Origin of the sequence: Geovibrio thiophilus, from assembly GCF_004087915.1 — a bacterium.
In the GTDB taxonomy this organism is placed as follows: domain Bacteria; phylum Chrysiogenota; class Deferribacteres; order Deferribacterales; family Geovibrionaceae; genus Geovibrio; species Geovibrio thiophilus.
On record NZ_CP035108.1, the window covers coordinates 403,071 to 459,305 of the forward strand.

56 protein-coding genes (1 of these 56 cut by a window edge) are annotated in these 56,235 nt (G+C 49.7%); 26 read left to right on the forward strand and 30 right to left on the reverse strand.

What is annotated here, in order from left to right; genetic code table 11:
• Positions 1-17: 17 nt before the first annotated feature.
• From htpX to fmt, 3 genes are all read right to left on the reverse strand, one after another.
• Positions 18-854, reverse strand: a complete 837-nt coding sequence (gene htpX / locus EP073_RS01915; RefSeq protein WP_241654031.1) for a zinc metalloprotease HtpX — start codon at positions 852-854, stop codon at positions 18-20.
• A gap of 113 nt (positions 855-967) precedes the next feature.
• Positions 968-1,513, reverse strand: a complete 546-nt coding sequence (locus EP073_RS01920; protein ID WP_128465482.1) for a DUF116 domain-containing protein — start codon at positions 1,511-1,513, stop codon at positions 968-970.
• Positions 1,506-2,426 (reverse strand): methionyl-tRNA formyltransferase, encoded by a 921-nt coding sequence (gene fmt / locus EP073_RS01925; RefSeq protein ID WP_128465483.1) that lies wholly within the window; start codon positions 2,424-2,426, stop codon positions 1,506-1,508. The genes EP073_RS01920 and fmt overlap by 8 nt, the downstream gene beginning before the upstream one ends.
• Before the next feature lie 185 nt (positions 2,427-2,611).
• Between fmt and EP073_RS01930 the strand changes: the two genes are divergently transcribed.
• The 11 genes from EP073_RS01930 (at position 2,612) to EP073_RS01980 (ending at position 13,514) form a co-directional block, all read left to right on the forward strand.
• A complete protein-coding gene (locus tag EP073_RS01930; RefSeq protein ID WP_164885242.1) occupies positions 2,612-3,196 on the forward strand; it encodes a TetR/AcrR family transcriptional regulator in 585 nt (194 codons plus the stop codon).
• Between the two features lie 2 nt (positions 3,197-3,198).
• A complete protein-coding gene (locus tag EP073_RS01935) occupies positions 3,199-4,698 on the forward strand; it encodes a TolC family protein (RefSeq protein WP_128465485.1) in 1,500 nt (499 codons plus the stop codon).
• A gap of 15 nt (positions 4,699-4,713) precedes the next feature.
• The gene (locus tag EP073_RS01940; RefSeq protein ID WP_128465486.1) at positions 4,714-5,790 is read left to right on the forward strand and encodes an HlyD family secretion protein; all 1,077 of its coding nucleotides are present in this window, start codon (positions 4,714-4,716) and stop codon (positions 5,788-5,790) included.
• Between the two features lies 1 nt (position 5,791).
• On the forward strand, positions 5,792-7,321 hold the full coding sequence (locus EP073_RS01945; protein WP_128465487.1) for a DHA2 family efflux MFS transporter permease subunit: 1,530 nt from the start codon (positions 5,792-5,794) through the stop codon (positions 7,319-7,321).
• Between the two features lie 80 nt (positions 7,322-7,401).
• Positions 7,402-7,623 carry a 4Fe-4S dicluster domain-containing protein gene (locus tag EP073_RS01950; protein WP_128465488.1) on the forward strand — a complete coding sequence of 74 codons (222 nt, stop codon included), beginning with the start codon at positions 7,402-7,404 and terminating at the stop codon, positions 7,621-7,623.
• Positions 7,623-8,672, forward strand: a complete 1,050-nt coding sequence (gene vorB / locus EP073_RS01955; RefSeq protein ID WP_128465489.1) for a 3-methyl-2-oxobutanoate dehydrogenase subunit VorB — start codon at positions 7,623-7,625, stop codon at positions 8,670-8,672. The genes EP073_RS01950 and vorB overlap by 1 nt, the downstream gene beginning before the upstream one ends.
• 4 nt (positions 8,673-8,676) lie before the next feature.
• Positions 8,677-9,426 carry a thiamine pyrophosphate-dependent enzyme gene (locus EP073_RS01960; RefSeq protein WP_128465490.1) on the forward strand — a complete coding sequence of 250 codons (750 nt, stop codon included), beginning with the start codon at positions 8,677-8,679 and terminating at the stop codon, positions 9,424-9,426.
• On the forward strand, positions 9,423-9,971 hold the full coding sequence (locus tag EP073_RS01965) for a 2-oxoacid:ferredoxin oxidoreductase subunit gamma family protein (protein ID WP_128465491.1): 549 nt from the start codon (positions 9,423-9,425) through the stop codon (positions 9,969-9,971). The genes EP073_RS01960 and EP073_RS01965 overlap by 4 nt, the downstream gene beginning before the upstream one ends.
• A gap of 191 nt (positions 9,972-10,162) precedes the next feature.
• Positions 10,163-11,152: a phosphate acetyltransferase gene (pta, locus tag EP073_RS01970; RefSeq protein ID WP_128465492.1), complete on the forward strand. Its 990-nt coding sequence runs from the start codon at positions 10,163-10,165 to the stop codon at positions 11,150-11,152.
• A gap of 13 nt (positions 11,153-11,165) precedes the next feature.
• Positions 11,166-12,416 (forward strand): acetate kinase, encoded by a 1,251-nt coding sequence (locus tag EP073_RS01975; RefSeq protein ID WP_128465493.1) that lies wholly within the window; start codon positions 11,166-11,168, stop codon positions 12,414-12,416.
• Between the two features lie 720 nt (positions 12,417-13,136).
• Entirely contained in the window at positions 13,137-13,514 is a 378-nt protein-coding gene (locus tag EP073_RS01980) for a hypothetical protein (RefSeq protein WP_128465494.1), read from the forward strand.
• A gap of 39 nt (positions 13,515-13,553) precedes the next feature.
• Here EP073_RS01980 and EP073_RS01985 read toward each other — a convergent pair whose 3' ends face one another.
• From EP073_RS01985 to EP073_RS13870, 3 genes are read right to left on the reverse strand one after another with little or no spacing between them, the layout of a single operon-like run.
• Positions 13,554-14,447 carry a GGDEF domain-containing response regulator gene (locus EP073_RS01985; protein ID WP_128465495.1) on the reverse strand — a complete coding sequence of 298 codons (894 nt, stop codon included), beginning with the start codon at positions 14,445-14,447 and terminating at the stop codon, positions 13,554-13,556.
• 3 nt (positions 14,448-14,450) lie between these two features.
• Complete coding sequence (locus EP073_RS01990; protein WP_128465496.1) at positions 14,451-14,894, reverse strand: response regulator; 444 nt, start codon at positions 14,892-14,894, stop codon at positions 14,451-14,453.
• Positions 14,894-16,675, reverse strand: a complete 1,782-nt coding sequence (locus tag EP073_RS13870; RefSeq protein WP_206617487.1) for an ATP-binding protein — start codon at positions 16,673-16,675, stop codon at positions 14,894-14,896. Before EP073_RS13870 ends, EP073_RS01990 begins: the two co-directional genes overlap by 1 nt.
• Positions 16,676-16,793: 118 nt before the next feature.
• On the opposite strand from EP073_RS13870, the gene EP073_RS02000 reads away from it, so the two are divergent.
• Positions 16,794-17,267: a hypothetical protein gene (locus EP073_RS02000; RefSeq protein WP_128465497.1), complete on the forward strand. Its 474-nt coding sequence runs from the start codon at positions 16,794-16,796 to the stop codon at positions 17,265-17,267.
• Complete coding sequence (locus EP073_RS02005; RefSeq protein WP_128465498.1) at positions 17,267-17,674, forward strand: SoxR reducing system RseC family protein; 408 nt, start codon at positions 17,267-17,269, stop codon at positions 17,672-17,674. Before EP073_RS02000 ends, EP073_RS02005 begins: the two co-directional genes overlap by 1 nt.
• Before the next feature lie 103 nt (positions 17,675-17,777).
• Here EP073_RS02005 and hisD read toward each other — a convergent pair whose 3' ends face one another.
• From hisD to EP073_RS02020, 3 genes are read right to left on the reverse strand one after another with little or no spacing between them, the layout of a single operon-like run.
• The gene (gene hisD, locus EP073_RS02010; protein ID WP_128465499.1) at positions 17,778-19,049 is read right to left on the reverse strand and encodes a histidinol dehydrogenase; all 1,272 of its coding nucleotides are present in this window, start codon (positions 19,047-19,049) and stop codon (positions 17,778-17,780) included.
• Complete coding sequence (locus EP073_RS02015; RefSeq protein WP_128465500.1) at positions 19,046-20,104, reverse strand: sensor domain-containing diguanylate cyclase; 1,059 nt, start codon at positions 20,102-20,104, stop codon at positions 19,046-19,048. Before EP073_RS02015 ends, hisD begins: the two co-directional genes overlap by 4 nt.
• A gap of 1 nt (position 20,105) precedes the next feature.
• Positions 20,106-22,508 carry a DNA polymerase gene (locus EP073_RS02020; protein WP_128465501.1) on the reverse strand — a complete coding sequence of 801 codons (2,403 nt, stop codon included), beginning with the start codon at positions 22,506-22,508 and terminating at the stop codon, positions 20,106-20,108.
• Between the two features lie 253 nt (positions 22,509-22,761).
• Here EP073_RS02020 and EP073_RS02025 point away from each other — a divergent pair, with 253 nt between their 5' ends.
• Positions 22,762-23,847, forward strand: a complete 1,086-nt coding sequence (locus EP073_RS02025; protein WP_128465502.1) for a branched-chain amino acid aminotransferase — start codon at positions 22,762-22,764, stop codon at positions 23,845-23,847.
• 136 nt (positions 23,848-23,983) lie between these two features.
• Here EP073_RS02025 and EP073_RS02030 read toward each other — a convergent pair whose 3' ends face one another.
• The 3 genes from EP073_RS02030 to EP073_RS02040 form a co-directional block, all read right to left on the reverse strand.
• On the reverse strand, positions 23,984-25,666 hold the full coding sequence (locus tag EP073_RS02030; protein ID WP_128465503.1) for a methyl-accepting chemotaxis protein: 1,683 nt from the start codon (positions 25,664-25,666) through the stop codon (positions 23,984-23,986).
• Positions 25,667-25,852: 186 nt separating this feature from the next.
• The gene (locus EP073_RS02035) at positions 25,853-27,526 is read right to left on the reverse strand and encodes a methyl-accepting chemotaxis protein (protein ID WP_241654067.1); all 1,674 of its coding nucleotides are present in this window, start codon (positions 27,524-27,526) and stop codon (positions 25,853-25,855) included.
• A 279-nt stretch (positions 27,527-27,805) separates the two neighbouring features.
• A complete protein-coding gene (locus tag EP073_RS02040) occupies positions 27,806-28,792 on the reverse strand; it encodes an NAD(P)H-dependent glycerol-3-phosphate dehydrogenase (RefSeq protein ID WP_128465505.1) in 987 nt (328 codons plus the stop codon).
• 97 nt (positions 28,793-28,889) lie between these two features.
• Between EP073_RS02040 and EP073_RS02045 the strand changes: the two genes are divergently transcribed.
• Together EP073_RS02045 and EP073_RS02050 are read left to right on the forward strand one after the other, a co-directional pair.
• Positions 28,890-29,171 carry a late competence development ComFB family protein gene (locus EP073_RS02045; protein ID WP_128465506.1) on the forward strand — a complete coding sequence of 94 codons (282 nt, stop codon included), beginning with the start codon at positions 28,890-28,892 and terminating at the stop codon, positions 29,169-29,171.
• A gap of 5 nt (positions 29,172-29,176) precedes the next feature.
• A complete protein-coding gene (locus EP073_RS02050) occupies positions 29,177-29,629 on the forward strand; it encodes a hypothetical protein (RefSeq protein WP_128465507.1) in 453 nt (150 codons plus the stop codon).
• On the opposite strand, the gene EP073_RS02055 is transcribed toward EP073_RS02050, so the two are convergent.
• From EP073_RS02055 to EP073_RS02065, 3 genes are all read right to left on the reverse strand, one after another.
• Positions 29,626-29,973 carry an ArsR/SmtB family transcription factor gene (locus EP073_RS02055; RefSeq protein ID WP_241654032.1) on the reverse strand — a complete coding sequence of 116 codons (348 nt, stop codon included), beginning with the start codon at positions 29,971-29,973 and terminating at the stop codon, positions 29,626-29,628. The two genes, EP073_RS02050 and EP073_RS02055, sit on opposite strands and share 4 nt — an antisense overlap.
• A 186-nt stretch (positions 29,974-30,159) precedes the next feature.
• Positions 30,160-31,614 (reverse strand): glycogen synthase, encoded by a 1,455-nt coding sequence (locus EP073_RS02060; protein WP_128465508.1) that lies wholly within the window; start codon positions 31,612-31,614, stop codon positions 30,160-30,162.
• Between the two features lie 4 nt (positions 31,615-31,618).
• Entirely contained in the window at positions 31,619-32,503 is an 885-nt protein-coding gene (locus EP073_RS02065; RefSeq protein WP_128465509.1) for an Mrp/NBP35 family ATP-binding protein, read from the reverse strand.
• Positions 32,504-32,929: 426 nt separating this feature from the next.
• On the opposite strand from EP073_RS02065, the gene EP073_RS02070 reads away from it, so the two are divergent.
• Positions 32,930-33,307, forward strand: a complete 378-nt coding sequence (locus tag EP073_RS02070) for a response regulator transcription factor (RefSeq protein ID WP_241654068.1) — start codon at positions 32,930-32,932, stop codon at positions 33,305-33,307.
• Here the strand turns inward: EP073_RS02070 and thiS are convergent.
• Genes thiS through EP073_RS02085 form a run of 3 tightly spaced genes read right to left on the reverse strand, consistent with a single transcriptional unit; the run spans position 33,304 to position 36,022 of the window.
• Positions 33,304-33,507: a sulfur carrier protein ThiS gene (gene thiS, locus EP073_RS02075; RefSeq protein ID WP_128465511.1), complete on the reverse strand. Its 204-nt coding sequence runs from the start codon at positions 33,505-33,507 to the stop codon at positions 33,304-33,306. The two genes, EP073_RS02070 and thiS, sit on opposite strands and share 4 nt — an antisense overlap.
• Positions 33,504-34,316, reverse strand: coding sequence for a sulfur carrier protein ThiS adenylyltransferase ThiF (thiF, locus tag EP073_RS02080; RefSeq protein WP_128465512.1), 813 nt, complete (start codon positions 34,314-34,316; stop codon positions 33,504-33,506). The genes thiS and thiF overlap by 4 nt, the downstream gene beginning before the upstream one ends.
• Complete coding sequence (locus EP073_RS02085) at positions 34,313-36,022, reverse strand: ComEC/Rec2 family competence protein (protein ID WP_128465513.1); 1,710 nt, start codon at positions 36,020-36,022, stop codon at positions 34,313-34,315. The genes thiF and EP073_RS02085 overlap by 4 nt, the downstream gene beginning before the upstream one ends.
• Positions 36,023-36,092: 70 nt before the next feature.
• Between EP073_RS02085 and EP073_RS02090 the strand changes: the two genes are divergently transcribed.
• On the forward strand, positions 36,093-39,647 hold the full coding sequence (locus tag EP073_RS02090; RefSeq protein ID WP_128465514.1) for a DNA polymerase III subunit alpha: 3,555 nt from the start codon (positions 36,093-36,095) through the stop codon (positions 39,645-39,647).
• Positions 39,644-40,417, forward strand: coding sequence for a bifunctional hydroxymethylpyrimidine kinase/phosphomethylpyrimidine kinase (gene thiD / locus EP073_RS02095; protein ID WP_128465515.1), 774 nt, complete (start codon positions 39,644-39,646; stop codon positions 40,415-40,417). The genes EP073_RS02090 and thiD overlap by 4 nt, the downstream gene beginning before the upstream one ends.
• A gap of 403 nt (positions 40,418-40,820) precedes the next feature.
• On the opposite strand, the gene EP073_RS02100 is transcribed toward thiD, so the two are convergent.
• From EP073_RS02100 to rpmH, 8 genes are all read right to left on the reverse strand, one after another.
• On the reverse strand, positions 40,821-41,048 hold the full coding sequence (locus EP073_RS02100) for a hypothetical protein (protein ID WP_128465516.1): 228 nt from the start codon (positions 41,046-41,048) through the stop codon (positions 40,821-40,823).
• Positions 41,049-41,163: 115 nt separating this feature from the next.
• Complete coding sequence (gene fsa / locus EP073_RS02105) at positions 41,164-41,811, reverse strand: fructose-6-phosphate aldolase (RefSeq protein WP_128465517.1); 648 nt, start codon at positions 41,809-41,811, stop codon at positions 41,164-41,166.
• Positions 41,808-42,056 carry a YHS domain-containing protein gene (locus EP073_RS02110; RefSeq protein ID WP_128465518.1) on the reverse strand — a complete coding sequence of 83 codons (249 nt, stop codon included), beginning with the start codon at positions 42,054-42,056 and terminating at the stop codon, positions 41,808-41,810. The genes fsa and EP073_RS02110 overlap by 4 nt, the downstream gene beginning before the upstream one ends.
• On the reverse strand, positions 42,046-42,708 hold the full coding sequence (gene jag / locus EP073_RS02115; protein WP_128465519.1) for an RNA-binding cell elongation regulator Jag/EloR: 663 nt from the start codon (positions 42,706-42,708) through the stop codon (positions 42,046-42,048). The genes EP073_RS02110 and jag overlap by 11 nt, the downstream gene beginning before the upstream one ends.
• A gap of 7 nt (positions 42,709-42,715) precedes the next feature.
• Positions 42,716-44,239 carry a membrane protein insertase YidC gene (gene yidC, locus EP073_RS02120; protein ID WP_128465520.1) on the reverse strand — a complete coding sequence of 508 codons (1,524 nt, stop codon included), beginning with the start codon at positions 44,237-44,239 and terminating at the stop codon, positions 42,716-42,718.
• Positions 44,240-44,264: 25 nt separating this feature from the next.
• The gene (gene yidD / locus EP073_RS14055; protein ID WP_128465521.1) at positions 44,265-44,507 is read right to left on the reverse strand and encodes a membrane protein insertion efficiency factor YidD; all 243 of its coding nucleotides are present in this window, start codon (positions 44,505-44,507) and stop codon (positions 44,265-44,267) included.
• Positions 44,446-44,811 carry a ribonuclease P protein component gene (gene rnpA / locus EP073_RS02130; RefSeq protein WP_128465522.1) on the reverse strand — a complete coding sequence of 122 codons (366 nt, stop codon included), beginning with the start codon at positions 44,809-44,811 and terminating at the stop codon, positions 44,446-44,448. The genes yidD and rnpA overlap by 62 nt, the downstream gene beginning before the upstream one ends.
• A gap of 17 nt (positions 44,812-44,828) precedes the next feature.
• Positions 44,829-44,963, reverse strand: coding sequence for a 50S ribosomal protein L34 (gene rpmH, locus EP073_RS02135; protein WP_128467756.1), 135 nt, complete (start codon positions 44,961-44,963; stop codon positions 44,829-44,831).
• A gap of 347 nt (positions 44,964-45,310) precedes the next feature.
• On the opposite strand from rpmH, the gene rplU reads away from it, so the two are divergent.
• From rplU to EP073_RS02170, 7 genes are all read left to right on the forward strand, one after another.
• A complete protein-coding gene (gene rplU, locus EP073_RS02140; protein WP_128465523.1) occupies positions 45,311-45,622 on the forward strand; it encodes a 50S ribosomal protein L21 in 312 nt (103 codons plus the stop codon).
• An 11-nt stretch (positions 45,623-45,633) separates the two neighbouring features.
• Positions 45,634-45,903 (forward strand): 50S ribosomal protein L27, encoded by a 270-nt coding sequence (gene rpmA, locus EP073_RS02145; RefSeq protein WP_128465524.1) that lies wholly within the window; start codon positions 45,634-45,636, stop codon positions 45,901-45,903.
• Between the two features lie 143 nt (positions 45,904-46,046).
• Entirely contained in the window at positions 46,047-47,438 is a 1,392-nt protein-coding gene (locus EP073_RS02150) for a DUF4139 domain-containing protein (protein ID WP_128465525.1), read from the forward strand.
• Positions 47,439-48,473: a GTPase ObgE gene (gene obgE / locus EP073_RS02155; RefSeq protein WP_128465526.1), complete on the forward strand. Its 1,035-nt coding sequence runs from the start codon at positions 47,439-47,441 to the stop codon at positions 48,471-48,473. It abuts the gene before it with no gap.
• Entirely contained in the window at positions 48,442-48,882 is a 441-nt protein-coding gene (locus EP073_RS02160; RefSeq protein WP_128465527.1) for a DciA family protein, read from the forward strand. Before obgE ends, EP073_RS02160 begins: the two co-directional genes overlap by 32 nt.
• A 50-nt stretch (positions 48,883-48,932) precedes the next feature.
• The gene (def, locus tag EP073_RS02165) at positions 48,933-49,460 is read left to right on the forward strand and encodes a peptide deformylase (RefSeq protein ID WP_128465528.1); all 528 of its coding nucleotides are present in this window, start codon (positions 48,933-48,935) and stop codon (positions 49,458-49,460) included.
• A gap of 32 nt (positions 49,461-49,492) precedes the next feature.
• Positions 49,493-49,630 carry a CcmD family protein gene (locus EP073_RS02170; protein WP_128465529.1) on the forward strand — a complete coding sequence of 46 codons (138 nt, stop codon included), beginning with the start codon at positions 49,493-49,495 and terminating at the stop codon, positions 49,628-49,630.
• A 189-nt stretch (positions 49,631-49,819) separates the two neighbouring features.
• On the opposite strand, the gene csrA is transcribed toward EP073_RS02170, so the two are convergent.
• The 4 genes in view from csrA to flgK are tightly spaced (at most 56 nt apart) and all read right to left on the reverse strand, a layout consistent with a single transcriptional unit that may run on beyond the window.
• Positions 49,820-50,050, reverse strand: a complete 231-nt coding sequence (gene csrA / locus EP073_RS02175) for a carbon storage regulator CsrA (RefSeq protein ID WP_128465530.1) — start codon at positions 50,048-50,050, stop codon at positions 49,820-49,822.
• Positions 50,050-50,493, reverse strand: a complete 444-nt coding sequence (fliW, locus tag EP073_RS02180) for a flagellar assembly protein FliW (protein ID WP_128465531.1) — start codon at positions 50,491-50,493, stop codon at positions 50,050-50,052. The genes csrA and fliW overlap by 1 nt, the downstream gene beginning before the upstream one ends.
• A gap of 56 nt (positions 50,494-50,549) precedes the next feature.
• Positions 50,550-54,752 (reverse strand): flagellin, encoded by a 4,203-nt coding sequence (locus tag EP073_RS02185; protein ID WP_128465532.1) that lies wholly within the window; start codon positions 54,750-54,752, stop codon positions 50,550-50,552.
• Between the two features lie 15 nt (positions 54,753-54,767).
• Positions 54,768-56,235, reverse strand: the 3' portion of a protein-coding gene (flgK, locus tag EP073_RS02190) for a flagellar hook-associated protein FlgK (protein ID WP_128465533.1). It continues 290 nt past the right edge of the window; only the last 1,468 of its 1,758 coding nucleotides appear in the window; the start codon falls outside the window, past its right edge; the stop codon is at positions 54,768-54,770.

Consider the following 56,235-nt stretch of genomic DNA (forward strand, 5'->3'; position numbering starts at 1 on the left):
CTCCATCCGTGGAGCTGTTACCCCTGCATTGCCTCTAATCTGGCTATGCGCTCCTCCACAGGGGGGTGTGTGGAGAAAAGATTCATTGCCTGACGCCCGGAGAACGGGTTCATAATGAACATGTGCGCCGTGGCGGGCTGAGCGTCGTCCATGGGGGCGGCTGCCACTCCGCCGGATATTTTGCGCAGTGCGTTTGCCAGCGCTTTCGGTTTTCCGCAGAGCTTCGCGCCGCGGGCATCGGCTATGTACTCCCTTGATCTGGAGATAGCCATCTGTATCATCATCGCGGCTATAGGTGCTATTATCATCGCCGCGATCGCCGCAACAGGGTTGCTGTTTTCACCGTCACTGTTTCTTGAACCGCCGAAGATCATAGCCCACTTAGCAGTATTGGCTATCATCATTATAGCGCCCGCAAAAGTTGCCGCTATCGTGCCGATAAGTATGTCACGTCCGTAGATATGCGCCAGCTCGTGGGCAAGAACGCCTTCAAGCTCATCATCACTGAGCAGGTCAACAATACCTGTTGTCACAGCCACTGCGGCGTTTTCGGGGTTTCTTCCCGTGGCGAAAGCGTTGGGAGCCGGATTGTGGATAACGTAAACCTTGGGCATGGGTATGCCTCCTTTAGCGGTGAGACCGCGCACTATGCGGTGGATGCCGGGGGCTTCCGTTTCGTCCACTTCAACAGCCTTGTACATCTTCAGCACTATCTTGTCGCTGAACCAGTAGGAGAAGAAGTTCATTCCTACCGCAAAGATAAAGGCGAACATCATTCCGCCTCTTCCGCCTATGAGACCTCCCACAAACATGAAAAGCACAGTGAGAAGCGTCATGAAGAATGCCGTTTTCATTGAATTGCTCATTTTTTTATTACCTCGATTTTTATTATATACATTTTAATTTCCTCTCCCGTAAGGGAATAGAGGAGGCTTTGCGTTTGTGCGAATTGCCGCTTTATGCGGTCTCACATCCCGCCGAGCTGCCTTAACACATCCTCAACATCGCCGGCGTCCACACGGGTATTGCGGCAGGGACCGTCAGGGCGGCGGTTGCATATTCCTATTACCGGTATGGGGTATATATCTCTGATGCCGCTTATCAAATCCCGCTCACAGGCAACGGCTGCAATAATCTGAGGTTTAGCTTCCTCAATAAGCCTTAAAGCGGACGAGCCGCCTGTGGCTATGTTTATTGATAAATTATATCTTTCTCCGGCGGATGCAAGCTTTTCTATGTCGCACCTGCCACACCGCTCACATTTATAGATACCGGAGGTTATTTTCAGTTCACAGTTTTCGTTCTGGAGACAGTGAGGCAGGAGAATTATAGCCCGTTCCGGCTTCCTTGCCTTCACAATACGCATTACAATGCGGTTGTTCAGTTCGATCAGTCTCGCAGAAATCGTATCTCTGTCCGTTTTGAGCAGCCTTCCCGCAGCGAGAACCAGAGGGAAGACGGCTTTTATCAAAAAAAGTCTTGTCAGCTTCAGAACTCGGGAGGAATCAGCCAAACGCTTTTCCTTCTTCCAGCTTAAACCCGCTGAGGAAGCTGGCTGCGGGCATACGCTTTTTCCCTTCCGCCTGAAGCTCTTTCACGATAAGGGCGTCCCTGCCGCAGGCAACGGAGAAGCTCTTCTTGGTTATGTCAAATATTGTGCCCGCCGGCTTATCGCAGTTTTCGGCAATATCCGCGGCGAAGAGCTTAAACATCTGTCCGTCCAGCATGGAGTAAGCCACAGGCCAAGGCTGAAAGCCCCGAATCATTCTCTCTATCTCTTCCGCGCTTTTGCTCCAGTCTATGAGCCCGTCCTCTTTTTTAATCATCGGCGCGTAGGTGTGTTCGGCATCGTTCTGCTTTTCAGGCGTGATCGTGTCAAACGTATCTATGGTTTCGATAAGCAGTTCAGCGCCTGTTACGGCGAGTTCCGCCAGAAGATCCTCAGTGGTTTTGCGCTTAATCGGGGTAACCGCCTTCATCAGCATATCACCCGTGTCGAGCCCAACATCCATGAGCATTGTGGTTACGCCTGTATCCGCTTCCCCGTTTACTATAGCCCAGTTAACGGGTGCAGCGCCCCTGTATTTGGGCAGGAGAGAGAAGTGGACGTTGATCGGCGCCTTTTTCGGTGATTTCAGGACACGCTCGGAGAGTATTCTGCCGTATGCCACGACCACGAGGAAATCAGCCTCAAGGCTTTCCAGCAGGCTCATGAACTCTTCGTTATTTTTGAGCTTTTCCGGCTGGGTTACTCTTAAGCCTGCGCTCAGTGCGTATTCCTTGACAGGTGTGGGCATAGGGGCGGAGCTTCTGCCCTTGGGCTTATCGGGCTGAGTTACCACGAGGAGCACTTCATGCCCTTTCTCAACTATAGCTTTAAGGGTAGGCACGGCTGTTTCCGGCGTTCCCATGAATATTATTTTCATCTTCCTCATCCTTTAATAATGTCTCAAAGGCTTAATTTATCCGTTTTATGCTTCTGTTGTAAAGACCAATCCTCAGAAAAAAGTTCGTTTCGGTTTGTAAAGAAAAATTAAAGCAGTTGCGTTTATAGAAAAGAGGAGTAATATTTTTTTCTCATATTTGACTGAGTACTCAGTCAGGAGGACTGGTGACAAAAAAAGCGAAGATACTCAAATCAGCGGCAAAGCTTTTTGCCGAAAAAGGGTTTAACGATACCAGCACGTGCGAGGTGGCGGAAGCTGCGGGAGTGGCGCACGGCACTGTGTTTTATCATTTCAAGAGTAAGGAAGGTCTGCTTTCCGCCATGTATGAGAGCCTGATAGACGAATACATGACAGGGCTGAAAAGTGTTTCCGCATTCGCTGAAAACGGGCTGAAGGGTGTGGAATCAATGCTCTTCTTCCATTCGGTCTTTGCGGATAAATACAGGTCGGAGTTCACTGTAATGCACAGGGACATGCCCTCCTTCCTCTGCGAAAAGACCTGCGGCTGGTACAAAAAAATGACTGACAACAGCAAAAAATCCATAAGCATCATAGCGGACGCAATCAGGCGCGGACAGGCTGACGGCAGCATATCAAATGAGCTTGAGCCGGAAACGTCCGCCCTCACGCTCAAGGCGCTTCTCACGGGGATGACAAGGATGAAGTACCTGAGCATGGTTGACACTGCGTATGATTTCAAGGGAGCGGCGGAGTTCTGTCTCTCCGCTTTGAGGAACAGGGAGGAATAAAGTTGCGAAGAATAATACTGACGGCAGCGTGTGTGCTGGCATTCGGCATCGGAGCTAACGCGGAGACCTTCAGCCTGACGGATGCCATAAAGGCGGGGCTTGAAAACGGTCTTGGAATAAAGGCGGCGGGCTTAAGCGCCGATGCCGCAAAGGAAACCGTGCAGACATACAGGGCTGAGTTTGACCCCTATGTTTCAGCTTCAGCGGGCGTGGAGGATTATAAAGATCCGAACTCATACTCGGTATACGATACGGATTTCCGCACAAAGAGAGATTTCACAGGCGGAATCAGTATAACCAAGAAGCATGAAGCCGGTTTCACCGCTGAAGTAAGCGCTGATTCGGCACGCCTCAGAAACAATGATGAGAGAGAAGAGCTGAATCCCGCCTACAGAACAGGTGTGGAGTTTCGCCTCTCCTTTCCTCTTCTGAAAAACTACGGACGTGATACGGGCACGGCAGGCATAAGGACGGCGGAGAACACATCCGCTGCTTACGGGCTGGATTACTTCGCCTCCGCCCTCGACACTGCCTATTCCGCTGAAACCGCTTACTACGCTTATCAGCGCGCCCTCGGCGTTCTGGCATACAGAGAGGAATCCGGCAGGCTGGCGGCGAAGCTTCTTGAGGCGAACAGGAAGAAGCTGGAATCCGGCGTTATCCCCGTGACAGAGGTTCAGGAGGCTGAAACGGCGCTTGCTTCAAGGGATGAGCAGATAATCGCAGCAAGGCAGGAAGTGAGGCGCACCAAGAACATTCTTGAAAACATCATAAACGCAGACCTTGCGAACGGGGCGGAGATCCCTGCTCTTAGAGGCATGGATGACGGACTGCCTGTTTCCGCGGTGTTTCTTGAACACGCAAGGGAGAAAAGACCGGACATGCTTAAACAGAAGCTGGCGCTGGCGAGCAGCGACATAAAAATACAATACCTGAGAAATCAGGAGCTGCCGGAGCTGGATTTCAAGGGCTCATTAGGCATCAACGGGCTTTCGGGGCATGAGGCGTCGGAAAACCGCTTTGACGGAAGCTACCTAGGTTCGCTCCCCTATGCCTCCGATTCCGGCGGTTATTCATGGTATGCGGGCGTGAACTTCCGCTATCCGCTGGGCAACCGGGCCGCAAGGGCGGAAAGCGCGGCGGCGGGCTCTGAAAAACTCAGAGAGCTCATAATAATGAAGAAGCTTGATGCTGACACAGTGACCGAGATACGCAACGCCTTTGTGCTCATAGAAGGCAGCCGTGAACGCCACGGGGTGGCGGGAAGGTTCAGGGCGCTGGCTGAGAAGTCCCTCGCGCAGGAGACAAGACGCATGGAGGAGGGACTCAGCGACACTTTCAGAATACTGGACTTTCAGGATGATGTGATAGAGGCGAAGATCAGGGAGCTTGACGCGCTTTATGATTACAACACAGGGCTTGCGAAGCTTTACAGGGCTTCCGGTGAAAACCTGAGCAGGTACGGAATAGCCTTCCGCTATTCAGACGGAAAAGTAATGTAACAGGGGAGAGCATCAATGAATGACGCGGATAAAATTACCGAACAGCGTGAAAAGAATCTGAACAGCAGGATAAAGTTGAGAAAGGCGGGCTTCTACGGAGCCGTTATCATAATAACCGCGGCGGCGGTTTTCTACGGCATGCCGAAATTTCTGTACGCCATGCACCATGAGAGCACTGACAACGCATACATCAAGGGAACCATAATTCCTGTATCTGCTGAGGTGAAGGGGCGCATAAAGGCTGTGCATGTCAGCGACAACATGCGGGTGAAAAAAGGGGATGTTCTCTTTGAGATAGATCAGGATGACTATCTTCTCGTTCTCAGCCGTGTGAAGCAGGACTATGAGGCAGCGCTGGCTGAAGAGATTAAGGCTGATTCCGCCGTGACTCAGGCGGAGAAAAATATCAGACAGGCGCAGGCAGCTCTCGGCAAGGCTCAGACCGAGGCTTCGTTTACAGGCAGAGAAGCGGAGCGCTACGGAAAACTTGAGAAGGAAAGCCTTATTTCCAAAAACGCATACGACAGTATGGTTTCGGGAGCTCAGGAGGCGTTTTCGACAGTTAAAGTCGCTGAGGCCTCCCTTGAGATGGCACACGCCGCATACAGCACAGCCGAGGCTGACAGAACCGTGAAAAAATACAAAACCGCCTCTGTTGCCGAGATGGTGAAGGAAGCGGAGCTTAATCTTGAAAAAACAAGGGTGAAAGCCCCCGCAGACGGCTACATAGGTCAGAACAACGCCAAAACCGGCAGATATGTTCAGCCCGGTCAGGCTGTCCTTGCCGTGGTGGACGGGGATGATGTGTGGATTGAGGCGAACTACAAAGAAACCCAGATGAAGCGCATAATAAAGGGTCAGGAGGTTGAGATCAAGGTCGATGCCTTCCCCGGCACGGTGTTCAAAGGGCATGTGGACAGCTTCCAGCCCGGAACGGGAGCGGCGTTCAGCCTTCTTCCTCCCGAGAACGCCTCAGGCAACTTCGTCAAGGTTGTGCAGAGGGTTCCGATTAAGATCACCCTCGATGAACAGCCCGGTCTGGACAGGCTTGTGGTGGGTCTTTCCGTGGTTCCCAGCGTAAACATAAAATAATATGACAGACACATTCAGACCCAATAAGGCAATGATCACCATCACGGTAATGACCGGAGCGGTGCTCAGCGCCCTTGACACGAGCATAGTCAACGTTGCTCTGCCGTATATGAGAGGGAATCTCGGAGCCTCAGTTGAGGAGATAGCGTGGGTTTCAACCTCATATATACTCTGCAACGTTATAATAATGCCGATAATCGGCTTCCTCAGCAGCAGGTTCGGGCGTAGGAACTTCTATCTCGCCAGCGTGGTAATGTTCACTGTTACCTCCATGCTCTGCGGGCTGGCGTGGGATCTCAACTCGATGATTTTCTTCCGCTGCCTTCAGGGAATAGGGGGCGGCGCACTGATCCCCATATCGCAGGCGATACTGCGTGAGAACTATCCGCCGGAGCAGCAGGGCTTCGCCATGGGGATATTCGGTCTCGGTGTCGTTATGGGTCCGGCTCTGGGACCGACATTGGGCGGCTGGCTCACTGATAACTACTCATGGCCGTGGATATTCTATATCAACGTTCCGGTCGGTATTGTGAACATACTGCTCACCATGAAGTTTATAAAGGATCCGGAGTTTCTTTCCCGTTCAAAGGGCAAGGTGGACGCCCTCGGTCTCGGGCTGATGGTGGTCGGGCTCGGAGCGCTGCAGATAATGCTTGAGGAAGGTCAGCAGAAGGACTGGTTCCAGTCTGATTTTATAACAACACTTGCAGTCACCGCAGCGGTTGGGCTCACATTGTTTGTTATAAGGGAGCTCAGTGCGGACAAGCCTGCGGTGAACCTGCGGCTTCTGAAAGACAGGACATTCACCTCCGGCACTCTGATAGGGGGTGTTCTGGGTATAAGTCTGTTCGCCAGCCTTTTTCTTTTACCTATGTTTTTGCAGCAGCTTCTCGGGTATCCGGCGTTTGACTCGGGGCTTGCCCTCATGCCCCGAAGCGTGGCGATGGCAATATTCATGCCCATTGTCGGGAGGCTGTACACTGTTGTGGGCGCACGGGCGCTTATAGGCGCGGGACTTTTGGTAAACGGGGTGAGCTTCTGGCAGCTTTCAAGGCTTTCTCTGGATGTTGGCTACTGGGACATCTTTTTCCCTCAGGTGTGGCAGGGGCTCGGCTTCGGACTGATATTCGTGGCTCTCAGCACAGTGACGCTTTCCACTGTGGAAAAGAAGGATATTACCGATGCCTCCGGTCTGTACAACGTTGTGCGTCAGGTCTTCGGCAGTGTGGGGATCGCCCTTTCCGCAACATTTGTGACAAGGTACGAAACCATATACCACAGCACGCTCACGGAGCACATAACCGAATACTCGTTTACCGCGTTATCATGGCTTGACAGCCTCGGCGGAATGTTCTTCTCCGCGGGGAGCGACGGCGCGGCGGCAGAGACCAAGGGGCTGAGGATGATAGAACTCCTTGTGATGAGGCAGGGAGCGATGATGGCTTATAATCAGGTGTTCTTTATGGTTGCTGTTCTGTTTTTTATGAGCTTCCCGCTTATATTTCTTCTTAAGGACGAGAAAAAAGCTTAGCGAGCCCTGAAAAGGGCTCTTTTAAGTTGCATTATGTTTTTTTTCCATTAAAATTTTCCATTCACCTCGGAGGAAAAACTATGATTAAGGTTCTAATTAACGGGGAAAAGTGCAAAGGGTGCGGTCTGTGCATTCAGGTCTGTCCGAAGAGGATTCTCCGTTTTTCCGAAAATATAAACTCCATGGGCTACAATATTATTATGTGTACGGATCAGGATGCGTGTATTCTCTGCAAAAGCTGCGCGCTTGTCTGTCCCGATGTGGTTTTCACCCTTCAGAAACAGGATTCAGGCGGTAAATAATGAATAAAAAAGTGCTGATGAAGGGGAACGAAGCCATAGCCGAAGCGTCCGTAAGAGCGGGGCTGGCTGGCTATTTCGGTTATCCCATCACCCCCCAGAACGAATTTACGGCATATATGTCATACCACATGCCCGCAAAGGGCAGAGCCTTCGTGCAGGCGGAAAGCGAAGTGGCGGCGATCAACATGGTCTACGGAGCGGCGGCTACCGGATGCAGGGTAATGACCTCCTCCTCAAGTCCGGGAATCGCTCTTATGCAGGAAGCGATCTCATACATGTGCGGAGCGGAAGTGCCCGCAGTCATAGTGAACATAATGCGCGGCGGTCCCGGTCTCGGCAATATAGGTCCCAGTCAGGGTGACTATAATCAGGCGACAAGAGGCGGCGGCAACGGCGATTACAAAATGATCGTATACGCTCCCTCCACTGTTCAGGAAGCGGTTGACCTCACGTATAACGCCTTTGACGTGGCTGACAAATATAAAATACCCGTGTTCATCCTAGGCGACGGTGCACTGGGACAAATGGCGGAACCTGTTCTCCTCCCCGAGGAAAAGCCTGTGATGAAAGGCGATCAGGGCTGGGGATTAAGCGGCGCAAAGGGCAGAGAACCCAGAGCGGTTATGTCGCTGAGGCTTGCGGAAGGCGAGCTGAGGAAGCATAACTGGAATCTGGCGGCGAAATTTGAGAGAATAGCCGAAGCCGAAACAAAATATGAGCTTACAGATACAGACTACGATGTGCTTGTCACAGCTTTCGGAACGGCGGCAAGGGTTGCGAAAACCGCTGTCCGCCAGCTCAGGGAGCAGGGGATAAAGGCTGCCCTGTTCCGTCCAGTTACCATATGCCCCTTCCCCTATGCCGCGCTCGCGGATGCGGCGAAACAGGCTAAGAAGGTTCTCGTGGCGGAGATGAACACAGGGCAGATGCTCTTTGACGTGAAGGTTGCCGTTGAGGGCGCTGCTCCCGTTGAGTTCATGGGCTGCCCGGGCGGGGAGTCCTTCTCACCGGAAGAGATTGCCGCCAAAATTAAAGAGATGCAGGGGTAGGCGGATGAGCATAGTTTTTCAGAAACCGGAAAGCTTAACCGATAAAACAACGATCTTCTGCCCCGGATGCAGTCACGGTATAATCCACAGGCTGGTGGGCGAGGCTCTGGACGAGCTTGAGCTTCGTGAAACCACAGTGGGCGTCGCCCCTGTGGGGTGCGGAGTTCTTCTGTATGAATATTTCAGAACAGATATAGTCGAGGCTCCCCACGGCAGGGCTCCAGCTCTTGCCACAGGGATAAAAAGGGTAAGACCCGACCTCACAGTGTTCAGCTATCAGGGCGACGGCGACCTTGCCTCCATAGGCATGGCGGAGATTATGCACGCCGCCAACAGGGGTGAGATGATCACCGTTATCTTCGTGAACAACGCCAATTACGGTATGACAGGCGGACAGATGGCTCCCACCACCCTGCCCGGACAGAAAACAACCACGACTCCCACAGGCAGAGACTGCGCGACCCACGGCTCCCCTTTCAGAATGGCGGAGATTATGGGCGCTCTTGACCCTGTGGTTTACAGCGCGAGAGTGAGCGCCGCGACTCCGGCTAAGATAATGAAGGCTAAAAGAGCTGTGAAAAAAGCCTTTCAGAACCAGAAGGAGAACAGGGGCTTCTCATTCGTTGAGGTTCTTTCCACCTGCCCCACAAACTGGGGAATGACTCCGGTTGACGCCGTTCAGTTTGTGGAGAAGGATATGGAGGCTTACTACCCTTTGGGCGTGTTCAGGGATGCCTGCGGGGGTGAGAAATGATTTTTGAAAGCGTAATGGCGGGCTTCGGCGGGCAGGGCATCCTCAGCGCCGGAATGATGCTCGCCCATATCGCCTCCCACAAGGGGCTTAATGTCACATGGTTCCCATCCTACGGAGCGGAGCAGAGAGGCGGAACGGCGAACTGCACCGTTGTCATATCCGACCTTGAGATAGGCTCTCCCATTGTCACTGCTCCTGCTTACGGGCTGATAATGAACATGCCTTCTTTCAACAAGTTCCAGCCCCGTTTCCGCAAAGGCGCTAAAGCGGTGCTTGACACGTCGCTTATTGACCCCTCCGCAGTAACAAGGACTGATGTGGGTTTTTTCGGGCTGAATGCCGGAGACATAGCGAGGGATCTCGGAAATGTAAAGGTTGCCAATATGGTTATGATAGGCGGTCTTCTGGCGGTTTCCGGTCTGTTCAGTCTTCAGGAGGCTGTGGCTGAACTTCCCAATGCTCTTTCAAAGAAGCATCATGATCTGATACCTCTGAATGAACGGGCGCTGTCCAAAGGGTTCAGTGAGATTAAAAAATTAAATTAATGGTTAAACAGGGCGTCCTTCGGGACGCCCTGTTTGTTTCCGGAGCTTAAAAACAGGCATACTGCAAAACCCTATACAGCAAAGGTTTACGGGCTTGTTCAATGGTTGTATAAGATTCATAAACTTTTCTATTGAGTTTTTTAATGTAATCCACTAAAACAAAATACTTTTCTATTTTCGGAGGTTCTGATATGTCGCTTATGAATAAGTTCTGGGACATCGCCAAGTCCAGAAACAAGACAATTGTTTTGCCGGAAGGAACTGATGAAAGGACAATAGACGCCGCCAACGCCATAGTTGAAAACGGACTCGCCAAGGTCATAGTTCTGGGGGACGAGAAGGAAGTAAGGGGGCTCTTCGCACAGAAGGGCTACGCAGTGAAATGCGAAATTATCGACCCGAAGACCAGCAAATACCTTGAGACGTTCACAGACGAATATTATGAAAAAAGAAAATCCAAAGGCATGACAAAAGAGGAAGCCGCAGAAAGCATGAAGGATGTGCTTTACTTCGGTTCCATGCTTGTGGAGAAAGGCATAGCCGACGGCGCCGTGACAGGAGCCTGTCACACCACCGGTGACGTTCTGAGGGCGGCCATCCGTGTTATCGGCACCAAAAAAGGGATGAGGACTGTTTCAAGCTGCTTCATCATGGTCACTCCCAAGCCCGAGTTCGGTAAGGACGGAGCAGTGCTTTTCGCCGACTGTGCGGTCATACCCAACCCCGATTCAAGGACACTGGCGGAGATCGCCCTCGCCACAGCGGACAGTTGCAGGGCATTTCTTGAGGTTGAGCCGAAGGTGGCTCTGCTCTCTTTCTCCACAAAGGGGAGCGCTCAGCATGAGGATGTGGACAAGGTGACTGAGGCTCTCAGAATAGCCAAGGAGCTTGCTCCGGAACTTGCCATAGACGGCGAGCTTCAGGCGGACGCTGCGCTGCTTGCCGCCGTGGGCGCGAAAAAAGCTCCGGGAAGCAATGTGGCAGGGCAGGCAAACGTGCTTGTTTTTCCCAATCTTGATTCAGGAAACATAGGCTACAAGCTTGTGGAAAGGATCGCAGGCGCCGAAGCCATCGGACCCGTTATTCAGGGGCTGGCAAAGCCTGTGAATGATCTTTCCCGCGGCTGCAAATATATGGATATAGTGAACGTCGCCGCAATCACGGCTGTTCAGGCTGATTAAGGAGGAAATGCCGATGTTTATACTCGCTCTTAACTGCGGCAGTTCGTCCGCCAAGTACCAGCTTTATGACTGGGATAACAAACGGGTTATCGCCAAAGGTGTTGTGGAGCGTGTCGGTATAGGCGACTCGTTCATCGTTCACGAAGTTGAAGGCAGACCCACTTACAGGGACGAATACGAATGTCACGACCACGGAACTGCTGTGGAGCTGATCGTCAAGACGCTCACAGCGTCCGAGACGGGCGTTATCTCAAACATGAAGGAAATCTCCGCAGTGGGGCACAGGGTTGTCCACGGAGGAGATAAATTTAAAAGAAGCGTAAGGCTCGATGCCGATGTCATAAAAACAATTGAGGATGTCCAGCACCTCGCCCCTCTTCATAACCCCCCCAACCTCGCGGGGATAAGAGCAGCATATGAAGTCCTGCCGGATGTTCCGCAGGTGGCTATATTTGATACCGCCTTCCACCAGACAATGCCCGACTACGCATATATGTACGCTGTACCCTATGAGTGGCATGAGCATTACGGCGTAAGACGCTACGGTTTCCACGGCACAAGCCATCTTTACGTGTCCAAGCGGGCAGCGTCTCTCCTCGGCAAAAGCTCCAAGGAATGCAATATCATAACCATGCACATCGGCAACGGTGTTTCACATACGGCGATCAAAAACGGTGTGTCCGTTGACACTTCAATGGGGCTCACGCCTCTTGAAGGCGCCATAATGGGAACCAGATGCGGGGATATTGACCCAGCGATCCCGCTTTTTATGCAGGGGCAGCTTGATATAGACTACCGCAAGATGGACACGATTCTTAATAAAAAGTCCGGTATGCTGGGCATAAGCGGCAAATACACCGACAGAAGGGATATTCTCCAGTGCAACTTCCCCGACAGCAAGGACAGATGCCGCCTCGCCATAGATATGGAAGCCTACAGACTTAAGAAATACATAGGGACTTACTATGCTGTTCTCGGAAGGCTGGATGCCATAGTCTTTACCGCCGGCGTGGGCGAAAACGCAGGTATAATCCGTCAGAAGGCTCTGGAAGGGCTTGAGGATATGGGTATCATCGTTGATGAGCAGAAAAACCTCTCCACCTTTTCCAAGCACGGTGAGACAGAGATTTCAACGCCTGAGTCAAAGGTTAAAGTCTTCGTCATCCCCACCAACGAGGAACTCGTTTTCGTGGAGGATGTTGTGGCTATACTCAACGGAACCTACAAAGACCATACGGAGTATGAGTATTCGTTTCTTAAATAAATAATCGCCGCACCCGCGTCCTGCGGTGCGGCTGAAACCGCTCGCGGCTTGCAAAGCAAGCCTTCGCTCCGCACGGCGCAGCATCTTGTCTTTATATCCAAAATTTACCATCCTTGGAAATTTTGGACACACGCTCGCGGACGGCTTAGCCGTCCTTCGCTCCGCACGGCGCAGCATCTTGTCTTTATATCCAAAATTTACCATCCTTGGAAATTTTGGACACACGCTCGCAGACGGCTTAGCCGTCCTTCGCTCCGCACGGCGCAGCCCCATCCATGGGGCTGTCAAGACAATGCGGAGTATAATAATGGTGATAATAATCGCCGCACCTGCATCCTGCGGTGCGGTTTAATTTCATAAAACGTTCTGACGTCATTGCGGACCCGAAGGGTGAAGCAATTTCTCCGCTATCGCAGGAATCAGAGGCACCGGTAGAAACATCCTTCTTTTCCTTTAGTTTGCTAATAATAAAACTTTTCTAATTTCACTTGAATTTTATTTTTTCATGGCACATCTTTTAAGCAGCACATATCAGAACCTGAAAACACAAAGATTGGGATTTTGAATTTTTGATAAGGGGAGCGCAATATCAAAAATCTCATAAAACCTGATTTCATCGGATCTTAGGAAAACCGCTTACGGAAATAGTTTAAATATTTCTCGTTAACCCTGCCGAATGAGCCGATAGGTATGGTATAATAAAATAAACTGGAGGGTGCGATGATGAAACGCTTGGAAATTGCCCTGCAGGAGCAGGAAAAGTTAAGGGTCGAGGCTGTGATCGGCAAGCTTGCCGTGCATATAGAAGAACGCAGTGAAGCTATGCGCATAGTAGGCACCACCGAAGATCCTTATGTCGTGGAAAACGGCGGGCTGAAGCTTATAGCGGAGAAGCTGGATTTTCTTTTTGACGATACCCTCTCCTTTGACTGGTTCATGGAAAATGTTCACGAAGGCTACGGTATTGGCTTAAGCCGTGAGAAAGACGAATATCTCAATCTTGATGATCTTTTCGATATTGAGTACATAGAAGATACAGAGGAAAACGGAGTGGACATACCCGAATATGTGGTGATGGCTGCCGCTGTGTCAAGATAGAACCGGAACCCTGCTTATAAAAAAAGCGGGGTTTTCTTTTTATGAAACCGGATTTTTCCTTTTCTTCTTTTCAGCGTACATGACTTCGTCCGCCATGTTCAGCAGTTCTTCCAGCCCCGAGACTTTATCATTGCAGAATGCCCAGCCTATACTCGCAGAAAGCTTATACGAGCGTATTTCGGAGTCGTTAAGCCTGCTTATTTTTTCGCCGAGTCTGCTTCTCACCGTGCCTGCGTCTGTCTGTTCCTCAAGGATTACCGCCGCCGCGAACTCATCTCCGCCGAGGCGCGCAGTTATGTCGGATTCTCTGAAGGACTTGCGCATTATGTCCGCCATGTCTATGAGAGCCTTGTCCCCTTCGGAGTGACCGAGATTGTCGTTAATGTGCTTCATCCCGTCCAGATCGATGAAATATATGGTGAAAACACCCGTACCCCGCCTGCTGATTTTCAGCAGTTCATCGGCTTTGATCATGAAGCCCCGCCTGTTGTTGAGCCCTGTCAGCTCATCCTTGAAGGACATTTTATGCAGGTGCAGGACGGTCTTCTGGCGTTCGATGGCGTAGTTTATCGCCCGCACGAGCTGTTTTTCATCAAACTGACCCTTGACTATATAATCCTGAGCGCCTTCACGCACGGCGGAGAGGGCTATGGTTTCATCATCATTTCCCGTCAGCACCACAATGGGCGTTTTCGGTGTGGACTCACGGGCTTTTATGAAGGTTTCAAGTCCGAAACTGTCCGGCAGGGCAAGGTCAAGGAGTATCACATCAAAATGCGCGGCGGCGAGTATCTCAAGGGCATAGGAAAGCCTGTCCGTCTTCTTACAGCGGAAATCAAACTGCGGGGAGTCGTGGAGCATTATTTCGATAAGACGGGCATCCCCCGGGTTATCCTCCACTATCAGAACGTTCAAATGCGTCTCTTTGTCCATAAATCACCCTTCCGGCAGGAAAGCAAGCCTGAGCCAGAATTGCTCTATCGTTTTGACGACATGCTCAAATTCGTCCAGATCAACCGGTTTTTTGATGTATGAGTTAGCGTGCAGCCCGTAAGCGGTCTGTATATCCTTATCGGATGAAGAAGTCGTAAGTACAATTACCGGAATACTTTTCACACTTTCGTTCTTTTTTATCTCTGCCAATACTTCCCTGCCATCCTTGCGGGGCAGGTTGAGATCGAGAAGAATAAGATCCGGTCTGGGTGAACTGAAAAACTCATCCTGTCTGTAAAGGAAGCGCAGGGCATCCACCCCGTCCTTCACCACGCTTATGCCGCACGGGGTCTCAATATCCCTGAAGGCTTCCTTCAGAAGGCGGGCATCCCCTGCGTTGTCCTCCACAAGGAGTATCTCAAAAGGCACATTTCTTTGCAGCCCCATTATTCACGCCCTTTTCCCTGCAAAGTGAAGATAAAGTCGGAGCCCTTGCCCTCGGCTGATTCCACGGAGATTTCACCGCCGTGGCGTTCGACTATCTTTTTGCATATGGCAAGCCCAATGCCTGTTCCGGGGAATTCCTCTTTAGTGTGAAGTCTCTGGAATATTACAAAAATTCTGTCCAGATATTTTTTATCTATGCCTATACCGTTATCTTTTACCATAAACCTGAACATATTGCCTTCTTTTTTGGCACTTATTTCAATTTCAGGTTTTACTCCTTCCCTGCGGAACTTGATTGCGTTTCCGGTCAGGTTCTGGAAAAGCTGGAGCATCTGCGAATTGTCCGCCAGAACAGTGGGAAGCTTACTGTATTTTATCACGGCTCCTGATTCTTCGATAACCCCTTTGAGGTTTGCCTTCACAATGTCGAGCACGCCGTTTAAATCAACATGGCTGAATTCTTCCCCTTTGGTTCCCACCCGGGAGTAGCTGAGCAGGTCATTAATCAGAACCTGCATGCGGTTTGCGCCGTCCACGGCGTAGTTAATGAACTCTGTGGCGTCCTCGTCCAGCTTGTCCTTGTAGCGTTTGGCGAGAAGCTGGGTATAGCTTGAGATCATGCGCAGAGGCTCCTGAAGATCATGGCTCGCGATATACGCGAACTGCTCAAGCTCTTCGTTGGAGCGCTCCAGCTCCGCCGTTCTCGCCGCAAGTTCCCTGTCCCGCTCCTGCAAGGCTTCCGCCATGGAGTCGAAGGCTTTTGCGAGCTGTCCGAGTTCGCCTCTTCCGTATCTTATCCCGGTGCGGACGCTGAGGTCACCTGTACTGAGCTCCTTTGTCACATTGGCGAGACGGTTTATCTTGCTCAGGGCAAACAGACTGCCCGCGACCCAAGCAGTGATCAGCACTATGGTGCTGAAAACAATCCACACGCCTATATAAAAGAATACCTTTTTTACGGGCTCCATGGCGAGCTTTTCCGGTATACCCACCATGAGACGGAGGTTTGTTCCCTGCCCTGTCATTGTTGTGAAGCCGAACAGGCGCTTTTCGCCGTCAAGCCCGACTGCGCGGAACATGCCGTCATTGTTGCTCTGCATCAGCTCCACGGCTTTTGATCTTCCTATGCTCCGTCCTATCCAGTCACCCGCATCGGGGTACATGGCGAGGATTTTTCCGGAGTTATCAAGAACAGTCAGTGTCGTGCCTTCGGGAAGCTGGGAACCGGCGGCTATGGAACGGAACCATGAGAGGTTGAATGTCGCGGAGAGAACCCCCGTGATTGCTCCGTCTGTTTCGACGGGGTAGGATAGGCTGAATTCCGTGGCTCCGGTCACGAGCCCGAGCCTGTATGAACCGAAGTAGAATGAACCGTCCGAGACGGATTTAGTGAACCACTCGGTGTTTGTGGGAATGCGGGTTATGGTGAGCGGTCTGCCGGAACAGATGATTGAACCGCTTCTGTCCACAAGCAGAAGGTTTTCGTATGAGGGGTACACGTCTATAAGATCGGTGAAGATCCTCTCGCAGGAGGGCGCGTCCATATCCCTTATCTGGGGAATGCGGGAGAGCCCGAGAAGAAGATGCTTCGTCCCGTTCATGGCGCTGTTATTGTGCTCCGCAGCGTATTTAGCGAAGCGGTGGGCATCCTTAAGCGCTCTGTCCATTTCGTAGCGGATCTCTGAAAATGCCGTAAACAGCAGAACACCGAGAGCCGGAATTACCGCGAAGAGCACCAGAAGAAGCAGTCTGCCCCGCAGTCCTGAAATACCTATTGCCATATGCGGTAATTCCCTCCTTTCACTGGCTGAATCTAGCACAGAAGGGCGCAACAATTCAACTCCCTTGACAGCTTATGCCTCGGGGATTAAACTCGTAAGCTATACATACGGAGTGTAAATGAGCAGAATTGACGAGAGCGGATATTTCCACAAGGCTATGATGATAACCAAGGCGATGTTTCCGGGCGTGTTTATTTATCTTGTTTTCGCCGGACTCTCCAAAGTTTTTGACTGGAATATTTTTCTTTATCTTTCTCCCGATACGGTCAGACAGACCGGTTTTGTTTTTGTCGCCCTGTCGGTTGTTTCGTTTCCCCTTGCGAGAGAGGTTGAAAAACACGCTGTAAAGAACGCGAAAACCGGAGACGGTCTTCTGAAAAGACTGTACTTCTCAACACTGATCAATCTCGGAATAGGGGAGATTTCGGCTTTTTTCGGCGTGATAATCTATGTAATGTCAGGCGATATAAGATATTTCTTTTTGTTTTTCAACATCTGCCTCCTGCATATTATCCTGAACAGACCGACATATGCTAAGTGGAAAAAGCACATGAGAGAACGCTTTACATCTCTGCCGGATGAGGATGACTGATGCCGGCGCAGGGCATAACTCACAAGGGACTTGTCATTGAAGAGGATACGGGAAGCGGAGCTCTCATTGAGATAGCCAGAAGCGGAGCCTGCGGCGGCTGCAAGGAGAAGGGCGCCTGTGGCATGACCGAAAGCGGTTCCCTGCTGGTGCGCCTGAAAAGCCCCCGCAGACTGAAAAAAGGGGATGAGGTGACGGTGGAGATCTCCAGAAGCGAGTTTTACCGTTCCGTGGGGCTGGTGTATATCGCTCCCGTGGCGCTTATGCTTACTGCCGCTGTTGCTGCCGGTTCGATGGGTTTTTCGGAACTGCTTACAGCTGTTCTCACTCTTGCTGTGCCCGCTGTTTATTTCCCCGTGCTGCGTCTGTTTCTCAAAAACGGCAGCCGCACAAGGTACAAAATAAGGTAATTCTGCGGAGGCTGCTGAGTCATTGCGGACGAAGTGAAGCAATCTTCCTGTATATTCAGAGACTGCTTCACCGTTTTAACTCCCCGCAGTGGCGTAAACAGCCTTATCTTTTCTTCTGTCTCACGGAAGCTGAGTTCCGGTGCGCAATGAGCTCTTCGTGTTCGGCGAGAGTGATTATGTCTTCCATGTCTTCCTCAAGCTGTTTTTTGGAGTAATAGAGTATGCTTGAGCGTTTTATGAAGTCGTAAACGCCCAGCGGCGAGAAGAAGCGGGCTGTTCCTCCCGTGGGGAGCACGTGATTGGGTCCGGCTATATAATCGCCCACTGCTTCGGGGGTGTTTTCCCCGAGGAAGATAGCCCCTGCGTTTCTGATTTTAAGCATCATCTCCATCGGGCTTTCCACATAGAGTTCAAGGTGTTCAGGTGCTATTACGTTTGCGACTTCGCATGCCTCATCCATATCTTTCACAAGAATGACCGCCCCGTAGTTATCCAGAGACTTCTTGGCAATATCTTTTTTTGGGAGCGCTTCAAGCTGTTTTTCAAGCTCTTCTTTTATCTTTTCAGCAAGCTTTTTATTGTCGGTGACGGCGACTGCGCTGGCAAGCTCATCGTGTTCCGCCTGTGAGAGCATATCTGCGGCTATGTATTTCGCCTTTGCGGATTTATCAGCGATTATAAGAACTTCGCTGGGTCCCGCTATCATGTCTATGTCTACCTGCCCGAAGACAAGCTTTTTGGCAAGCGCCACATAAATATTGCCGGGACCGACGATCTTGTCGACCTTCGGCACTGTCGCTGTTCCGTAAGCGAGAGCCGCGATCGCCTGAGCGCCGCCTACTTTGAACCCTCTGTCAACACCGGCGATATATGCGGCGGCGAGAACAACAGGGTTAACCTCGCCTCCTGTGGCGGGTGTGGTCATTATTATCTCTTTCACTCCGGCAACCTTTGCGGGCAGCGTGTTCATCATAACACTGGTGGGGTAAACCGCCTTCCCGCCCGGAACATATACACCGACCCTTTCCAGCGGTGTAATTTTCTGACCTAGGAAGGTGCCTTCGCTTTTTTCGTAGATCCATGTTTTTTCAAGCTGCTTTTCGTGGAAGGAGACAATATTGTCTTTCGCTTTTTCCAGAGCCTTTTTCAGCTTCGGGTCAAGATTTTTGTACGCTTTTTCCATCTCTTTGCGGGTGATCTCCACCTTTTCGCAGTCAAAGCGGTCAAACTTTTTCGTGAGCTCAAAAAGAGCAGTGTCCCCTTCCTTTCTGATCCGGTTGATGATGGAAAGCACAGTGTCCATGTATTGTTCGTTGAAGGATTCGCCTCTTCCTAAAATTATTTTAAGTTTTTCGTCATTTCTTTTTATTATCATGATTCTATTCCAGTAAATCTGTTTTTTCCGTTCTTTTTACTCTCATAAAGCCTTGAATCGGCAAGCTTTACTATGCCCACACTCTCCGCGCCTTCGGGGAAATCCTTCGGAACCGCCACGACCCCGCCGCTTATCCCGGCGATTCCCGCATAGCCTGTCTTCTCAAAGACCTGAGAAGCCACACCGGTCAGCTTGGCGCAGACCGCTTTTATGTCGACTTTGTCATCTTCGGGGATTATTATGAAGAACTCGTCCCCGCCGAAGCGCCCTAGAATGTCGCTGGCACGGAGCTTTTCCCTGAATCCTCTGCATAGATCCACAAGAAGGTTATCGCCCACAAGATGCCCTTCCTTATCATTCACTGCCTTGAAATTGTCTATATCCGCCATGATGAAGTAAAAGCCTTTGCCGTATCTCTGATGTCGGTTAATCTGGGCGCCTATGAGCTCCGCCATCGCCATTTTATTGTAAACTCCGGTGAGGAAGTCCGTTCGTGCCTGCCTGTAGATTATTTCTGTGTTATGAAGCTTTTTCAGGGCAACCATCACAACGAAGGAAAGCTCCTTCACAAAGTCCATTGAGCCTGAATCCTCAAATCTTTCCGGATCTCTGCTGAAAAGCGCCAGAGCAGCGATTATTTTCCCGTTTTCAGTGATGGGGGCTATGAGGTAAGAGCCTATCTCTTCCTCAACTCTGAACTCGCTTATTATATTCATCGTGTCCTTGCCTGAGTAGGGGCGTTTTTCCAGAAAGAAGTATTTGAATATCTTCTCCGGATGAAAGAATATTTTATCCGCAAGGTTGTCCGTTTTGCGCTCAAAATCCAGAACATCCGAGTTGAGAAACAGCACGGCACGGTCAATATCAAAAATTTCAGAAAGATATGAAAGCGGCTTTTCTGTGATCTCCGCCAGAGAGCTTGACAGAAGAAAGGCGTATTCCACTATCCTGAATCCGCCGTGCTTCGCCTCGTTTTCCCTCACAATTGTAATGAGTTTTTCAAGTTCGTCCTTCAGGTCTCTGTTTTCCCTGATTACAGTGTCGAGTCTTCCCATCCTACTTAAGCTCCCCGAGATTTTTACCGACAGAACCGTTCACTGAAAGCGGAACACGCAGAGAGGCGGCGCTTTCCATGATTCTTTTTACTTCCGGCGCGAAGCTTTCCGCTATTTCTTCCTTAACCTCAAATACAAGCTCATCGTGAAGCTGAAGGATCAGATGCGCGTCCAGTCCGTTTTCCTTAATATATTTATCGCAGTTAAGCATCGCCACCTTGATTATGTCCGCGGCGGAGCCCTGCATCTGGGTATTCACAGCCACACGCTCGCCCTTCATGGCTACGGTTCTGTTCCTGCTTTTTATGTCGGCTATAAATCTTTTTCGTCCGAAAATAGTTTTTGCGAAGCCGTTTTTCTTCGCTTCCTCAATGGTCTCGGCTATAAATTTTTTCACGCCGCTGTACGTGGCGAAGTATTTATCTATGAAGATCTGCGCATCTTTGGGATTTACGCCCGTGTCACGTGAGAGCCCGTATGCGGATAGCCCGTAGATTATGCCGAAGTTTACAGCCTTCGCCATGCGGCGCATGCCTGAGTCCACTTCGCTCTCCGGCACGTCGAACACCTTCGAGGCGGTCTGGGTGTGGATGTCCAGCCCTTTGGAATAAGCGTCCACAAGGGCGGCATCCCCCGTGAGGTGGGCTAGGATGCGCAGCTCTATCTGAGAGTAGTCGAAGGAGACGAAAACATACCCGTCCTCCGTAATGAAGGCGGAGCGGATCGCCTTTGCGAATTCGCCCTTCTGGGGAATATTCTGCATGTTCGGCGCAGTGGAGGAGAGCCTTCCCGTTGCGGTTCCCGTCTGCTTGAACTCGGTGTGTATGCGCTTGGTGCGCGGGTCTATGAAATTTATCAGGGTGTATGTGTATGTGGAGAGCAGCTTGCTCAGCTCTCTGTGGCGCAGAATGTTCAGTATCACTTCGGAGTGGTCGGGATTGAAAATCAGGAGATCCCGAAGCGCTTCTTCGGATGTGGAAAATCCGGTTTTGGTCTTCTTCACCGCTTTTATTCCAAGCTCATCATAAAGAAAGGAGGAAAGCTGCTTGGGGGAGTTGAGATTAATGTCGTGCCCAACGGCGTTTATCAGCGAGTTCTGGAGCTGGATAAGCTCAGTCTCAAGGATTTTCGCCACCTGACGGATTCGCTCGGGGTCAAGCTTAATGCCCTTTTTCTCCATCTCTGCGAGAGCGTAGGAGGTTTCGATCTCCATCTCTTCATAGAGCTTTTTCAGGTTGTTCTTTTCAAGGTTTTCAATCTCGTCCGCCGCCGACTGTCTCACACGGGTGATAAAATCCTCAGCCTGCTCATCCTTCATCCGGCGCAGACCGCCCTGATCAGGTTCATTCATCCAGCTTATCAGCATTATGTCTCTGGGGTTTTCGGGTTTGAGCCCCGTTTCCTTGTATATGTGCTTGAGGTCATACAGAACAGCGTCCTGCGGTATTGCTTCGGGCTTTTTTACTTCCGGTTCCTGCCCGTTTTCCTGCATCCATATTTCGCCGTTTATGCTTGCGATTACTGTGAAGTCGCTGCCGAATGGCTGCTTTTCCGTGGCTGGGGCGGGGATGTTGGGCTTTGCCGAGCCTTCACCGAAGAGTCTGCGGAGAACGGAGTTCATCTCAAGGTCACGGAGCTTTTTCTCAAGGGCGTCGTCGTCCCTTTCCGGTGCGGACATGTCCAGATTATCTATGAACTGCAATGTGGCGAGCTCACGGCTGAAAAACGCTTTTTCCTTGTCGGTTCCAAGTTTTTCCTTCAGCTTGCCCTTGACTTTGTCTATGTTTTCGTAAACGCCTTCGAGGGTTCCGAACTCCGCCAGAAGTTTCTGGGCGGTTTTCTCCCCCACTCCGGCGACTCCGGGTATGTTGTCCGACGCGTCGCCGCTGAGGGCGAGCATATCGAGTATTTTTTCAGGGGGCAGTCCGAATTTTTCGGTGACCTCCGCTGAGCCCATAGGAGTGTTCGTTGAGAGGTCGAGTATCTTCACCTTGCCGTTGACAAGCTGGTGGAGGTCTTTGTCCTTGGTGGCTATGTAAACTTCGCCTTCAAGGGTGAGAGCTAGGGTGTTTATGGTGTCGTCCGCCTCATAGCCGTTAATACAGAGGACAGGTATACCCATCAGCGGAATCATCCCTTTGAGAGCTTCAAGCTGGGGTATCATGTCCTCCGGCATGGATTCACGGGTTGCCTTATAATCCGCGTGCATTTCGTGCCGCTTGGTTTTTTCCTTGGAGTCAAACACAACGTATATTTCTTCGGGACCGAGTTTATCTTTCATTGACATGAGGAACTGGAAAAACCCGTGGATCACGGCAGTGGGGAATCCCTTGCTGTTGGTCAGGGGGCGTGTGGCGTAAAACGCCCTGTATGCTATGTAGTTGCCGTCGATTACTAATTTCATTCAATACCTGCGATTTTATATACGTATTCAGTTATTTTATGATAAATTAGGTTTCTTGTATACGGTTTTATCCCCTTGACAGAGCTCACTTGTTCCGTTATTCTTAAATTAATCTAGGGTGGCTAAACTGTATAGCGGTTTTTATATGTAAACTGTACCGGTTTGCGGGGCGTTTGTTTACGAAAAATTCGGAAACAGATGCTGAGCATGCCGATTCTGCCGTTTTTTCAGCGGCAATATAGAAGGTGTTAGGATGAAAATCGAATTGAAACTGAAACCCCAATCGGAAAGACGTCAGGATGTTTTTAAGCCCGAAAAGCCGCTGCCTTTCGGACAGCTCCGCACAGACCATATGTTTGTGGTCGACTATGCGGACGGAGTCTGGAAAGAAGCAAGAATTGTTCCTTACGCCAACTTCAGCATAGCCCCCGGCGCCACTGCGCTTCATTATTCACAGGAAATTTTTGAAGGCGCAAAAGCCTTCATGCACCCGGACGGGGAGATTTACTCCTTCCGCATAGACAAAAACGCTAAGAGAATGAACATCTCCGCTGAAACGGTCTGCATGCCGAAAATAGACGAGGATCTTCAGATAGAAGGAATCCAGAGGCTTATCGATGTGGACAGGAAATGGTTTCCCATTCAGGAGGGGGCTTCTCTGTACATCCGCCCGTTTATGTTCGGTACGGAAGACATGCTCGGCGTTAAGCCCAGCAAAACCTTCACATACGCTGTTATCCTCTCCCCCAGCGGTCCGTATTATCCCAAAGGGATTACGGAGCCTGTGAAGCTGCTCATCAGTGACCGGTTCCACAGGGCAGCCCCCGGCGGAACCGGTTCATCCAAAACAGGCGGGAACTACGCAGCCTCCCTGAGAGCGGGCGAATACGCATATTCCAAGGGCGCGAGTCAGGTGCTTTATCTCGACTGTACCAACACGTACATTGAGGAATGCGGCGCCATGAATCACTACCATGTCATGAAGGACGGCACTGTGGTTATCCCCGAGTTTACGGAATCCATCCTCCGCGCCATAACCTCCGAATCGGTCATTGAGCTTGAGAAGGAGCTGGGGCGCAAGGTCATACAGCAGAGAATAAAGATAGACGACTTCATAAAAGGTATTGAAAACGGGGATATAACGGAAGCCGGAGGCTTCGGGACTGCCGCAGTTGTTTCTCCCGTGGGCACATACATTTTTGAGGACGGGCGTGAGCTTAAGGTCGGCGACGGCAGAATAGGCAGCGTCAGCAAATCAATTTACGAATACTACACAGGAATACAGACCGGCAGGGTAAAGGCTCCCGCCGGCTGGCTGAGAAAGGTTGAGAGATACTGAGAAAATCCCCTTTGTTAAATGGGGGAGATCATCGCTGTTAAAGACAAACAATAAATAAGGCGGGGTTTAGACCCCCGCCTTTCTCATAACTTACTGTCATTACAATCTTTAATGAAGCAATTCCCTGCTTTCTGTTTTATATTTTAAACTTATTCACCAGCATTTTCAGCTCGTCCGCCTGAATCTGGAGGCTTGAGATGGTGGATGCCACTTCCTGAAGCGCTGATGAGCTTTCCTCAACACCTGAGGCGATCATCTGTGTGCTTTCATTAATGTTATGAATCGCTCCAACCTGTTCTTCCACCGCAGACTGAATGATTCCGTTAACCCTGCTCATCGTATCCACTGCCAAAACAATGTTCTCAAAGGTTGATTTGGTGTCGTTGATGATTTCGACTCCGCCTTCGACCTTGTCCTTGGCGTTGTTCATTTCGGTGGAGGCGAGTTTGGCTTCCTTCTGGAGGTTCTTTATGATTGATGAGATTTCCCCTGTTGATGTCTGGGTGCGTTCTGCCAGCTTGCGAACCTCGTCCGCGACCACAGCGAAGCCCCGTCCGTGTTCTCCGGCTCTGGCGGCTTCAATAGCGGCGTTCAGTGCCAGAAGATTTGTCTGATCTGCTATATCTGTGATAACGTTGAGAATATCGCCGATTCTTGAGGATGATGCCAGAAGACCCTCAATGGTCTGTCCGAGAGCCTCAACATTGCCTTTTATCACAATCATTTCGTTAACAGCTTCCTGAAGCTTTTTATTCCCCTGCATGGTGAGGGCATTTGTATCCTCTATGTTGTTTCTGCCCTCGTTAATTGAGCCGGAAACCTCCGCAGCCGATGCCGTCATCTGCTCTGTGGCGCTTGCCACGCCGGAAATCTGCGATGCCTGATCGTTCATTGTGGTGGAGAGTTCTTCTGTTGAGGCAGCGAGCTCCGTACTGCTTGAGGCGACTGAATCAGCGTTCAGCATCACTGTCTGAATAATATCCCGCAGTTTGCTGATGAATTGGTTGAAATAGCGGCTCAGCTCTCCGACTTCGTCTTCAGTGGTTACCTGTATAGCCTTTGTGAGATCGCCTTCGCCTTCGGCTATTTCCTTAAGCGATGCAGAGACGGAACGTATGTTATTCGAGATTCTTTTTGACACATAAATGGCGATAGCCGTTATTATGCCGATGCAGATGAGTGTTATCAGGATAAACTTGAAGACAACCGCGCCTATCTCCTTGGAGATTCCTTCTCTGATTTTGGCAACTTCCTTGTCAATATCATCAATGTAGAAGCCTGTTCCGAGCGCCCATCCCCAGTCAGCCATGGGAACAGAGTATGAGAGTTTTTTCGCCACTGTTTTTTCCGAAGGCTTATCCCACATATAAACAAGGTAGCCGCCGCCGTTCTGAGCCTGTTTCACGAGCTCACGGACAAGATAGAGCCCTTCCTTATCCTGCACATCCCACATGCTTGTTCCTTCCCTCTGCGGGCTGGGAGGCAGGAGCACGTTAATCCCTTCGTATGTATAGATGAAGTAGTAGCCGTCAGCGCCGTAGAAAAGCTGCCTGACGGTCTCTTTCGCCTGATTTTGGGCTTCCTCACGGGAAAGAGAGGAATCCTGAAGGATATGTTTTACTGATGTATTGGCAAGGTCGATATAATTGCTCAGTTCTGCTTTTTTAAGGTTCATCATTGTGGTTTCAATAAGTCTGATCTCTTCATTTCCCATTTTACGGATATTGCCGATGCTTATAACGGCAAGTATAACCGACAGCAGGATAACGGGAATCACCGCCGTAAACAGAATCTTTGAGCCGATCTTCAAATTAAACATTCACACACCGCCTGAATTGATAGTTAATAAGTCCTTGGATCTGGTACTTATAAGTAACTAATTTTAATATAAAATCGGCTATTAATCTACAAAACCGGAAGAAATATGTTTTAACATGAAAAAAAGAAGTGTTTCGGGCTGCTGACGCGTTCGGGAAACAGGGAGGCTGACGCCTCCCCGCAAGTATTATACTTTAAATTTATTAACAAGCATTTTCAGCTCATCAGCCTGTACCTGAAGATTGGAGATAGTTGCCGAAACTTCCTGAAGCGCCGCGGAGCTCTGCTCCACACCGGAGGCTATCATCTGAGCGTTTCCGTTTATGTTAAGAACCGCCTTGGACTGCTCCTCCACAGCGGACTGAATGATTCCGTTTACGGAGCTCAGCGTGTCCACGGAAGTCACTATCTGCTCAAATGTGTTTTTAGTGTCGTCAATGATTTTGACTCCGCTTTCCACTCTTTCCCTTGCGTTTGTCATTTCGTGGGAGGCGGTTCTGGCTTCGCTCTGGAGACTGCCGATGATTTTTGATATTTCTCCGGTTGAGGTCTGGGTGCGTTCCGCCAGCTTACGCACTTCGTCCGCCACAACCGCGAATCCGCGCCCGTGGTCACCCGCTCTGGCTGCTTCTATTGCGGCGTTAAGCGCCAGAAGGTTTGTTTGATCTGCTATGTCTGTGATTACGTTGATGATTTCGCCTATGGTAGATGATGATTCCATAAGATTGGCGACAGTTGTGCCCAGCGCCTCCACATTCCCTTTGATCAGCATCATCTCTTTTACAGCCTGCTGAAGCTTTTTGTTGCCTTCGATGGTGAGGCTGTGTGTTTCTTCAATATTTTTGCGTCCTTCGCCTACCGAGCTGTTGACCTCTCCGGCGGATACGCTCATCTCTTCTGTTGCTGTGGCGACACCCGAAACCTGAGCGGACTGATCGTTCATGGTGGTGGAAAGCTCCTCAACGGAGGCGGCGAGCTCCGTACTGCTGGAGGCGACAGTGTCGGCGTTCATTTTGACTATATTTATAATATCCCTGAGCTTGGCGAGGAAGGTGTTGAAGTAGCCCGCGAGCTGCCCTGCCTCATCCGCCGAGTTTATGGCTATCTGAACGGTGAGATCTCCTTCTCCTTCTGCTATCCCTTTCAGAGATTCCGAAACGGAGGATACGCTTGAGGATATTTTTTTAGAAACAAAGTAGGCTATGACGGCAACAGCAACAAGACATGCTATGGAAAAAGTCATGAAGAGACCGACTATTCGTTTTATCTCGGCGGATATATTCGCTTCGATTTTGGCTGTCTCCTCTTCAATATCGTCAATGTAGAATCCGGTGCCGACTACCCAGCCCCATTCGGGTATGGACACCGAGTAGGAGAGCTTGTCCGCTTCTGCGTTCTTTGAAGCCTTGAACCATGAATACACAAGGTATCCGTCACCTGAAAGAGCGGTGTTTATAACCTCTCTGGTGACATAAACACCGGCGGTGTTTTTCACATCCCACTGGCTTGTGTTCTCAAGCTTCCGGTTTGAAGGCTGAACAAGGCACAGTCCCTGTCTGTCGTAAACGAAGAAGTAGCCGTCCTCACCGTATGTCTGTCTGAGGAGTATTTTCTTCGCTTCCTCCTTCGCCTCTTCTGCGGTGAACTCAGAGCTGTTTACCAGAAATGAAACCGAGTTGACTGCTATGTCGATATAATTTTTCAACTCCACCTTCTTCATGTCTGTCATATTGGTTGCGACCATTTCGACATCAGCCTGTCCCATTTTGTTTACATTGCGCACAACGATCAAGGTCAAAACAGCGGAAAGAAATACAGCGGGAATTAGAGCCGAGAGAAGAATTTTTGTTCCGATCCTCATTTTAATCACTTAGCACCACCTTTTCAGATATTTAATCAAATCCTAAACATATGTAACAACCGTTTAACTCAAAAAGCAAGAAATGATAGGTGAATAAAGTTTAATGCTTGTATACTTTAATGACTAATAAAAGATTATGATGGTGAAAACGGCATTATTTACTGCGAGTGATGGATAAAAAATGACTGCAAATGCTTTATTGACAGGTTTTTCAGAGGTTAAGCAGCACGGAACGGCTCAGAAAGCCTGCGGCGGATAATGCCGCAGGCAGCGGAAGGTTTATTCTTTTTTTAAGGGGCGTTCCATGAGAGCCATCACGGAATCCCGCGGATTTTTGTTTTCGTATATAACTTTATACACCTGTTCGGTGATGGGCATTTCGATTCCCGCTTTTTCGGCGTATGCGTAAGCGGCCTTCGCCGTGTAGACGCCTTCTGCGATCATGTTCATTTTTCCGGTTATTTCCTCAATGGCGAAACCTTCGGCAAGCTTAAGCCCGACCTGCCTGTTGCGGCTGAGGTCTCCCGTGCAGGTAAGCACAAGATCGCCCATGCCGGAGAGCCCCATGAAGGTTTCAGCCTTTGCGCCCATCGCCACACCGAGGCGGGTTATCTCCGCCAGTCCGCGGGTAATGAGCCCCGCCCTTGCGTTATGCCCGAAGCCCAGACCGTCGGATATTCCCGCTGCGACAGCGATTACGTTTTTGATTGCTCCGCCTATCTCCACCCCTGTCACATCTTCAGTGTAATAGCAGCGGAAAGCCGGAGCGGAGAAGGTGCACTGCCACCACTCGGCACGCTTTATGTCCTTGGAGGCGACACTCACCGCTGTGGGCTTGCCCAGCGCCACTTCCTTGGCGAAGGAAGGACCCGAAATTATGGAATATTCGGCATCGGCGGACTCGGACAGCATTTCGATCACAAGCTTCCCTGTGGCTATCTCTATCCCCTTTGTGGCGATTATTATGTCTTTGCCCTTAAGCGCCTCTTTGTTGGCTTCCGCCACTCTTCTGGAAAACTGGGTGGGCACAGCCCATACAATGTGCTTTTCCGTCATTGCGGAAATATCCCCGAAGCTTTTCGCGCTGACATTTGCGGAGAGCTTTATTCCCTGAAGGAAAAGAGGGTTCTCGTTGTTTTCGCTGACGCCTTTTATGACTTCGTCTTCAAATGCGTAGAGGGTAACTGCGTACCCTGATGAGCCGAGCAGGGACGCGAGTGCGGTTCCCCAGCTTCCGGCGCCGATTACGGCTATTTTATCTTGCATGGGCAGACTCCGGATGTTATCTTTTAATGTATCGGTTCATAAGTACACAACGTATAAAAAACCGCCCTGAAAAGGGTAGGGAATAGTAAGGCGATTTATGGCTAAAATCAACTATTATGACGTTGACGCCCTGCGCAACGTAAACGAGAAGCGAGTTTGGGACATGCTCCCCTTTTTTCTGGAAAGAAATCCGAATATCTGCGCCTGCGGAGGCTGCGCTCTTGATATTGTGGCTGTTACGCTGAACAATATTCAGCCGTGCTATCAGGTTTATGAAGACGGTGTGGAGAGGGCGCGCGAGAAAGTGAGCGAGGAAGAGATCTACCGCCAGATGACCGCCGCCGCGAAGCTCGTCGGCTCCAATCCCCGACACGACTGAGATTTATGAACAGAGCCGCAGTTCTTCTCTGCGTTTTTCTTCTTTCTTTACCGGCGTATGCGGATTTCCGGACGCTTCTGCATCTTTTACCTGAAATCAGCGGTTATTTCGCCTCCCCCGCGGAGGGCAGCTCCCTGAGACTGCCCGGAGGCAATGTGGACACGGCTTCCAGAAAATACTCCTCACCTTCGGCAGAGCTCATACTCTCCGTTTACTCCGGCGCTGATATAAAAGCCCTTGGGGAGCACGGGATAAAAGCCGGCGGTGTCACAAGGTCAGAAAAAGGACAAGGCTATAATATATTATATACAGGAAGCGGTTATAAGAAAGGTTACATAATGCTGACCGCAGACGGATCGCCACTCACAGTTGTACTGGAGTACAAGGGGATAAATCCTGAGCAGGCGGCGGAAACCGTCCGCAGCCTCAGCGTTGGGAATTTTTTCAAACAGAATTAAACGCTCTGATACTTTGTGCAGACAGATTCGGGCAGGGTGGCAAGCTTGATTCTGTCTCCGCTCAGAATCACGTCTTCCGCCAGTTTCTTCTCGAAAATGTCAAGTATTTCCGTTACAAATCCGTTCTCTTCGTTGATGCTGTAAATGACCCAGCGTCCATCCTTTTTGTCCCTGATTATTCCGGACGTTTTAAGGATTTTCAGATGCGATGAAACAGTTGACAGAGCAATGTCCAGAACCGAATCAATTTCGCACACACACATAGGCCTTTCTCTGAGCATCATCGCAATGCGCACTCTGTTTTCGTCTCCGAGCGCTTTGAAGACCTCAATCTCGTTCCTCACGATAAGCCTCCGCAGAATATAAAAGCTGTGTATATGAATAATGAAATATTTGTTAACGCTAATGATCAAGCCTTCATCGGAAAAAGTCAACGTTTTTCGGAAGTTATTAACAAAATTAACTATTCAAAATACAGATGGAATAATAAACGGCTATCGTCCGCACAGATAACCGTAAGCTGGCTGATCTTATACAGAGGTAACACTTTTGTAAAGATTTATGTAACGTGACGCTGAGTTTTCCCAGCCGAAATTTTCCTTCATGGCCGAAATGCGCATTTGCTCAATATGACGGGGTCTGTCATAGTATGTGCTGACAGCCCAGCCGATTGTATTGTACAGAGCTTCACCGTCAATGAGGTGAAACTTGAATCCTGTGCCTTCGCCGGTCAGCTCGTTGTAGTTTTTCACAGTATCGTCAAGACCGCCGGTAGCACGGACAATGGGAAGGGTTCCGTAGCCGAGGCTGTACATCTGGTTCAGTCCGCACGGTTCGTAGAGCGAGGGCATAACGAAGAAATCCGCGCCTGCTTCAAGGAGGTGCGCCGCCTCTTCACTGTAGCCTATGAATGAGCTTGCCCTCAGCGGGTATAATTCGGGCAGGCTGCCGAAGTACTTTTCGTATTCCGTTTCACCGCTGCCTATTATTATGAACTGGCAAACCATGCTGTTCAGCGCTTTTTCCGCAGCGTACTGAAGCAGGTGGAGACCTTTCTGTCCTGCGAATCTCCCCACAAAGCCGAAGAGGGCTGTATTTTCATTCTCTTCCAGCATAAAGCGCTTCTGAAGAGCCAGTTTATTTATCTTTTTAAGATGGAGGGTTTCCGCGCTGAAATTCTGAGGAATGTATTTGTCTGTTTCGGGGTTCCACTCGTCCGTGTCTATGCCGTTGAGGATTCCTTCAAGGTCGTACCTGCGGTATGAAAGCAGGAGATGAAGCCCCCCTCCTCCGGTTTCGCCCTGAATCTCCTTTGCGTAGGAGGGGCTGACGGTGGTTATTTTATCCGCGTAGGCTATGCCGCCCTTGAGGAAGTTTATTCCGCCGAAGGATTCAAAGCTTTCCGCATGGAAGTCCGCAGGGTCTATTTTGGCATATTCCAGCACATCTGTTCCGAAAATGCCCTGATAGCCTATGTTGTGGATGGTTATAACGGTTTTTGTGCCGTTGAAGAAGAAGTCTTCCTCTTTGCGGATGTAGTAGGGAATAAGCCCCGTCTGCCAGTCGTTGCAGTGAATCACATCCGGCTTGAACCTGAGATCCTTGGCAGTCTGCATCGCCGCACGGCAGAAGAAGGCAAAGCGGTACGCATTGTCAGCGTATTCCCCCGCCTTGGTGTGGTAGATGCCTGTGCGGTCAAAGTATTTGGAAAACTCTATGAAATAGGTGTCAACTCCGCCGAGGGATGCCTTGTATACGCTGTACCACTCCTCACAGTTGCCCATATGGACACAGGAGGAGAGAAACACCTGAGCCAGTCCGTATTTAGCCCGGTCGACAGAGGAGTAAAGGGGCATGACGCTTATCACGTCCGCCCCTTGGGATTTCAATGCCTTAGGCAGGGAGGAACCGACGTCTGCCAGTCCGCCCGTTTTAGCGTAGGGAGCGATTTCGCTCGATACAAAAAGCACCTTCGGCATATTCATGGGGTTACCCCTCTTTTTTTATGGTCTGCTCAAGAACCTTTATGGTTACTTCCTTCATGGCTTTTGCGACAGATGAGCCCGGGTGCCCGATGACATGAGGTGTTCCTGAGTCACCGTCCTGCACAACCTGCGCCTCAATTGGGATTCTGCCGAGGAAGGTCACATCAAGCTCCAGAGCCGCCTTTTCGCCGCCGCCGGATTTGAAGAGATCAACCGTGCCGCCGCAGTGGGGACAGCAGAAGCCGCTCATATTTTCTATTATACCGAAAATCGGCACGCCCAGCTTCCTGCTGAAGGTGACAGACTTGCGGGAGTCAAGCAGGGCGACATCCTGCGGTGTGGTAACTATAACACTGCCGTCCACCTGTCCGATAATATGCGCAACGGAAAGTGGTTCATCGCCTGTTCCGGGGGGCAGGTCTATGATGAGGAAGTCAAGCTCGCCCCATGACACATCGCTTATAAACTGCTGTATCATGCTGTGCTTGAGTGCGGCGCGCCAGATTATGGCTTCGTCGTCATTCTCGATCAAAAAGCCCACGGACATAACCTTCAGCCCTTCAATGGGCTCAAAAGGGATTATGCCGTCATCGCTGTTGACAGCGCCCTTTTTTGTTATGCCCAGCATCTTGGGGATGTTGGGTCCGTGTATGTCAGCATCAAGGATACCCACGGTGTAGCCCATGGCGTTCAGCATTGAGGCGAGGCTGACGCTGACAGTGGATTTTCCCACGCCGCCTTTGCCGCTCATTACCATTATTTTGTATTTGATGCTTGAGAGTCTCTTCTGAATCATCTCGTCCGTGTGTTTCTGTTTTTCGTCGGTACTGCATGCGCCGGCGGAGCCGCAACTGTTGCAGCTCGATTCGTCCTGTGAGCAACCGCCCATTTTTTATACCTCCGCATAGTTGAATATGTCTGCGAATATATATAGAAAAGATTTATAATGCCAGAACAAATTTTATACACAGAGGCTGTTGATGAAACATCCGTAAGAGCATATGTTCATAAATGCTCTTTTTAGGCTGAGAATGCCCGAATAAACACTGTTTTGGCAGTCATTAATTTATTTAATTTTTGTTGAAAAAAGATGTGGGCAGATTCTTTGTGGTTTGGTGAAAAAAAGGAGAGAAATTGAAGCTGTAAATTGGTATTTTGCAATTTTATACATATAAATAGTGATTTAATTTTTTAAAAATCCTTGACATTTTCTGTATAAAACAGCATTTAATATTAGGATACAGGCGTAAGTCTTTTGAATGACTTATAAAAAAGTTAGCAGCATGCTAATTTAAGCGCCGGTGATTATCTGTTGGTGATTCTATTGGAAACGGGCGCTCTTACGGTTCTTTATGTTGAGGATGATTTTTATGTGCGTGAGTCTCTCCTTCGTCTTCTGCGCAGGAGATTCTCAAACGTCATAGAAGCCTGCAACGGACGTGAGGGACTGGAGATGCACAGGCTTCATAATCCTGATTTTATCATTACCGATATACAGATGCCCATTATGGACGGACTTGAGATGTGCGAGTGCATAATGAAGGAAAAGCCGGACGCCAAGGTTATCGTGACCACTGCGTTTAACGATCGGGAGTTTATAACCAGAGCCGAGTGTCTCGGCGTGAAGGCTTATATCAGCAAGCCCGTTATGAAGGACTCGCTGATGAGTGCCATAAGAGCCGCGCTCTCCTAACCGCCGCCCACGAAGTTTATCAGCTCCACCCTGTCGCCGTTATTTATCAGTGTATCGCTGTATTTATCTCTTGTGAGGACATTTCCGTTAACTTCCGCCACCACTCTCTCGGGGTTGAGCTTATAAAGCGCAATAACCTCTGCCAGTGTCGAATTCTTTTGTATTTCCGCTTCCTTTCCGTTTATAATAGTCTTGATCATCTTTTAACCTCCTGCAAATCACCCAAAATGTATCTCACAGCCAGATTCGCCTGAATATTCGCCGCCACGGCAACCCGAGGTGCCATGAGTCCCTGCCCGGGCTTTGCCTCATTTACGAAGTCGCCCGCTATCGCCATTTTTCCGGCGAAGCGCACGCTTATAACCGAGGTGTCAGCATATCCCGCGAGCCCGCTTGCGCCGATTATGAAGCTGTCACGGCATTTTGCCGCGCATTCTCGTATTATCATAGCCTTTGTTTCGGCTTTGTCTATGGCTTCAATGATTACGTCATAGCCCTTAAAAATTTCCGCAGTATTCTCCTCCGTGAGGAAAATGTCTTTGTAAGTATATGAAGCATAGGGATTTATGCGTTCGAGGTTCGCTCTCAGGGCGTCTGTTTTCTTCATGCCTATCTGATCCACGAAATACTGCTGACGGTTGATGTTGGACGGCTCCACCACATCATAATCCGCAAGGAGCATATCTCCGGCGCCCATTCTGGCTAGGCTGACAGCTATATTTGAGCCGAGCCCGCCGAGTCCTGCCACGGCTATTTTCGCCTTTTTCATCTTTTCGTGCACACCGGGGGTATGGCGGGATACAAGAAGGCTCTCAAGCTCGTCCGCGGGGGGGATTTCACCCTTTTTTATCAGGGATATTCTGTCTCCGTCCTTAAGCGGCATGTCCGCCCCTATGAGGTGTCCGTTGAGAATAACCACATCCGCGTCAGCTTTAAAAAAAGCCCTCACGGCAAATGCTGAAACGCCTTTTTCCACCGTTCTTTCTTTCTCATTCACATATATTTTCATTTTTCCGTCCTGCCCTCCGGCTCATAGTGCAGCGGCGCTGAATCGTATAATTCCACAATATTATCAGCCTTCAGCCTGTTTTTGTAGACAAAATAGGTTTTTTCGGTGTTGATGTTTGATTTTGTTATGGTGTTCGATCTTGTCATATAAATCAAGGGTTTTAAACATTCCGTATTATTCACGCATATTTCGGAGAACCCTCCGGAGAGCTCGGCGCTTGTGAAAATTATATTTTCACTGTCATATACTTGTATTTCGGCATAGTCAAAATTTGTCACGCCGAATTTTGCGGCAAAGGGCATGAACGAGTACAGATAGTTTGAGCGCATGCCGGAATAAAAAGCTTCCACCCTGTCCCCGTCTTTGTAAATGAACGCCCTGTATCTGCCCAGCTCGGGGAAATAGAGCCCGTCGTCCATCTCAGCGGGGATGAACACGGCGAGGAATACCGCGGCTGAGAGGAGAACATGCTTCGTCCGGGATACCGCAGCCAGAAAAAGCATAAGCCCCGTAAAGATGTAAATATTTATGTGTTTGAGGACAAAGAAGACCCCCGTAAGAGATGCCATGAGGTCCGATGTGTATATATTCAGCTTCTCAAGCATGACAAGCGGCTCAAGGGTAAGCGCCGGAAACAGCATATACAGAAAGCCCGTAATAAGCTGAAGATAAACCACCGGAACCATTACGATTGTACTGAATATGCTTGCGGGATTAAATGTTCCGAAAACGTACATGGAAAGGGGCATTGTGAAGGCTGTAGCTGCGATTCCTGCCTTTATTGTTCCCTCAGCCCAGCTTAATCCTTTGAATTGCAGGGAGGTTATGCCGTATACAGCGGAGAAGGAGAGCAGAAACGATATGTTACCCAGAAGCCCGGGAGCAATAAGCAGAAAGAAGCTCCACAGGAAAAGAAGCAGCTTTCGGAAGTCCGTACGGCAGTCCAGAATCCATGCGGTCATGGCTGTGACTGCTGTTACGACGGCACGCATCACCGGAACCTTGAACCCCGCCAGCGGAACAAAAGCCGCAAGAGCGAAACAGGAGATCAGCATTCGCAGCTTCCACGGCAAAAAGAACAGCAGGGTGAAGCAGATCAGCGATATTACGCCCACGTGGGTTCCGGAAACTGCCAGAAGATGGCTTAAGCCTGTTTGAAGATAAACATCCTGCACCCGTCCCTCAAGGTGCGACTTATCGCCCAGAAGAAGCGCCTGAATTATTCTCAGCCTTCCGGCAGATTCGCTGTACATCCTGTCCGAGAGGGCGTCTCTTTTCTCAAGTACGGCTGAGACAAAGGGGATCTCCGTACGGAAATATACTTTATCCAGAACCAGATACCCCGGGGCAAGCCGTCCTTCCCGTCCCCTGTAGGGCACTTTGGTGTATCTGCCGATGACAGCCTCACCCGCCCGCAGGGCATAGGTATTGTCCGCAAGCACCGTGCCCCTTGTGGTTTCATATGTGGTGCGTTCCTTGCCCGGGTCTTTTTCCGCTGTCACAAGCACAGTAAAATATATGAAGAGCATCAGTGAAATTATAAGAAAACTGAACACCGCAAACATCCGCCGTGAAAGGAAAACAGCCGTCACAATGAGAACACCCGCGATTTGTGCGTAAAGATAACCGGCTGTCAGTACAGCGGAAATAATCGATGCAAAAAAGAAGCCTTCAACCTTGTACATGCGGATTTTATGTAGTAGCATATAGTGATTATCACTGAATTTTGATCCGCAAAGCAAGCGGGTTTTTCAAACCACGGGAGCGGTAGCATCAATGGCAAACGAATTTGTTCATCTCCATTTACATACACAATATTCACTTTTGGACGGCGCAATCAAAATCGCGGATCTCACGGACAAGATTAAAGAGCAGGGCAGCAGGTCTGTGGCTATAACCGACCACGGAACTATGTACGGCATAGTTGACTTTTATAAAAAAGCGAAGGCGGCTGAACTCAAGCCTATTCTCGGCTGTGAGGTTTATGTTGCGCCGGATACGAGGTTCAACAAGAGCTATGAGAAGGGGGAGGACAAGAACCACCACTTCATCCTCCTTGCGAAGGACAACACCGGATTGGCGAACCTCCGTTTTCTGGCTTCCAGAGCACAGCTTGAAGGCTTCCATTATAAGCCGAGGATAGACAAGGAGCTGCTGGCGCAGTATTCCGAAGGGCTCATAGGACTTTCCGCCTGCCTTGCGGGAGAGATTCCCAGAGCGATAATGCGTAACGACCTTCAGCATGCGATCCGTACTGCGGAGACATACAGGGACATTCTCGGGAAGGGGAATTTTTACCTTGAGATACAGGACAACGGACTGCCTGAACAGGTGCAGGTAAACAGGCAGCTTATGAAGATGTCCAAGGATATGGGCATCCCCCTTGTCGCCACCAACGACTGCCACTATCTGGAAAAGGGCGATCACCTCTCCCATGAGGTGCTTATGTGCATCCAGACTCAGTCTGTGCTCAGCTCTCCCAACAGGATGGAGATCCACACCGATCAGCTCTGGGTCAAATCGCCGGAGGAGATGTGGGCATCGTTCAGGGATGTTCCAGAGGCGTTGACAAATACCGTTGATATAGCCGAAAGATGCGGCAGCTCCATAGAGTTCGGCAATCTTCACCTGCCGGAGTACGATGTGCCCGATGGCTACAGTATCGACTCATACCTTGAGTATCTGTCAGGGGAAGGGCTGAAGCGGAAGCTCGCCCACATACCGGAGGAACTCCACAGAGAGTATCACGAAAGACTTGTGATGGAGCTTAAGGTCATCGTGATGAAGGGTTTCGCCGGCTATTTCCTCATAGTGTGGGACTTCATCAACTACGCCCACACTCAGAAGATACCCGTCGGTCCCGGAAGGGGTTCAGGTGCGGGCTCACTGGTGGCTTATTCTCTTGGGATCACTGATATTGATCCGATCCGCTTCAATCTTCTGTTTGAGCGTTTCCTCAACCCCGAAAGAGAGTCTATGCCTGACTTCGATATAGATTTCTGCGTAAACGGACGTGAAGACGTGATCAGATACGTCCGCCGCAAATACGGAGACGACAAGGTGGCACAGATCATCACCTTCGGTCAGCTTCTGGGCAGGGGCTCGGTGCGTGATGTGGGCAGGGTGCTTGAGGTTCCGCTGAAGGATGTGGACAAGCTCGCCAAAACCATACCGGAATCCCCGGGCATGACCATAAATAAAGCGCTTAAGGCGGACAGCGATCTGGAATCCGCCTTTGCCGAGATAGAGAAAGGACCTGACATACTCAGACACGCCCGCAAGCTGGAGGGGCTTCTCCGAAACGCAGGCATGCACGCGGCGGGGATCGTGATCGGCGATAAGCCGCTGGATTTTTATGTTCCGCTCTGCAAGGGGCAGAACGATGAGGTAGTCACCCAGTTTGAGAAGGACACGCTGGAGGAGGTGGGGCTTGTTAAGTTCGACTTCCTCGGACTCAAAAACCTTACGATCATAGACTGGGCTGTGAAGAACATAAAAGCCGTTCACGGCACAGACATAGACATGCAGAAACTGGATCTGGACGATCAGAAAACCTATGATATGCTCTCCGCCGGAGACACCACAGGTGTTTTCCAGCTTGAAAGCGAGGGCATGAAAAACCTTCTGAAGAAGCTCCGCCCCGAGTGCATTGAGGACGTTATCGCTCTTGTGGCTCTCTACCGTCCGGGACCCATAGGCAGCGGGATGCTTGACTCTTTCGTTAAAAGAAAGCACGGTGAGGAGACCATCGACTACCCTCTGCCGGAGCTCGTTCCCATACTCAAAGAGACTTACGGCATCATCGTCTATCAGGAGCAGGTAATGCAGATCGCTCAGGTAGTGGGGGGATACTCTCTCGGCAATGCGGACATTCTCCGCAGGGCTATGGGCAAGAAAAAGGCATCCCTGATGGAAGAGCATAAAAACATCTTCATCAACGGCGACGAGAAGATGGGCGTTGAAGGCGCCATAAAAAAGGGCTTCACCAAAGAGAAGGCGGAAGAGCTCTTCAACCTTATGGAAAAATTCGCCGACTACGGCTTCAACAAAAGCCACTCGGCAGCTTACGCCATAGTCGCCTACCAGACTGCATGGCTCAAGGCGAACTACTCCGTTGAGTATATGGCGGCTCTCCTCTCCTGCGAGCTTGACAAGGGCGAGAAGGTGGTGACCTTCAAGGAAGAGACGGAGAAGATGGGAATACTTGTCCTTCCGCCTGATATAAACGAGAGCGGGAAGGACTTCAGTATAAAAAACGGCAACATCCGCTTCGGCATGGGAGCTATCAAAAACGTCGGCTTCAGCGCCATAGATTCCATGGTTCAGAACAGAGAGGAAAGACCCTATACATCGATTTACGACCTCTGCGAGCGGATTGACCTCCGTCTTGCCAATAAAAAAGTGCTTGAATCCCTCATAAAGGCGGGAGCTATGGACAGCTTCGGCAAAAACCGCAGACAGCACCTTCAGGTTCTGGAGCAGGCACTGGAGCAGGGGCAGAGAAAACAGAGGATGAAGGAGCAGGGGATAATGTCCATTGAGGACTTTCTCGGCGGCGGGGATGACGACGAAGACGGCGATAATGATGAGTTTTATCCGAATGTGGAGGAGATGCCCGAGAACGAGCTGCTTGTATTCGAGAAGGAGGTTCTTGGCTTCTATGTCACAAACCACCCCTTGGCACGTTACAGCTCAGTGCTTGACACATTCACCGTGTCTTCCAAAGATCTTGCGGATAAGGACGACGACACCTTCGCCATAGCGGGCGGAATGGTGAAGGCTGTGAAGCACCACATCACCAAAACCAAGCAGGAGAAAATGGCGTTCATCACTCTTGAGGATATGCAGGGCGAGGTTGACGTTCTGGTTTTCCCCAAGATGTATCAGGAGAATATCCGCTATCTGGAAGAGGATAAAATAATAGTTATAAAGGGCAGAGTAAGCAAGAAGGACGACCGTGTGAGCTTTAAGGCGGAGCAGATTTTTGATCCTGACGAAACAGTGGAAAAGCTCACCGAAACCGTTGTTATAAAGCTTAACGCAGTGGCTTTCTCCGAGGAACGGATGCAGAAGCTCAGACAGCTTCTCGCAGTGCATCACGGAGATGCGGCGGTTATGTTCGAGGTGGAGATGCCTTCCAAGTTTGTGGTTAAAATGAGCGCCGGTGCTGATTACAAGGTGAAGCCGAGCTTTGCCCTTTTCAAGGAAATAGAGGATATTTTCGGCGAGAAACGCTTTGATGTGAAAGTGAAATCCGAAGAGCTTCAGGACAACGGAAACGGGCGCAGCAATAACTGGCGCAAAAAGCAGTATTCCGGAGGGGCGGCATGAAAAAAGCGCTCACCATTGCCGGAAGCGACTCCGGAGGCGGAGCGGGCATTCAGGCGGATATAAAATCCTTCAGCGCCAACGGTGTTTTCGGTATGAGCGCAATCACGGCAATCACAGCGCAGAACACTTTGGGCGTCACGGATGTCTTTGAGCTTCCCCTGAGTATAATAAATTCGCAGATAGACGCTGTTTTTACTGACATGGGAGCGGACGCTGTTAAAACAGGAATGCTTTCATCGCCTGAAATCGTAATAACTGTTGCGGAAGCAATGAAGAAATACGGCGTGAAAAATCTTGTGGTGGATCCCGTCATGGTGGCTAAGGGTGGAAGCCCGCTTCTCAGGGGAGAGGCGGTGGAGACGGTGAAAAAGCATCTGATCCCGCTGGCGCTTGTTATAACTCCGAATATTCCCGAGGCGGAAGTGCTTCTGGGGCATAAAATAGATAACTTTGAGGAAGCGGCGGAGGAACTGCTTGCCCTAGGCTCCGCAAATGTTATCCTCAAGGGCGGACACGGCACTGGAGCACATAGCAGAGATCTTCTCTATGACGGCAGGGAGTTTATATGGCTGGACGCTCCGAGGGTAGCCACTCTTAACACTCACGGAACAGGCTGCACCTTCGCCTCAGCAGTGGCAGCGTGGCTTGCCAAAGGGTATGATATAACCGAGGCTGCTTTCGAGGCGAAGCGCTACATTACAGAGGCAATCCGCCATGCCGACGCTATGAACATAGGCAAAGGGCACGGTCCGGTGAATCACTTCTACTAATGGCATCCTGTCTTTATAATTCAAAATTTACCATCCATGGAAATTTTGAATACACGCTCGCGCCGCTTAAAAAGCGGCTTCGCTTCGCACGGCGCAGTTCCATCCATGGAACTGTTTGAGACTGCCGCGTCGCATTCGCTCCTCGCAGTGACGCAGAATACTGTCATTGCGAACCCTGCAAGGGTGAAGCAATCTCTCATTTAATGGTATCAACCCGCACTTCCTGTCGGTTTGATGTACACGCTCGCGGACGGATGAACCGTCCTTCGCTCCGCACGGCGCAGTATCTTTTCTTAATAATTCAAAATTTACCATCCATGGAAATTTTGAATACACGCTCGCGCCGCTTAAAAAGCGGCTTCACTTCGCACGGCGCAGTTCCATCCATGGAACTGTTGCTATATCAGCTTTTTCTCATGCTTACGGACATTTCCAGAAAATCCCCTGTGGAAAGTAACTTATCGCTCTTTTCGGGCTGTACCGGCTCCTGTCTGTCGATCTCTTCCACGAGCTCATCAGACATTCTGTTCCGTTCCGCTATGTACTCGCCGAATGAGCCAAAATCCGTTTTGGCAGTCATTTTAAGGGCTTCAGTGAGGTAAAACTCAAAGCCCGTTCCATTAACTTTCATAGTGCACATCCTTGTGCTCTACTAATCGTCAGGATTTATTAAACTTTAGGAGTTATTGAAAACAAATATGAAAAAAGCCGCCCTTGCGAGGCGGCTCTGAATTTTGAAGGATTTATTATCCCTGAGTTTTTTTCCAGTCGGAAAGAAATTTCTCTATCCCGATGTCCGTCAGCGGGTGCTTAAACATCTGCATAAGCACACCGTAGGGGACGGTAGCTATGTCTATTCCCATGAGGGCGCAGTCAAGCACGTGGGTAGTGCTTCTTATGCTTGCGGCGATTATTTCCGCTTCGTAGTCATAAGCGGAGACTATGTCCTGACACTGCTGGACAACCTCAAGACCGTCATGACCTATGTCGTCAAGCCTTCCGGCGAAGGGGCTTATGTACGCAGCGCCTGCTTTAGCGGCGAGGAGCGCCTGATTGGGGGAGAAAACAAGTGTAACGTTCACGTTTATTTCATCAGCGGCGAGGATGCTTGTAGCCTTGACACCGTCCCTTGTGAAGGGAATTTTAACCACAACATGGTCACTGAGCTTTGCGAGCTCTCTGCCTTCCTTGACCATGTTTTCACAGTCAAGGGCAATGACTTCCGCGCTCACGGGACCGTTCACTATCCCGCAGATCTCTTTTATAACTTCTCTGAAATCGCATCCCTGCTCTTTGGCGATGAGAGAGGGGTTTGTGGTAACACCGTCTATTATGCCGATGTCCACTGCGTCTTTAATTTCTTTTATATTTGCCGTATCAAGGAAAATTTTCATTCTTCACCCTTTTTGTCAGCGATAAATTTGTCCATGTTCGCTTTCGTGGCGAAGTAGTACATCTTATCGTAGTATTTCACCCTGAACTGAGTTTCCTTGTCTATGTAGAGCCCGCTGACCGGGTCCTGAACAAGTTCCACTGCCTGTTCCTCGGTTTTGCCCTTAACCTCTTTTTTGGCTCTCCCTGCGAAGAGCTTGTAAGTAACGAATAAAATGAGTCCTAAGACTAAGTATTTAATTATCATTCTGTCTCGGGGGTCTCCTGCGTACCCTGTTCTCAGGAATTATGAGAATTTCTTTAACGTTACCCTCGCCTTTGCTTTTGGTGGTAATTCCCGCAACTTCCTTCAGACTCAGATGAATCTCTTTTCTTATCATGGTCACCATGGGCGGAAGCTTAACGGTTTTACCCGTTTTCACTGCATTTTTGGCGAGCCTTACCGCTTTTTCCTTAAACTGCTTAACTGTTCTCAAACGGTAATCTTCCACATCGATTACTACGCCGGTTTCGGTTCTTTCATCGTTTTTAATCATCTTATCCAGTATATACTGGAAAGAGTCAAGCGTCTGTGCTGTTTTGCCTATAAGAAGGCTGGAATCCTCAGACTTGATATTGAGGATAATATCGCTTCCCTGCTCTTTGACTTCAATGCTGAAATCGCTGAAGCCTGCTTTTTCAAGCAGCTCAGAGAGAAGGAGCTTTGATTTTCTTTTCAGAAATTCTCCGTCATCGAACTTAACTTTAATAAGAGCAGGCTTGCTTCCTATTCCGAGGAAGCCCTTGGAACCCTGTTCTACGACTTCGTACTCAACGAAATCCTTGGAGATTCTTTTTTCGGCGAGAAACTTGTTTAAAGCCTCATCCGCCGTTCTTCCTTCTATTTCAAAATATCTCATTTTTACCTCAGGCTGTTGTTTTTTTGTTTATAAAGTACTGCTGCGTTATGGAAAGTATATTGTTCGTAAGCCAGTACAGAACCAGTCCGGACGAAAAGTTGAGGAACAGGAATGTAAAAATTAAAGGCATGAACATGAAGACTTTCTGCTGCATAGGGTCGCCCGACTGGGGGCTGAGTCTCTGCTGGATAAACATGGTTATACCCATGAGGACGGGGGTTATGTAGTAAGGGTCTTTCAGTGAAAGATCCGCAATGTGCAGTATAAAGGGTGAACCCTTAAGTTCAATGGAAACAAGCAGTGACTTGTAAAGCGCGAAGAACACCGGAATCTGGATCACAATGGGAAGACAGCCGCCGAAGGGGTTTACTCCCTCTTTTTTGTACAGTTCCATCACAGCCTGATTAAGTTTCTGCTTGTCCTTGGCGTATTTTTCCCTGAGCTCCGTCATTTTGGGCTGAAGAAGCTGCATTCTCTTCATGGATACCATGCTCTTATGTGTGAGAGGGAAGGTAACAAGCTTCACCACTACTGTAAGAAGAATGATAGCCAAACCGTAGTTATGAACATAGCTGTAAAAGAAGTTCATAAGGTTGAGAAGGGGGATGGCAAGGAAGGAAAAATAACCGAAGTCAATGCTTTTTGTCAGGCTGAATCCGGTTTCCTTAAGAAGAGTATACTTCTTGGGACCTATGTAGAGCTTAAATTCCTTGGTGTATTTTGACGCGGGGTTTACCACCGCTTTGTCTGTTCCCTTAATAACTGCCGAATCACCTGATTTCTGGATGATTCCTTCGTTAAAGTCGCCGCCGGCAGCGGCAAAAAGGAAGTATGGGGATGTGTAGCCAATCCATACGGGTTTTTCATAAACCTCGGGGGCTTTGACCTTGTCTTCCTTCTCTCTTCTGATTTTTTTGCCGTCAAACATGAGCGGACCCTGAAAAACAAGCTTGCTGTCCGCTATTCCGTTGCCGAGACCGGGTCCTATCTGGACAGACAGGGGGATTTCCACGGATATGTTGCCGGTGTTTGCCACTTCAACCGAAGCGTCAATGAGGTAAGAGCCTTCTTTGATCTGGTACTTTTTGGTAACAATGAGGTCATTCTGTGTTGAGGTAAACACGAGGGTTGTCGTGTCACCCTTTTTGATTTCCTGAGACGTGAAAGCCGCGGAAGTTCCTGTTCCGGCGATCATGTAGTCCTGTTTGCCGTCACCGAAAAAGGTATGGATCGGTTTTCCGTTGTACTGCTGAATTTCCGCTTTCAGGATGTTGCCGCTGATTTCATTGAAAGTAAGGGTGAGATCCGCTGTGGAAATTGTTGTAAGCTTATCGGGTGAAACGGGTAATGTCTCCCCGAGAACTACCGGTTCTGCGGATGTTTGCTCTGCGGTGTCCGCGGCAGCGACGTTTTCTGTCTCTGCGGCTGTGGTGACATTGTCAGCCACGGGAGCCTTCGGGGCGAAAAATGCCTGAAAGCCTAAGAGTACAAGTGCGCTGAGCGCAACTGCAAGCAGGGTTTTCTTGTCCATTGTGAGAATGTCCTCCGAGTGTGTCCTATTTTACAGGATCGTAACCTCCGGCTGATAGGGGGTTGCATCTGAGAATTCTCCAGACGGCAAGAAAAAAGCCTTTGAAAATACCTTTCTTCTGTATTGCTTCGATTGCGTATTCGGAGCAGGACGGATAAAATCTGCATCTGGGTCCCAGCATAGGGGAAATAAACAGCTGATAAAACCTAATAGGTCCTATCAGCAGGTATTTCGGATGCAATTTTTTCCACAAGCCTGAGTGCTTCATTATCTATCTCATCATGTGAGGCTTTGCCCGCTCCGGGAAGCGCTCTGAAAACGAAATCTCTTTTTGCGGGAAAAAGGCTTTTGTTTTTCCGGCAGAACTCCTTGAAGTACCGCCGAAGCCTGTTGCGGTCAACAGCTTTCTTGCTGACCTTTTTCCCCGTAATAAAGCCGAATCTGCTTTGTTCACAATCACATGCGTTCCAGTAGACCGTAATAAGCCTTCCGGCGCATTTTTTCCCTCTAAGAACTTTCAGGTAGTCAGACTTTTTCTTGAGCCGTTCGGAACTTTTCAGCCGTTGGTTCATTTCCTAGGGGCCGAAGATTAAACTGTCAGACGCTTGCGTCCCTTAGCGCGTCTTCTGTTAATAACGAGACGACCGTTTTTTGTCTTCATGCGAGCCCTGAAGCCGTGCTTGCGCTTTCTTTTCAGATTGCTGGGCTTTTTCATTGTCAGCATCTGTGCCATGCTTGTTCCTCCAGTGTTTATATCGGTAGAGCCCGAAATTATAGTGGGGGGCAGTTGCTTTGTCAACCACTATTCTGCGGGCGCATTTTCACCGTATGCACCGTTTATATGAACGGCGCTGATGATCAAAAGTTCATCTTGCAGGTTAAGAGGTATTTTATTATCCTTCTTAAGTCAAGGAAAAAGAACTTTTCCTCCGCCGGACTTCACTCATATTTTCATGTAAAAGGCATGGTTATTTTATTTCAGCAATTTTTTTGTTGACTGCCTGTTATATTGCGTATATGATTTCGTTCCTTTTGGATCAGTTTGTAATTATAATTTCGTGAGGTATAGATATGTTCGCGGTAATCAAACAGGGCGGGAGACAGTACACTGTTAAGCCCGGTGATGTTATTAAAGTCGACAGGCTCGAAGCCGAGGTTGACAGCGCAGTAGAGCTTACTGACGTTCTTGTCGTCTCCGGTGATGAGCTCCTTGTGGGCGCTCCCGTTGTTGACGGCGCAAAAGTTCAGGCAACCGTAGTAAGGCATGAGAAAGGCGACAAGATACTTGTTTTCAAACGCAAACGCAGAAAAGACTACAAAAAGCGTATCGGTCACCGTACTCATTACACAACTCTTAAAATTAACGACATCAAAGTCGGTTAAGGAGGCGCATAATGGCTCATAAGAAGGCAGGCGGTTCTACCCGTAACGGCAGAGACAGCAACAGTAAGCGTCTCGGTGTTAAAAGATATGCCGGTCAGTTCGTGACCGCAGGAAGCATCATCATCCGTCAGAGAGGAACTCAGTTCAAACCCGGCACAAACATCGGCATGGGAAAAGACCACACTCTTTTCGCCCTTATTGACGGATATGTTGAGTTCAGAGACAGAGGCAGCATGGGCAAACACGTGTCCGTTGTTGCCGCTGCCGAAGCTTCCGCTTAATACCACCGCTTTACAAATCAGGCTTAAAATCGCAAAAGCCCGCCGCACATCATGCGCTGCGGGCTTTTTTGTTATGCACTTTCCTTGAGAAACTCTGTCAGCAATATTAAGATTGTATAAAACGTTTTTAGGAGACGGCTGATATGAAACCTGTAATCGCGATCCTTGCCTTTCTGACCTGCGCTAACGCCTTTGCTGCGGAATTTTACCTCCACAGGGACAAGGCGGAGTACCGCACAGGTGAATATAAGAGCGGTGTAATCGGCTACGGCAGCGCAGTCAAGGCATACTGCGGCACGGCGGAAATGATGCTTATCCCTTCTGCGGACGGTGCGGAAGGGTGGCTCGGCGCATTGGCGCAGGAAATAAAAAATAAAGAAAACGATTATATAAAAGCGGAAAGCAGAAAGAAGACCGCCGAGTTCATGCTGAACTCCATAGGCGAGGTCTCTTCTGTTGACAAGCTGTCGGACGGCAGGCTTCAGGCATATGCCGCCGCGCGGTTTGCTGAAATATCAAAAGCCGAAGCGGATATGAAAAAGGCTCAGACAGAGGCAGCCGGACTGCGTGCGCTCTTTGCGAAGGGAGCAGACAGCGAAACCCCTCTGCATTCGCCCTATGCCTGCGCGGATATGAAGCTGGTGCTTGATAAGATTACGGCAGATTACGAAAACGTTCTCTATATTGATGGTAAGGGCGCCGCAACCGAGCTTGTGCTGAAGGCTGTGAACAGAAGCGGTGTTGACATAAAAGCGCAGAACGCCTACCTGCTACCCTCTTACCTGAATGAGGCGATCGCTGTTCCGCAGTTTGATCCTTGGTATGTTCGTCCGTTTGAGCCTGTACCTCTTGCCAAGACGGCGAGAACATCCGCTGCTCCGTTGATGTTTGAAGCCGCCGCGGATTACTCATCGGCTCCGTCACCCGAGGTTTCAAGAGAGGCTCCGGCACAGTTCAGGGTTAAGGACTTCACACTGATTTCAGACGGCAGGGAGTCAAGAACAGTGCTGGACAGGGCGGATGTCGAAGCAGAAAGCAGGCTGGCGGTTTATCCGTTCAGAAGCCCCGTTGTTTACAGGGAAACAGTGTTTACGCCCAAGTCCGAAGTGTACGGCAGCAAGTGGCGTGTCAGCGCTGGCAGGGAAATCTTTGAAAATGTTTACGCTTCCGTTGAGAACGGCAGGATACGCCTTGCCGCCGGAACGGACAAGGATATATCCGTCAAAAGAAAGAGCCTTCCACTGACAAGGGAGTCCGACGGTTTCTTCGGCACAAAGAAAAGAATGAAAAGAGGCTTTACAATAGAGGCGGCAAACCTTGCGGGGGAAGCGAAAAAGCTTAATATAACTGATCGTTTGCCCGTTGCGGCGGACGACAGAATAAGCATTGAGAACATCATGCTGAACGGAAAGAGAATTGATGCGGCAAAGGACGGCAGGCTTGAGATTATAACAGAGCTGAAAGCCGGCGGAACCGCCGTATATACTGTGACCTTTGAACTGGTTGCGGATAAAGATATGGAAGTGGTATTTTAGATGAAATTTGTAGATTCACTGATTATAGACGTTGAAGGCGGACACGGCGGCAACGGATGTTGCAGCTTCCGCCGTGAGGCTTATGTGCCCCGAGGCGGTCCCAACGGAGGCAACGGCGGTAACGGAGGCAATGTTATCCTTGAAGGGGACGACTCCAAGACGACTCTCCTTGACCTGACATATAACGCCATCTACAAGGCAAAAAGAGGCGTTCACGGCAAAGGGAGCGATCTTCAGGGAAAACGGGGAGAGGATATTCTCCTTAAGGTGCCTGTAGGCACAATGATTTATGAGACAGAAACAGAAGAGCTGATAGCCGATATAACTCAAAAAGGCGAGCAGGTTATAGTCGCCGCCGGAGGCAGAGGGGGCAGAGGCAACGCCTCATTCGTTTCCTCAACTCACCGTGCGCCCAGAGAGCACACGGACGGCGAGCCCGGCGAGAAGAAGCGTCTCCGTCTGGAGCTGAAGCTTATAGCGGATGTGGGGATCATAGGAATGCCCAACGCAGGGAAGTCCACATTCATCTCCACTGTTTCAGCCGCCAAGCCAAAGGTGGCGGACTACCCTTTCACCACGCTTGTCCCTAACCTAGGTGTGGTCAGAGGAGCGTTGGGCGAGCCGTTCGTTCTGGCGGACATGCCGGGGCTTGTGGAAGGCGCCCATGAGGGAACAGGGCTTGGTATGAGATTCCTGCGCCACATTGAGCGTACAAGGGTTCTGGTTCACTTTGTGGACTCCTCCGACTATGACTCAACCATGGTGGAGCGCTACAGCATGATCAGAAACGAGCTTGAAAAATACGGAATCGGCGTTTCCGAAAAGGCGGAGCTTGTGGCGGCAACGAAGACCGACGCGGCAATGCCTGAAAACCTCATAGAGTTTGAGGAATTTATAAAGAAAGAGGGCAAACCCTTTTTTAAAATATGCTCACTGACCAAAGACGGCGTGAAGGAGCTTCTGGACGCGGCGGAGAAAATCCTCGCGGAGACGGAAAAACAGAATGAAGAAGATCTCGGAGCTGCTGGACAATAAACTTGCGGGCGAAGCGAGAGAGCATTCATCACTCGCGAAAACATGGCATCACGCCGTGGGAGACACGGTGGCGGCTGTCGCTATGCCCTTGAAGATTGACGGAACATGCCTCATTGTAGGCGTGAGCGACAACATGTGGCTGAGTGAGCTTTCCCACATGAAGGATGAAATAATGGAAAATCTCGCCGCCAAGGGGATGAATGTCAAAGACATCCGTTTTGTTTTCAGACAGGCGCCGAGGAGAAAGACTAAGCCTGTTTTTGTGCCCCGGAACCTGACGGATAAAGAGGAACGGACAGTAAAGCACATGTGCTCCGTGATTAAGGACAAAACCCTTCGTGAAAGCGCGGAAAAGGCTATGAGAGCCTATTTCGGAAAATATTCGTATGATGATTTCATAGGGCGTTGAAAATTCGGAGTAAATCTATTATTTTATCCTGTACCTAAGGAGAATGAACAGTGATTCTTGATATAAAGACCTTTCCCGATGAAGTTTTGAGAAAGAAGAATGAACCTGTGGCGGTTGTTGACGATTCGGTCAGAAAGCTGCTCTCAGACATGGTTGATACAATGCGCAGCGCAAAGGGTGTCGGGCTTGCCGCGCCGCAGGTCGGTGTGAATAAGCGTGTGATTGTGGTGGATATAAGCGCCGGAGAAGACTCTAACTCGCTTATGAAGATAATTAACCCTGAAATTCTGGAACTTTCCGGCGAGCCGGACGTCAATGAAGAAGGCTGCCTCAGCGTTCCCGGGGAATATGAAGTGGTGACCAGACCCTCAAAAGCAGTGGTCAGATACATGAGAGAGGACGGAACGGAGACGGTCGTCAAATCCGAAGGCTTTCTCGCGAGAGCTCTCCAGCATGAAATAGACCACCTGAACGGCGTCCTCTTCATAGACAGGCTCTCCGTGAGCAAAAGGGAAACCGTCAAGAAGCGCATACGTAAACGCATCAGCATCGGCGATTATGTCGCCGGAAGAGGCTGATTAAGAATATAAAAAACTTTAAGGAGTTCAATATGCAGGATTTCTGGTATATAGTCGGAGCTTATTCAATAATATGGGTGCTTCTCGGCGGCTACATGCTCGGTCTCGGTACAAAAATAACCGAGCTGAACAAACGCATTGACGCCGTAGAGGCTGATAAGGAAAGATAGGAAGCGAAGCCTGACGAAGCAGTCTCTGAAATATAATGAGAGATTGCTTCATCCTTTCAGGATTCGCTATGATTCGGAAAACTCTGCGGCTATACGGTCGGAAGCTTCGCCGTACGCGGAAAAGGCAGGGTTATCCTGCCGCCGGCGTGTATCAAAAATTCTCGGGAATGGGAAATTTTTGATTGTCTGTCAGGTGTTTTGGTTTTTAAAGAAGTCCACAAGGGAGACAAGGTTTTCCTTTGTGGCGGCCTGAATATTCTCTTCCTTTATCGCCTCGAAGATCTCCTTGCGGTGCACACTGACATCTCTGGGGGCATCGATTCCGAGCTTAACGCTCTTTCCCGCCACTTCCACTATGCGGATTTCTATATTTTCGCCTATTATTATACTTTCATTTGTTTTTCGGGACAGTACCAGCATCACTTATCCTTGGCGGCAAAAAGCGGAGCTTTTATCATCCACCTGTCATCTTCCAGTATAACCTGTTTTGCCAGCTTTTTCCCTGTATTTAACAGAATCGGCGCGCGCAGGTTTACCGTGGCGTTTTTCGGGTCTTCCGGAACAACGACTATTGCGGCGATTTTCAGTTCCTCGTCTTTTTCGATTCCGAGTATCTTCAGTTCACGCTTGTTTATTTTCGGGTCGTAGTTCGGGTGAAATATCTTCGGTTCGATGAGAATGAAGCATACATCGGGATCCTGAACAGCCTGAAACCAAAGAAAAGGGAACGACTTATCGCCGGAGATCAGCAGGAAGTCACTGAGATCGGGAAAGCCCAGCAGCGGAGAAGAGAGAGTTATTATATCATTCTCCGTATATTCGACCGGACCCAGTTTGGTTGAGGACATTTTTATTTTTTCCATTGAAACCTCTGTGTTTTCTGCAAGGTTGGATTTCATCTTGAATTACTCCTTAAATATTAAAGAAAGTCAAGCAGCGAAATATTCATTATTTTCGCGGTTGTCTGAAGCGCAGCCTGATACGCCTGCAAAGCAAGCTGATACGAAGTGATGGCGGCGCTCTGGTCTGTCGCTGTGGCACCCAGATACTCTGCCTTTATCTCTTCGTTTTTTGTGCTCATTACAGTGTAGTAGTTGATTGATGTGTCAACCCTGTTCTGTCTTGTGCCCACGGAGGTGAGAGAGTTTGTTATCTGTGTTTCAGCCTGATCCAGTATGGGCAGCTCATATTCGATGCCGGAACCCACTGCTGTGGTAAACGAGTCAGTCGCGTAAAGGTAGCCGACATCAAAGCCGCTGTATACTCCGTCCGCAACGTGATATGTCTCGTTTGCGGTATCTATGGTGTACATGGAGATAAGCTCACCGTCGCTGCCTGTCACCTTTATCTGAGCCTCCGTTCCTGCCTTGGCGAAGCCCAGAGTGCTTTCGTAGTCGCCCGAAACGTGGAAGCTGTTTATCACCGCATCGTCATAAACGAAGGAGAGATTGCCGCCGTCAACAATTTCGGCGCTTATCATACCGCCGAGACCGGCATTTGTGAGCTTGTCGTTTACTTCAGCTAATAATTCGTCCACGGATTCATAATCTTTAGCTTCAAGTGTTATTGAAGCGGTTTTCTTTGTTCCGTCATTATAAGTGAAGCTGATAGTTCTCTGCCCGGTTGTTGTATCCTTAAGGAAAAGCTGTGGAGTGCCGCCTGCTGTTACGCTGTCTGTTGAGGCTGTTTTGTAAAAGCCCAGAACAGACACCGCTTCACTGCTGAGGTCGGTATTGGCTGATACAGAGAGATTAGTCAGTGTTCCGCCTGCGGTGAAGCTGAGATTGCCGTTGTTGTCCGCTGTGAGTGTTATCCCGGCGGGAAGCCCGGTCGCCGCGGCAGCCAGCGAGGCGGCGTCAGCATATTCGCCGGAAGGATCCGGCGGGAAAGTGACCTGAGCAGTTGTCCATGTATCCGTTGCTGTATCGTAATACGTGAGATCAAGCACCTTGTTCACATTGAAGGCGAGCGGAGCGGCACTCTGCCCCGTTGTGGGGTCGTATGTCTGGAAGAAGGTCATTCTGGTGCCTTCGTTATTGGCGTTCATGGTTATTTCATGAGTTCCCGAACCGGAGTATATCTCAAGCTTGCCGTCGTTGTTGTACGCGCGCACTCCGAGACCAGCCAGATCCGCGTCTGTTGAGATCATGCTGTTGACAGTGTCGATTATAAGGCTCTCCGGGTCAAAAGAACTGAATCCGAGGGCGCTGTCGGTGTCACCTGAAACATAGAGGTCGGTTACTGTTCCGCCCGCCGTGAAGCTGATTGTTCCGTCAGCGTTTGCGCCCGCTGTTATTCCTGCGGGAAGTGTCGGGTCGGAGTTTATGGCGGTTACAATATCGTTCACGCTGGCGTAGCTTCCTGCGGGAACATTAACCGAAGCCTCTGTCCATACTCCTCCGTCCTGATAATAGAATGTAAGCCCTGCGGCTTCGGTGAAGTTTAGGCGCGCCGCTTCTGTTCCCGTTGAGGGACTTTCAACGGAGGCGAAGATGCTGTCTCGGTCGATGAATATGTTTCTGGTATAAACATTGTTTCCGTCTTTTACAACCAGATCAAAATCTATGTCGCTGTTCGCTGTATAGTTTACTTCGGAAGTAACGCTTTTCAGCTCAGACTGGATGTACATCTCGCTGAGGTTGTTTGTGGTGAGTATCTGGAAGTTAAAGAGGTCATTGTAGTTTCCTCTGAACGTGCCGTCAAAGTATGGCGTCGCCGTGGAGTTAAGTGTTGTGTCGCTCCATGCGCCGGGCGCTCCGATACCCTGTTCGGGTATGTTGAGGTTCAGCGCGTTGTAAAGGTTTGTGAGGGAGCGGAAGGTGTCCACGTTTTTGCCTTCCTCTATAACATTTATATCACCGAAGCTCACATTGGAACCGGCGCTGAGATCAACGGTGAAGCTGGTGGATTCCGTAACCTGCCCGAGGGAAATTTTTACCCCCTTGCTTATTTCAATCTCCTGACCGTAATAGGTGTCCTGCCTGAGAGTCTGGGTCGAGACCTTGTTTCCGGCGGAATCGGTGACGTTTATAACTATTTTGTCATAGTCTGACGGATCCATAGGGTCGGCTGCCTGCATTACCACATTGAATGACCATTTGTCATCTCTGGTGCCTGTGTATTTGCCGCTTAATTTTACGTCCTGCTCAAGCATGGCGTAGCCTATCCCCGTATTGTCCTCATTTATGCTGAAGGTGAGTCTGCTTGAGCCGCTTCTTATGTCCTGAACAACGAGCTTGCCGTCCACAAGGGAGGCATCCACCGCGTTATCGTACAGATTTTCTATGAAGGTAAGGAAATCCCCGAGCCTTTTTTCCGTGGTTATGGGGTAATCGGAGTTCTTCGCCGTTGCGGTTTTGTAATCATTTACTCCGTCAGCCGTAGTCACTTTTGAGGAAAGGGATGTGTCGTCTCCGTAGTTGACGTTATGGAGCTTCAGTGTGAGGTCGTACATATCCGCTGTGGGTGTGGATTCAACCTGAGCCGTCACGGTAAAGGCGAAGCCGTTATCCTTGAGAGCCTGATTTATGCTGTTCTGAATGTCTTCAGCGGTGTCGCCTGTATTCACGGTGAAGCTCATGGCGACGCCGTTTACGAATATTTCGTTTGTTCCCACGGGGAAGTTAGCTCTGTTGTCGTCTCCGCCTGTGAGGGTTTCGTTTTTATACTCGATAAGCACAGGCTGATCATAGCTGCTGTAGCCTATTTCAAATACGGTGTCCTTCCCTGTGGCGGAGTATGTAAAATCCGTGGTTGAGGAGGGTGTGGGATCTGTGAAGCCGAGCTTGTTGTTCACTGTTCCCTTAAGGTCAAGCTGAACATGGTCGCCGCTTCTTGTAGTGATGAACATTACTCTGTCGCCATCGTTTACAGCCTGTATTTCATCCGCAAGCCCTTCGTTCTCAAGCTTTCTGTTAAGATCAAATACTACTTCGTCAATGTCGTCATAACCTTTTTGGTCAAGAGTTATGTCAAATTCCTCGTCAGCGTATTTCAGGGTGACTGTTCTTTCTGCTTCAGTCGCCGTTGACATGTCAAGGGTGACAGCAGCAGGAGCCATAAGCTTGGCTATGCCGACCTTGTAGCCGTTGTGGTCGGTTCCGTTTATGTTTATGGAGTCCGCGAGGGATGCGTTAGCTCCGTCAAGGTTTGAAAAATAGGTTGTGGATGTGGCGTACAGACCGTTTGTCTTATTGGTTACAGTGCCTCTCAGGGTCTTGTACGTCTCCATGAAGATTTCCTGCCCTGTCATGTTTATGTCCACATCCTGACTGTAGCCGATTTTGGTGGTGACTATACCGTCATCGCCGTAGTAGCTGACATTGTCCCCCGGAGTGTAGTAGAAGCTTGTGGTAAGTGTGCGCCCTTCCATATCCGTATCGGGAAGCTTGATGCCCGCACCCGTTCCCGTATTTATGACCATCCCTTTGGCATATGCGGTAGTGAGTGTGTATGATGTATTGTTTCCGTCTCCGGCTGTTTCATCTGTGCCGTTTGTATCAAGGAGAACCTTATTATTGTTTTTGTCAAAAAGCTGAACAGTCGCTGTGCCGTTTGTGACTGTCACCTTCATGGTGTACGAGCCTTCCTTAAGTTCCGGCATGTCGTTGTACTGCTTCTGTACCATGGCATCGGCGCCGTTTATGTTGGAAACAACCGAACTTACCTGCCTTTCCTGAGTCTGGAACGGCTGTGTCTGTGTGGCGTATCCTGAGAAGAGGTAGCGTCCGTTGTAGTACGCGTTGCCCACACCGAGAAGACTTTCAATGACTCCCTGAACATCACCGGCGAGAGCCTTGCGGCTTTCCGCGCTCTGGCTGTCGTTCATGCCGTATATGGCGTATTCGTTGAGAGCCTTGCTTATCAGTTCGGATGCGGACTGAAGTTCACTGTCGCTGTTTGTAAGCCATGTGAGGGCATTTTCAGCGTTTCGCTTAAACTGTGCGGATTCATCGAGCATCGTCTGTATGGTCAGGGCGGATATGTAGTTTACCGGATCCTGCTCGGGAGTGAGCAGGTTGCGCCCTTTTGTGACTGCGTCCAGACTGTTGGAAACCGAGTTGAGATTATTCTGGATACCTGTGAGGTATCTCATTGTCATGTAGTTATATGTAACTCTCATATCTGCACCTTTTAATTATCTGCCCACAAGCCCCGTACCGTTTATCAGCTTATCGATCATGCTGTCCACGGTGGTGATGAATCTTGCGCTTGCCTCGTATGAACGCTGGAACTTCATCAGGTTGGTGAGTTCCTCATCCATAGATACGCCCTGTATCTCCTCCATCTTAAGCTGGAGCTCGCTTAAGGAGTAGGTTATCGTGGTTACGAATGTGTCCACCTGACTTTTTTCGCTGGCTATTGTCGCCACGAAGTAGCTGTAGAAGCCGTCTATGGTTATGCCTTTATCTTCAAAAACATCTTCATATTTGAGATCGGCGAGTGCCTTGGCGACAGTGTTGTCCCCCTCTGCGCCGCTTGTGCCCGCTGCTATATACAGGTTGTTCTCCTGTATCTGGCTGGAAAGCTGAATATCACCCGCTCCGGTTCCCGAGAAATAGGAATTGAGACCGGCAGCCACTAGGAAGTTTGATGTATCCTCAGTGAATGCGAAGGTGTAGCCCGCTTCGGTGGAGATCTTAATTGAGTTGTCCAGAGCTATGGAAGCCTGAAGCTTGCCTCCGGTCATATCACCGTCCGCGCCGGAGATTTTCTGTATAACGCTGTTGAGGTTATCCTTGTCAGGATCTATGTCTATATCGTAGGTGCCCGCTACTGCCCCGTCAGAGTCGTAAACCGTTACCCGCACCGTGCCTTTGGTAATTTCAGCGGCAGGAAATGAGCCCGCCTCCTGAGAAAATACGAAGGACGGATTCGCAACACCGTTTGTGGAGGTTATCTGGGTAAATCTGTTAACGCCCTGACCGAGAGAGTGTATCCTGTTGGTTTCGTTAATCAGTGTAACCGCCAGTTCATCAAGCTGACCCATGTAGTCTGTCAGTATCTCGTCCCGGGTTATCAGTTCTGCGCCCATTGCGCCGCCTGTTATGTATTGAGTTAGCTCTGTCTGTCCTTTGGAATCTATAGAGGTTCCCCAAGTGATCTTATAGTGACCGTCATTTTCGTTGTCGCTTTCGGCGAAGAGCTTGTAGCTCACCTTGTCGTCAACGAGGGCGCTGCCGCCTAGGTATACAGTGACCTGACCGTTGTCTTTCTCATTAACGGTTACATTGGCTATTTCGGAAAGTCTGGCGAGTATCTGGTCTCTCTGGTCTCTGTAATCATTTGCGGTGCTGCCGACAGACTCAATCTTGGCTATTTCGCCGTTGATTTTCGCGAGGGCTTCGGAAAGCTGATTTATCTCGCTGACGTACGCAGATATGTTGTAGTCCGATTCATCTCTGAAGCTTTCAAGCTGATTGTAGCTGCTCTGAATTTTCTGTGTGAGAGTGTTGGTTGTCTCAACAAGGGTAACCCTTTTTGCCATAGCCTCTTCGGACTGGTCTGTGGGGTTGTTTGAAAAGTCGCTCCACGCATTAAAATAATCTCTCAGTGATTCGCCAAGCCCGGAGCCTTCCTCAAGTTCATTAAAATAAATCGTAACT

What these genes read in the sequence shown, in the direction of transcription:
- EP073_RS02090 (WP_128465514.1), top strand. Translation starts at nt 36,093, where the DNA reads ATGGCAAACGAATTTGTTCATCTCCATTTACATACACAATATTCACTT.
- EP073_RS02030 (WP_128465503.1), bottom strand. Translation starts at nt 25,666, where the DNA reads ATGTTTAATTTGAAGATCGGCTCAAAGATTCTGTTTACGGCGGTGATT.
- fsa (WP_128465517.1), bottom strand. Translation starts at nt 41,811, where the DNA reads ATGAAAATTTTCCTTGATACGGCAAATATAAAAGAAATTAAAGACGCA.
- EP073_RS02060 (WP_128465508.1), bottom strand. Translation starts at nt 31,614, where the DNA reads ATGAATATGCCGAAGGTGCTTTTTGTATCGAGCGAAATCGCTCCCTAC.
- EP073_RS13870 (WP_206617487.1), bottom strand. Translation starts at nt 16,675, where the DNA reads ATGGCAATAGGTATTTCAGGACTGCGGGGCAGACTGCTTCTTCTGGTG.
- EP073_RS01940 (WP_128465486.1), top strand. Translation starts at nt 4,714, where the DNA reads ATGAATGACGCGGATAAAATTACCGAACAGCGTGAAAAGAATCTGAAC.
- EP073_RS01985 (WP_128465495.1), bottom strand. Translation starts at nt 14,447, where the DNA reads ATGGACAAAGAGACGCATTTGAACGTTCTGATAGTGGAGGATAACCCG.
- EP073_RS01975 (WP_128465493.1), top strand. Translation starts at nt 11,166, where the DNA reads ATGTTTATACTCGCTCTTAACTGCGGCAGTTCGTCCGCCAAGTACCAG.
- pta (WP_128465492.1), top strand. Translation starts at nt 10,163, where the DNA reads ATGTCGCTTATGAATAAGTTCTGGGACATCGCCAAGTCCAGAAACAAG.
- EP073_RS02025 (WP_128465502.1), top strand. Translation starts at nt 22,762, where the DNA reads ATGAAAATCGAATTGAAACTGAAACCCCAATCGGAAAGACGTCAGGAT.
- EP073_RS01945 (WP_128465487.1), top strand. Translation starts at nt 5,792, where the DNA reads ATGACAGACACATTCAGACCCAATAAGGCAATGATCACCATCACGGTA.
- EP073_RS02035 (WP_241654067.1), bottom strand. Translation starts at nt 27,526, where the DNA reads ATGAGGATCGGAACAAAAATTCTTCTCTCGGCTCTAATTCCCGCTGTA.
- rpmA (WP_128465524.1), top strand. Translation starts at nt 45,634, where the DNA reads ATGGCTCATAAGAAGGCAGGCGGTTCTACCCGTAACGGCAGAGACAGC.
- EP073_RS02065 (WP_128465509.1), bottom strand. Translation starts at nt 32,503, where the DNA reads ATGGGCGGTTGCTCACAGGACGAATCGAGCTGCAACAGTTGCGGCTCC.
- EP073_RS02085 (WP_128465513.1), bottom strand. Translation starts at nt 36,022, where the DNA reads ATGCTACTACATAAAATCCGCATGTACAAGGTTGAAGGCTTCTTTTTT.
- fliW (WP_128465531.1), bottom strand. Translation starts at nt 50,493, where the DNA reads ATGGAAAAAATAAAAATGTCCTCAACCAAACTGGGTCCGGTCGAATAT.
- rplU (WP_128465523.1), top strand. Translation starts at nt 45,311, where the DNA reads ATGTTCGCGGTAATCAAACAGGGCGGGAGACAGTACACTGTTAAGCCC.
- EP073_RS02110 (WP_128465518.1), bottom strand. Translation starts at nt 42,056, where the DNA reads ATGATAATTAAATACTTAGTCTTAGGACTCATTTTATTCGTTACTTAC.
- obgE (WP_128465526.1), top strand. Translation starts at nt 47,439, where the DNA reads ATGAAATTTGTAGATTCACTGATTATAGACGTTGAAGGCGGACACGGC.
- yidD (WP_128465521.1), bottom strand. Translation starts at nt 44,507, where the DNA reads ATGAAGCACTCAGGCTTGTGGAAAAAATTGCATCCGAAATACCTGCTG.
- htpX (WP_241654031.1), bottom strand. Translation starts at nt 854, where the DNA reads ATGAAAACGGCATTCTTCATGACGCTTCTCACTGTGCTTTTCATGTTT.
- rpmH (WP_128467756.1), bottom strand. Translation starts at nt 44,963, where the DNA reads ATGCTGACAATGAAAAAGCCCAGCAATCTGAAAAGAAAGCGCAAGCAC.
- EP073_RS02000 (WP_128465497.1), top strand. Translation starts at nt 16,794, where the DNA reads ATGAGCAGAATTGACGAGAGCGGATATTTCCACAAGGCTATGATGATA.
- EP073_RS02045 (WP_128465506.1), top strand. Translation starts at nt 28,890, where the DNA reads ATGGCTAAAATCAACTATTATGACGTTGACGCCCTGCGCAACGTAAAC.
- EP073_RS02100 (WP_128465516.1), bottom strand. Translation starts at nt 41,048, where the DNA reads ATGAAAGTTAATGGAACGGGCTTTGAGTTTTACCTCACTGAAGCCCTT.
- hisD (WP_128465499.1), bottom strand. Translation starts at nt 19,049, where the DNA reads ATGATAATAAAAAGAAATGACGAAAAACTTAAAATAATTTTAGGAAGA.
- fmt (WP_128465483.1), bottom strand. Translation starts at nt 2,426, where the DNA reads ATGAAAATAATATTCATGGGAACGCCGGAAACAGCCGTGCCTACCCTT.
- EP073_RS02170 (WP_128465529.1), top strand. Translation starts at nt 49,493, where the DNA reads ATGCAGGATTTCTGGTATATAGTCGGAGCTTATTCAATAATATGGGTG.
- thiS (WP_128465511.1), bottom strand. Translation starts at nt 33,507, where the DNA reads ATGATCAAGACTATTATAAACGGAAAGGAAGCGGAAATACAAAAGAAT.
- EP073_RS02150 (WP_128465525.1), top strand. Translation starts at nt 46,047, where the DNA reads ATGAAACCTGTAATCGCGATCCTTGCCTTTCTGACCTGCGCTAACGCC.
- csrA (WP_128465530.1), bottom strand. Translation starts at nt 50,050, where the DNA reads ATGCTGGTACTGTCCCGAAAAACAAATGAAAGTATAATAATAGGCGAA.
- EP073_RS02005 (WP_128465498.1), top strand. Translation starts at nt 17,267, where the DNA reads ATGCCGGCGCAGGGCATAACTCACAAGGGACTTGTCATTGAAGAGGAT.
- vorB (WP_128465489.1), top strand. Translation starts at nt 7,623, where the DNA reads ATGAATAAAAAAGTGCTGATGAAGGGGAACGAAGCCATAGCCGAAGCG.
- EP073_RS01950 (WP_128465488.1), top strand. Translation starts at nt 7,402, where the DNA reads ATGATTAAGGTTCTAATTAACGGGGAAAAGTGCAAAGGGTGCGGTCTG.
- EP073_RS02040 (WP_128465505.1), bottom strand. Translation starts at nt 28,792, where the DNA reads ATGCAAGATAAAATAGCCGTAATCGGCGCCGGAAGCTGGGGAACCGCA.
- yidC (WP_128465520.1), bottom strand. Translation starts at nt 44,239, where the DNA reads ATGGACAAGAAAACCCTGCTTGCAGTTGCGCTCAGCGCACTTGTACTC.
- EP073_RS02015 (WP_128465500.1), bottom strand. Translation starts at nt 20,104, where the DNA reads ATGGGAAGACTCGACACTGTAATCAGGGAAAACAGAGACCTGAAGGAC.
- EP073_RS01960 (WP_128465490.1), top strand. Translation starts at nt 8,677, where the DNA reads ATGAGCATAGTTTTTCAGAAACCGGAAAGCTTAACCGATAAAACAACG.
- EP073_RS02020 (WP_128465501.1), bottom strand. Translation starts at nt 22,508, where the DNA reads ATGAAATTAGTAATCGACGGCAACTACATAGCATACAGGGCGTTTTAC.
- EP073_RS01980 (WP_128465494.1), top strand. Translation starts at nt 13,137, where the DNA reads ATGATGAAACGCTTGGAAATTGCCCTGCAGGAGCAGGAAAAGTTAAGG.
- thiD (WP_128465515.1), top strand. Translation starts at nt 39,644, where the DNA reads ATGAAAAAAGCGCTCACCATTGCCGGAAGCGACTCCGGAGGCGGAGCG.
- EP073_RS02050 (WP_128465507.1), top strand. Translation starts at nt 29,177, where the DNA reads ATGAACAGAGCCGCAGTTCTTCTCTGCGTTTTTCTTCTTTCTTTACCG.
- thiF (WP_128465512.1), bottom strand. Translation starts at nt 34,316, where the DNA reads ATGAAAATATATGTGAATGAGAAAGAAAGAACGGTGGAAAAAGGCGTT.
- EP073_RS01990 (WP_128465496.1), bottom strand. Translation starts at nt 14,894, where the DNA reads ATGGGGCTGCAAAGAAATGTGCCTTTTGAGATACTCCTTGTGGAGGAC.
- rnpA (WP_128465522.1), bottom strand. Translation starts at nt 44,811, where the DNA reads ATGAACCAACGGCTGAAAAGTTCCGAACGGCTCAAGAAAAAGTCTGAC.
- EP073_RS01965 (WP_128465491.1), top strand. Translation starts at nt 9,423, where the DNA reads ATGATTTTTGAAAGCGTAATGGCGGGCTTCGGCGGGCAGGGCATCCTC.
- EP073_RS02185 (WP_128465532.1), bottom strand. Translation starts at nt 54,752, where the DNA reads ATGAGAGTTACATATAACTACATGACAATGAGATACCTCACAGGTATC.
- EP073_RS02160 (WP_128465527.1), top strand. Translation starts at nt 48,442, where the DNA reads ATGAAGAAGATCTCGGAGCTGCTGGACAATAAACTTGCGGGCGAAGCG.
- jag (WP_128465519.1), bottom strand. Translation starts at nt 42,708, where the DNA reads ATGAGATATTTTGAAATAGAAGGAAGAACGGCGGATGAGGCTTTAAAC.